Annotated in this window: 50 protein-coding genes (2 of these 50 running past the window's edge); 17 read left to right on the forward strand and 33 right to left on the reverse strand. The window is 43.9% G+C overall.

From position 1 onward, the window contains the following. The 7 genes from fhuB to ACWPOD_RS09260 all read right to left on the reverse strand — a co-directional run. Positions 1-675, reverse strand: the beginning of a protein-coding gene (gene fhuB / locus ACWPOD_RS09230; RefSeq protein WP_456231810.1) for a Fe(3+)-hydroxamate ABC transporter permease FhuB. The gene continues 1,302 nt to the left of window position 1, outside the view; only the first 675 of its 1,977 coding nucleotides appear in the window; it begins with the start codon at positions 673-675; its stop codon lies beyond the left edge, outside the window. Then, on the reverse strand, positions 672-1,556 hold the full coding sequence (locus ACWPOD_RS09235) for an ABC transporter substrate-binding protein (protein WP_167426613.1): 885 nt from the start codon (positions 1,554-1,556) through the stop codon (positions 672-674). The genes fhuB and ACWPOD_RS09235 overlap by 4 nt, the downstream gene beginning before the upstream one ends. Before the next feature lie 10 nt (positions 1,557-1,566). After that, positions 1,567-2,331, reverse strand: coding sequence for an ABC transporter ATP-binding protein (locus tag ACWPOD_RS09240; RefSeq protein WP_167426614.1), 765 nt, complete (start codon positions 2,329-2,331; stop codon positions 1,567-1,569). A gap of 325 nt (positions 2,332-2,656) precedes the next feature. Continuing rightward, complete coding sequence (locus ACWPOD_RS09245; protein WP_005377723.1) at positions 2,657-2,875, reverse strand: hypothetical protein; 219 nt, start codon at positions 2,873-2,875, stop codon at positions 2,657-2,659. An 87-nt stretch (positions 2,876-2,962) separates the two neighbouring features. Continuing rightward, positions 2,963-4,087: an HD-GYP domain-containing protein gene (locus ACWPOD_RS09250; protein ID WP_104971656.1), complete on the reverse strand. Its 1,125-nt coding sequence runs from the start codon at positions 4,085-4,087 to the stop codon at positions 2,963-2,965. A 273-nt stretch (positions 4,088-4,360) separates the two neighbouring features. Beyond that, the gene (locus ACWPOD_RS09255; RefSeq protein WP_301608101.1) at positions 4,361-5,566 is read right to left on the reverse strand and encodes an aromatic amino acid transport family protein; all 1,206 of its coding nucleotides are present in this window, start codon (positions 5,564-5,566) and stop codon (positions 4,361-4,363) included. Positions 5,567-5,727: 161 nt separating this feature from the next. After that, entirely contained in the window at positions 5,728-6,921 is a 1,194-nt protein-coding gene (locus tag ACWPOD_RS09260) for an iron-containing alcohol dehydrogenase (protein WP_167426616.1), read from the reverse strand. A gap of 624 nt (positions 6,922-7,545) precedes the next feature. Between ACWPOD_RS09260 and ACWPOD_RS09265 the strand changes: the two genes are divergently transcribed. Continuing rightward, on the forward strand, positions 7,546-8,811 hold the full coding sequence (locus ACWPOD_RS09265) for an HD domain-containing phosphohydrolase (RefSeq protein WP_167426617.1): 1,266 nt from the start codon (positions 7,546-7,548) through the stop codon (positions 8,809-8,811). Between the two features lie 61 nt (positions 8,812-8,872). Here the strand turns inward: ACWPOD_RS09265 and ACWPOD_RS09270 are convergent, their stop codons facing one another. Next, on the reverse strand, positions 8,873-9,475 hold the full coding sequence (locus tag ACWPOD_RS09270) for a 2OG-Fe(II) oxygenase (RefSeq protein WP_046875222.1): 603 nt from the start codon (positions 9,473-9,475) through the stop codon (positions 8,873-8,875). Between the two features lie 160 nt (positions 9,476-9,635). After that, complete coding sequence (locus ACWPOD_RS09275) at positions 9,636-10,406, reverse strand: TerC family protein (protein ID WP_167426618.1); 771 nt, start codon at positions 10,404-10,406, stop codon at positions 9,636-9,638. A gap of 415 nt (positions 10,407-10,821) precedes the next feature. Between ACWPOD_RS09275 and ACWPOD_RS09280 the strand changes: the two genes are divergently transcribed. Further along, positions 10,822-11,760, forward strand: a complete 939-nt coding sequence (locus ACWPOD_RS09280) for a LysR family transcriptional regulator (RefSeq protein WP_041853038.1) — start codon at positions 10,822-10,824, stop codon at positions 11,758-11,760. Between the two features lie 24 nt (positions 11,761-11,784). On the opposite strand, the gene ACWPOD_RS09285 is transcribed toward ACWPOD_RS09280, so the two are convergent. From ACWPOD_RS09285 to ACWPOD_RS09300, 4 genes are all read right to left on the reverse strand, one after another. Next, the gene (locus tag ACWPOD_RS09285; RefSeq protein WP_145474058.1) at positions 11,785-12,666 is read right to left on the reverse strand and encodes a YjjW family glycine radical enzyme activase; all 882 of its coding nucleotides are present in this window, start codon (positions 12,664-12,666) and stop codon (positions 11,785-11,787) included. A gap of 23 nt (positions 12,667-12,689) precedes the next feature. Then, positions 12,690-14,234 carry a YjjI family glycine radical enzyme gene (locus tag ACWPOD_RS09290; protein WP_456231811.1) on the reverse strand — a complete coding sequence of 515 codons (1,545 nt, stop codon included), beginning with the start codon at positions 14,232-14,234 and terminating at the stop codon, positions 12,690-12,692. 214 nt (positions 14,235-14,448) lie between these two features. Beyond that, a complete protein-coding gene (locus tag ACWPOD_RS09295) occupies positions 14,449-15,072 on the reverse strand; it encodes a LysE family translocator (RefSeq protein ID WP_258645659.1) in 624 nt (207 codons plus the stop codon). 192 nt (positions 15,073-15,264) lie between these two features. Further along, positions 15,265-16,482 (reverse strand): HD-GYP domain-containing protein, encoded by a 1,218-nt coding sequence (locus ACWPOD_RS09300; RefSeq protein ID WP_005394162.1) that lies wholly within the window; start codon positions 16,480-16,482, stop codon positions 15,265-15,267. A gap of 486 nt (positions 16,483-16,968) precedes the next feature. Between ACWPOD_RS09300 and ACWPOD_RS09305 the strand changes: the two genes are divergently transcribed. Then, a complete protein-coding gene (locus ACWPOD_RS09305; RefSeq protein ID WP_182033419.1) occupies positions 16,969-18,672 on the forward strand; it encodes a putative bifunctional diguanylate cyclase/phosphodiesterase in 1,704 nt (567 codons plus the stop codon). A gap of 128 nt (positions 18,673-18,800) precedes the next feature. Here the strand turns inward: ACWPOD_RS09305 and ACWPOD_RS09310 are convergent, their stop codons facing one another. From ACWPOD_RS09310 to ACWPOD_RS09330, 5 genes are all read right to left on the reverse strand, one after another. Beyond that, complete coding sequence (locus ACWPOD_RS09310) at positions 18,801-19,274, reverse strand: response regulator (RefSeq protein WP_047008729.1); 474 nt, start codon at positions 19,272-19,274, stop codon at positions 18,801-18,803. After that, entirely contained in the window at positions 19,261-20,598 is a 1,338-nt protein-coding gene (locus ACWPOD_RS09315; RefSeq protein ID WP_005394159.1) for a sensor histidine kinase, read from the reverse strand. The genes ACWPOD_RS09310 and ACWPOD_RS09315 overlap by 14 nt, the downstream gene beginning before the upstream one ends. 3 nt (positions 20,599-20,601) lie before the next feature. Beyond that, the gene (locus tag ACWPOD_RS09320) at positions 20,602-22,020 is read right to left on the reverse strand and encodes an SLC13 family permease (protein WP_456231812.1); all 1,419 of its coding nucleotides are present in this window, start codon (positions 22,018-22,020) and stop codon (positions 20,602-20,604) included. A 240-nt stretch (positions 22,021-22,260) separates the two neighbouring features. Continuing rightward, the gene (locus tag ACWPOD_RS09325) at positions 22,261-22,737 is read right to left on the reverse strand and encodes a GNAT family N-acetyltransferase (protein ID WP_150918632.1); all 477 of its coding nucleotides are present in this window, start codon (positions 22,735-22,737) and stop codon (positions 22,261-22,263) included. Positions 22,738-22,772: 35 nt separating this feature from the next. After that, positions 22,773-23,135 carry a hypothetical protein gene (locus ACWPOD_RS09330; RefSeq protein WP_226421637.1) on the reverse strand — a complete coding sequence of 121 codons (363 nt, stop codon included), beginning with the start codon at positions 23,133-23,135 and terminating at the stop codon, positions 22,773-22,775. A 481-nt stretch (positions 23,136-23,616) separates the two neighbouring features. Here ACWPOD_RS09330 and ACWPOD_RS09335 point away from each other — a divergent pair, with 481 nt between their 5' ends. After that, entirely contained in the window at positions 23,617-24,174 is a 558-nt protein-coding gene (locus ACWPOD_RS09335) for a DUF3750 domain-containing protein (protein WP_005394154.1), read from the forward strand. Positions 24,175-24,225: 51 nt separating this feature from the next. On the opposite strand, the gene ACWPOD_RS09340 is transcribed toward ACWPOD_RS09335, so the two are convergent. The 7 genes from ACWPOD_RS09340 to ACWPOD_RS09370 form a co-directional block, all read right to left on the reverse strand. Next, positions 24,226-25,803 carry a sensor domain-containing diguanylate cyclase gene (locus ACWPOD_RS09340; protein WP_456231813.1) on the reverse strand — a complete coding sequence of 526 codons (1,578 nt, stop codon included), beginning with the start codon at positions 25,801-25,803 and terminating at the stop codon, positions 24,226-24,228. Between the two features lie 189 nt (positions 25,804-25,992). After that, positions 25,993-26,469: a heme-degrading domain-containing protein gene (locus ACWPOD_RS09345; protein ID WP_005393342.1), complete on the reverse strand. Its 477-nt coding sequence runs from the start codon at positions 26,467-26,469 to the stop codon at positions 25,993-25,995. Beyond that, positions 26,466-27,506, reverse strand: a complete 1,041-nt coding sequence (locus tag ACWPOD_RS09350; RefSeq protein WP_456231814.1) for an oxidoreductase — start codon at positions 27,504-27,506, stop codon at positions 26,466-26,468. Before ACWPOD_RS09350 ends, ACWPOD_RS09345 begins: the two co-directional genes overlap by 4 nt. An 11-nt stretch (positions 27,507-27,517) precedes the next feature. Continuing rightward, a complete protein-coding gene (locus tag ACWPOD_RS09355; protein ID WP_456231815.1) occupies positions 27,518-28,291 on the reverse strand; it encodes a DeoR/GlpR family DNA-binding transcription regulator in 774 nt (257 codons plus the stop codon). A 187-nt stretch (positions 28,292-28,478) separates the two neighbouring features. Further along, positions 28,479-29,480: an HAD family hydrolase gene (locus ACWPOD_RS09360; RefSeq protein ID WP_456231816.1), complete on the reverse strand. Its 1,002-nt coding sequence runs from the start codon at positions 29,478-29,480 to the stop codon at positions 28,479-28,481. Between the two features lie 159 nt (positions 29,481-29,639). Continuing rightward, the gene (locus tag ACWPOD_RS09365; RefSeq protein WP_456231817.1) at positions 29,640-30,722 is read right to left on the reverse strand and encodes a hypothetical protein; all 1,083 of its coding nucleotides are present in this window, start codon (positions 30,720-30,722) and stop codon (positions 29,640-29,642) included. 40 nt (positions 30,723-30,762) lie between these two features. Beyond that, the gene (locus tag ACWPOD_RS09370; RefSeq protein ID WP_272165106.1) at positions 30,763-32,085 is read right to left on the reverse strand and encodes an anaerobic sulfatase maturase; all 1,323 of its coding nucleotides are present in this window, start codon (positions 32,083-32,085) and stop codon (positions 30,763-30,765) included. A 177-nt stretch (positions 32,086-32,262) separates the two neighbouring features. Here ACWPOD_RS09370 and ACWPOD_RS09375 point away from each other — a divergent pair, with 177 nt between their 5' ends. Beyond that, positions 32,263-33,051 carry a formylglycine-generating enzyme family protein gene (locus ACWPOD_RS09375; protein ID WP_268979888.1) on the forward strand — a complete coding sequence of 263 codons (789 nt, stop codon included), beginning with the start codon at positions 32,263-32,265 and terminating at the stop codon, positions 33,049-33,051. 58 nt (positions 33,052-33,109) lie between these two features. Here the strand turns inward: ACWPOD_RS09375 and ACWPOD_RS09380 are convergent, their stop codons facing one another. After that, positions 33,110-35,431, reverse strand: coding sequence for a multiheme c-type cytochrome (locus ACWPOD_RS09380; RefSeq protein ID WP_456231818.1), 2,322 nt, complete (start codon positions 35,429-35,431; stop codon positions 33,110-33,112). Positions 35,432-35,824: 393 nt separating this feature from the next. Here ACWPOD_RS09380 and ACWPOD_RS09385 point away from each other — a divergent pair, with 393 nt between their 5' ends. After that, positions 35,825-37,390: an arylsulfatase gene (locus ACWPOD_RS09385; RefSeq protein WP_432584558.1), complete on the forward strand. Its 1,566-nt coding sequence runs from the start codon at positions 35,825-35,827 to the stop codon at positions 37,388-37,390. A gap of 179 nt (positions 37,391-37,569) precedes the next feature. Here ACWPOD_RS09385 and ACWPOD_RS09390 read toward each other — a convergent pair whose 3' ends face one another. The 7 genes from ACWPOD_RS09390 to ACWPOD_RS09420 form a co-directional block, all read right to left on the reverse strand. Continuing rightward, positions 37,570-38,991 carry an aspartate kinase gene (locus ACWPOD_RS09390; RefSeq protein WP_005393366.1) on the reverse strand — a complete coding sequence of 474 codons (1,422 nt, stop codon included), beginning with the start codon at positions 38,989-38,991 and terminating at the stop codon, positions 37,570-37,572. A gap of 84 nt (positions 38,992-39,075) precedes the next feature. After that, positions 39,076-39,462 (reverse strand): ectoine synthase, encoded by a 387-nt coding sequence (locus ACWPOD_RS09395; protein WP_005393369.1) that lies wholly within the window; start codon positions 39,460-39,462, stop codon positions 39,076-39,078. A 15-nt stretch (positions 39,463-39,477) separates the two neighbouring features. Then, positions 39,478-40,743, reverse strand: a complete 1,266-nt coding sequence (gene ectB / locus ACWPOD_RS09400; protein WP_065646776.1) for a diaminobutyrate--2-oxoglutarate transaminase — start codon at positions 40,741-40,743, stop codon at positions 39,478-39,480. Positions 40,744-40,777: 34 nt separating this feature from the next. Beyond that, positions 40,778-41,311, reverse strand: coding sequence for a diaminobutyrate acetyltransferase (ectA, locus tag ACWPOD_RS09405; RefSeq protein ID WP_005393379.1), 534 nt, complete (start codon positions 41,309-41,311; stop codon positions 40,778-40,780). Positions 41,312-41,624: 313 nt separating this feature from the next. After that, a complete protein-coding gene (locus ACWPOD_RS09410; RefSeq protein ID WP_005393381.1) occupies positions 41,625-43,286 on the reverse strand; it encodes a BCCT family transporter in 1,662 nt (553 codons plus the stop codon). Positions 43,287-43,477: 191 nt separating this feature from the next. Continuing rightward, complete coding sequence (locus ACWPOD_RS09415) at positions 43,478-44,224, reverse strand: 3'-5' exonuclease (protein WP_114322387.1); 747 nt, start codon at positions 44,222-44,224, stop codon at positions 43,478-43,480. After that, a complete protein-coding gene (locus ACWPOD_RS09420) occupies positions 44,224-46,104 on the reverse strand; it encodes a DUF294 nucleotidyltransferase-like domain-containing protein (RefSeq protein ID WP_456231819.1) in 1,881 nt (626 codons plus the stop codon). Before ACWPOD_RS09420 ends, ACWPOD_RS09415 begins: the two co-directional genes overlap by 1 nt. 438 nt (positions 46,105-46,542) lie before the next feature. Here ACWPOD_RS09420 and proV point away from each other — a divergent pair, with 438 nt between their 5' ends. The 11 genes from proV to ACWPOD_RS09475 form a co-directional block, all read left to right on the forward strand. Then, positions 46,543-47,730, forward strand: coding sequence for a glycine betaine/L-proline ABC transporter ATP-binding protein ProV (proV, locus tag ACWPOD_RS09425; protein ID WP_005393388.1), 1,188 nt, complete (start codon positions 46,543-46,545; stop codon positions 47,728-47,730). A 4-nt stretch (positions 47,731-47,734) separates the two neighbouring features. Continuing rightward, positions 47,735-48,826, forward strand: coding sequence for a glycine betaine/L-proline ABC transporter permease ProW (gene proW / locus ACWPOD_RS09430; RefSeq protein ID WP_046874899.1), 1,092 nt, complete (start codon positions 47,735-47,737; stop codon positions 48,824-48,826). Then, positions 48,819-49,826: a glycine betaine/L-proline ABC transporter substrate-binding protein ProX gene (proX, locus tag ACWPOD_RS09435; RefSeq protein WP_005393392.1), complete on the forward strand. Its 1,008-nt coding sequence runs from the start codon at positions 48,819-48,821 to the stop codon at positions 49,824-49,826. The genes proW and proX overlap by 8 nt, the downstream gene beginning before the upstream one ends. 216 nt (positions 49,827-50,042) lie before the next feature. After that, a complete protein-coding gene (locus tag ACWPOD_RS09440) occupies positions 50,043-50,687 on the forward strand; it encodes a thermostable hemolysin (protein ID WP_456231820.1) in 645 nt (214 codons plus the stop codon). 7 nt (positions 50,688-50,694) lie between these two features. After that, on the forward strand, positions 50,695-52,254 hold the full coding sequence (locus tag ACWPOD_RS09445; RefSeq protein ID WP_456231821.1) for an AMP-binding protein: 1,560 nt from the start codon (positions 50,695-50,697) through the stop codon (positions 52,252-52,254). A gap of 25 nt (positions 52,255-52,279) precedes the next feature. Next, positions 52,280-52,963 (forward strand): TenA family transcriptional regulator, encoded by a 684-nt coding sequence (locus ACWPOD_RS09450; protein WP_182033441.1) that lies wholly within the window; start codon positions 52,280-52,282, stop codon positions 52,961-52,963. Positions 52,964-52,971: 8 nt separating this feature from the next. After that, positions 52,972-53,766, forward strand: coding sequence for an SDR family oxidoreductase (locus ACWPOD_RS09455; protein ID WP_456231822.1), 795 nt, complete (start codon positions 52,972-52,974; stop codon positions 53,764-53,766). 14 nt (positions 53,767-53,780) lie between these two features. Then, positions 53,781-54,416 carry a tetratricopeptide repeat protein gene (locus ACWPOD_RS09460; protein ID WP_456231823.1) on the forward strand — a complete coding sequence of 212 codons (636 nt, stop codon included), beginning with the start codon at positions 53,781-53,783 and terminating at the stop codon, positions 54,414-54,416. Between the two features lie 3 nt (positions 54,417-54,419). Then, positions 54,420-55,076 carry a response regulator gene (locus tag ACWPOD_RS09465; protein WP_005393404.1) on the forward strand — a complete coding sequence of 219 codons (657 nt, stop codon included), beginning with the start codon at positions 54,420-54,422 and terminating at the stop codon, positions 55,074-55,076. Beyond that, complete coding sequence (locus ACWPOD_RS09470; RefSeq protein ID WP_395205176.1) at positions 55,066-56,478, forward strand: sensor histidine kinase; 1,413 nt, start codon at positions 55,066-55,068, stop codon at positions 56,476-56,478. Before ACWPOD_RS09465 ends, ACWPOD_RS09470 begins: the two co-directional genes overlap by 11 nt. 186 nt (positions 56,479-56,664) lie before the next feature. After that, on the forward strand, positions 56,665-57,671 hold the 5' portion of the coding sequence (locus tag ACWPOD_RS09475) for an LTA synthase family protein (protein WP_456231824.1). The gene runs 943 nt beyond the window's last position; 1,007 of the gene's 1,950 nt are visible here — the first part of the coding sequence; its start codon is at positions 56,665-56,667; its stop codon lies beyond the right edge, outside the window.

The raw sequence follows: 57,671 nt of genomic DNA on the forward strand, positions 1-57,671 counted from the left end.
CGAGACACCTAAACTCTTGGCACCTTGCTCGGAGAGTTCTAACAGACTTAACGGCTTTGCAAACACAAATGCGATAACCGTAGCAAGTGCGATTCGAGGTGCAAGATACGAGAAATCACCCCATCCGCTCTGAACAAGCGAGCCCGCTCCCCATATCATTAATCCATTCAGCTTTTCGGTATTCATCATCAGAATAACCGTACTTAATGATGCAAAGTACAGGTTTATCACTAACCCAGAAACGACGACGACCGTTGGAGATAACGCTCGTCGCCATGACAACAGCATCACCAACCCCATCGATGTCACACCGCCGATGAGAGCAACCAAATTAGGTGCTATATCCAACATCCAAGGGGCAAATAGCGTAGCTAACATCAAAGCAAAACTTGAACCGCTCGCCACACCAAGTGTCGTGGGTGAAGCAAGAGGATTGCGCAGAACTTGCTGCATTAATACCCCAGCAACCGCTAATCCGGCGCCAGAAATAATCGTGGTGAAGACTCGAGGCCACCAGCTAAAGTGAAGTAAGACGGAATCGATAGATTGAAAGTTAGGTTTCCATAAACTGCTAAGAGCCAGTGAGAATGAACTTGCTTGATACAATTGGAAAGCACCAATAGAAAAGGTAAATGCCGAAAGTAACACCACAAGGCTTAAAGGCATGGCTTTCATTGTTCTAACTCCTCGACCTTACTCGCCGTAACTAACTCCGCGAACCGAAGCGCTGAAGGCATAGAACCAAAACTCCAAACAGGCGCGACTTGCATGACCTTCTCACCAGACTGTTGAACAACGTATTGCCAAAACGGATCTTGAGAGAGCTGCTTTTCGCCACCGTGAGGCAATGGCTCAACGATAACAATTTGGGCTCTTATACCTGCTAACTTATCGATGCCGAGTAAGCTGAAGCCCCAGCTATTTGTCTCTTCGTTCCACGCATTACTCAGCCCAATCTTTTCGATAGCCTGAGAGTAAAGACTATTCTGACCAAAAACACGAACGTGCTTCGTATCCATAAACTGAATCATTAAAAGCGGCGGCTGGTCTTTGTTTATGCGCTGTTTTAGTAAAGAGAAACGTTCTTCATATTGTTGGATAAGTGCCTCAGCCTCCGCTTCTCTTCCTAGCTCTTCACCAAACCTCCGAGTGAAACGAGTAAGTACCGACCAATCTGTAATCCCGCTTTCATATAAGTCAATCGTGGTAACGGGGGCGATATCGACTAAGCGATGCTTCATTGAGGAGAAGTACGGGGCAATAAAAATACGGTCAGGTCTGAGCTCGTAAATACGCTCTATATTGGGTTGAGTTCTTAACCCTACATCCTTAGTTTGAGGTGGTAACGGTGGCGATTTTACCCAAGCATCGTAATCTTGCCCTTGAGCGACACCTACGGGCACGACCCCTAACGCCAACATCGTTTCAGTTTGTGTCCAATCAACCGACATCACCCGAGGTGACGCCTCAGCTACTGCTTGAAAGGAACTGACCAAAAGCGCACTAAGTGAGAGAGCGAAAGAGAAATGCTTAAGTCGAGTGTTTGTACTGCTCATTATTCAACCTCTAGCTTGGCATCGCCACCGGATAACCCGCAGGGTGGTCAGAGATCTTCATCTCTATCCCGTATATGTCCCTCAGCTTAGGTTCAGTAAACACCTGTTCAACATTGCCTTGTGCAATCAAATCACCTTGATGTAATGCAACGATATGATCGCAAAAGCGCGCCGCTAAGTTGATGTCGTGCAATACGATAATAACGCCCAAACCCAACTCTTTACTGAGTTTAGAGATGAGCTTCAACATATCGACTTGATGGCTAATATCTAACGCAGACAAAGGCTCATCAAGAAGCAAATACTCGGTTTTTTGCGCTAATAGCATGGCTAGCCACACTCGTTGGCGCTCCCCTCCAGATAGCGTATCAACTAAGCGATCTGCGTATTTTAGTGTTCCTGTCATCGCCATTGATTCTTCAATAATGTCATGATCTTTCTTGCTCAAACGACCAAGTAAACCATGCCATGGGTAACGACCAAATCCGACTAAATCGCGACCTAAAATACTGTCGGTCACCGGAAGATGCTGAGGCAAGTAGGCAATGTGTTGGGCGAATTTTTTCGCTGAGAGATCGTTAATGCTCGTTCCATGTAGAACCACGTCACCAGCGGTGTATGGCTGTTGCTGTGCCAGCAACTTTAACAATGTAGATTTTCCTGAACCATTGTGCCCAACAAGAGCGTATGTTTTTCCGGGTTCAAATGTCACATCAAACGCTTTTAGCAATGACTTGCCTTCAATCTCAAACTGGAGTGCTTTAGCTTCCAACATCCCTACTTCACCTAATAGCCATTCACAAATGAAAGCTAATCAACCGCTTTCATTCGTTCATCACGTTTGCCGTTCTTATTCAACAGAACGATTAATAAGGGAGGTTTTATATAACAACAAAGATACAAATGCAAACCGTTGTCATTATCATTACATCAACAAGATCATTGAGAGAATTACTAAGCGTTAATGATTATTCGTTGCGGATGACTTCATTAGTGGATTGTCGGCAGGTCAACGAGAGCAGCGGTCTACCACTGCCCTCGCATAAATTTGAATGAATACTGCGGCGCATGAAGAAATGAGAAATGCCGCAGTGAATAAATTAATGACGAGCGTCAGCGCCAAACTCTACTTCTTTATAGATATCGGCCAGCGACTTTTTACCTTGTTTGTCTTTGGCTGAACGCTTTTTCTTCGTTTGATAATGGTATTCTTGCTCCTGAAGTGCTTGTTCGTGCTCTTTTGCTGACTCAACAAACTCAGGATTTGCAAGTGCTTGTTGGCGTAAGCGGTTTACTCTTTCAAGGGTTTCCCACAACATACTTCACCTCCAAACTTACTACTGTATATAAAAACAGTATTGTTTAAATATTCCTCCTCGTCAACATTTCAACTTCGTTACTGCTCTTCACATTAACCCCAAGCCTGTATAGTGCTCCGGATATTTGTGGATGATTTGCTTTATATAACCTTGATGCTCTCGCAGAGCATTAACACATTCTCGAGATAACCATCCCTGATATACCCATTTTTCAAGTTCTAACAATGCGTATGGGATGGACCACGCTTGTCTGTACGGATGGTGCGTCGTCATAAAATCAAAGGCATTCGCGACAGCCGTAATTTGCGCGGCTATTGGTATATCGCCACTGGTTAAACCATACGGATAACCAGTACCATTTAAGTTTTCGTATTGATAAGTAACCATCTGCAAAAACAAAGTCACACTCGGGTGAACCGGATTTCCGATACGAGCCACTATGTCATCGGCCGAGTCGATGCAACGCTCAATATGTTGAATCAATATCGCCTCTTGTTCTTGAGTATAATTTGTTCGGCGACTAGCAATTTCAACTGGCAGCTGAATATCACTGAGTGCATGGAATTGAGCAAAAATACCAATATCTTCGACCATTTCATCATTCAGGTGATAACGATCCGCTAACTGCGTTGCGATGACTTGGCTGTAGTACTTCATTCGTTTGGTATGCGCGTAAAACTCAGGGGAGTAGCCTGGCATCATACATTGCATTCGGTTCGCCAACGTTTCTATCGCGCTAACGACGTGGTCTTCTGATTCAACCGCAAATTGAATCATTTCGAAATAAGGTTTGAGACTATTCAACGCTTCTAAGCTAAACGCATTGGGCTGAGTGGAATTTAAAAACACAAAGCCTGTAAATGCTTTATTGTCGTAACAAGGAATCGCAACCGACGACTGGTATCCGTGTTTGAGTAAGGTTTGAACCCGAGGACAATGATTAATATCGTGAAGGTCTTCGACGATGCGAGGAATCGCGTTTTTGGAGGCAATATTGAGGTGGTGGAGTTTACGGAATGCTGACTCATGGTGGGCTAAACACCAAGTGTCGAACTCACTTTCTGCAAATGATTTGAGCACATCTTGGTCTGGGTGATATTTAGCAAATGACACCCTATCAATACACGGCAAGTGCGCCTGCATCCTGCCCTTTAGCGTTTGCAGTTGCTCATTAAGCGGTTTTGCAAACGGGTAAAAACTCCGGTGCGCCATACTTCACCTCCACACCCAAGCAGAGAAACAAGAGAAGCTCATTGTGTTGCAAATTCAATGGTATTTTGAGCGGTTTTCTCCACTTAAATTATCGATATACCACAACTTAAGTGTACGAAATAAAAGCACATTTCTACCAATTCTTTCACCGAATATCTTACGGTAATTTGATCCAGATTAAAAAAGCCAACGAGCGAAACTCGTTAGCTTAACAATACTGATTGATTACGATGAATTCAGTAACTAGAGGTTATTCAGAGACGTTCCAAACAACTAGCCCAAAGCAGGAAGCACACCCAAAGTAATTAACACCTGAGCTAATACGATACCTGTGCCAGCGATACCCGTTATCACTAATGCTCCTTGGCCACCAGCAACTCGGTACTCCCCCGTAAAATCATCCGATTTACGAACCTTGATCACCATAACCAGAGGCAAAAAGATGGCTAAAATCGCTAATGCAATCGCTGCATAACCCAAAGCCATAATAAAGCCTTGAGGGTAAAAAAGTGCGAAGCCCAGCGGTGGGGTAAACGTCACGAGTGCCGCAACCAAGCGATTAGGCTTATCGTTGCTCCCTTTGATGGTATCACCCAAAAATTCGAATAGACCCAAACTCACACCAAGAAATGACGTTAACAGTGCCAAATCAGCAAATACACCGACAATGTTGCCTAAGTTTGATTGGTGCACCGTCTGCGATAGTTGACCAATAAGCGCGCTCAACCCACCGTTTTCAATAAGCGTACTTTGGCTAACCACACCCAATGTCACGATCTGCCAAAAGATGTAAATCACGAGCGGGATCGTCGAGCCAATAATAACGGCTTTGCGCAAAGAAGAAGTATCGCCATCTAAGTAATTCACAATTGCCGGAATGCTTCCATGGAAACCAAACGAAGTAAAGATAACAGGAATCGCCGCTACAATAAGACCTTGCTCAATCGGCATACTCAATAAGTAAGATTCCGTAACGTTTGGAGCAAGAAAAGAAAGCACAGCAACCATCGCAACAAGTTTCATCGCGAACAACACGCGGTTAACTTTATCGACCGTACCTGTACCAACTGTCACAACTAAAGTCACAATCAAGGTAAAGATTATCGTTGATGTAGACCCTGAAATATCAAGGTCAAACCATTGTGCGAGGCGATCTCCGAACTGAGCACCACCGCCAGCGATGTATGCTGCACACAATGAATAGAAAAGAAACAGCATCGCAAAACTTGCCACCCACTTGCCTTTTTGGCCTAGGATCTGTTTCGCTAAAGTATGAAGAGTTGCACTACTTTCTGCATGCTGATGAAGCTCAAGCATGAGTAAGGCAGTGAAAGCCATCAGAGCCCATAAACTGAGCATGATGATGATTGAAGTTGAAAAACCAATGCCGGCAGAGGCAAGTGGAAGGGCTAGCATGCCAGCACCTATTGTAGTTCCCGCGATAATTAGAGTACTACCGAATACTTTAGAACGACTCATTGTATATTTATCTTTACACTTTATTAGGAATTATCGGTATTAGATCGGGCAACGGCGTACCGAAACCAATACCATATTTGTAATACTGTCGATATTGTAGGATCTTCAGCAGAAGATCAAGCAAAGTGTAAGGATAAAAAACCACAAGTGTAAATAAAAATTTACACACCACTAATGTCCAACAATATCTGAGTACATTCTTCCCTGCTCATGAACTTAGGGACAGGGTAATTCCAGTGCGCCTCTTTCATAATTAAATCTACAAGCGCATCAGCATCTTCGCGCTGAATGAGTGCACTTTTCTGCTTAATATCAATGCTTGCAAACAAAGACTCCACATGCGTCAAAAAGTGTTGAGCACTCGCCTCACCTGACTGCCCTTCGGCCGTCAACGCATCTAGTTTTCTTAGTTGAGGCTCTATCTCTGATAATGAAAAGCGCAGCACAGGTAACAAGGCTAATCCGTTTGCCATGCCATGAGGTATTCCATATTTCGCACCGAATGTGTGAGCAAACGCATGAACATAACCCAAACTCGCTTTCGTAAATGCTAAACCTGCGTAATAGGATGCCATGGCCATTTTATGTCGAGCTTCAACATCATCCCCTTGTGCTACGACCCGAGGAAGATGCTTAAAAATTAACTTAATGGCGGCAACAGAATAAGCCCTAGTTTCTTGAGTAGCATTTCTCGACACATACGCCTCAATAGCGTGAGTTAATGCATCAACGCCAGTATCAGCCGTGATCTTAGGAGGTAAACCAATCATTAAGTTCGCATCTAAAGCTGCCATTAGTGGCACCAACTTTGGATCCATCAAAGGGGTTTTAATGTGTGAGGAGGGATCTGATACGACCGCGGCGATGGTGACCTCACTTCCTGTTCCTGCGGTCGTTGGAATAGCAAACAGAGGCGCTGGCATTCGCCATACTTTCAATAGTCCAGCTAACTTTTTTATTGGCCGTTTATTGGTAACTTTCGCAGCAATGACCTTTGCGCAGTCCATTGCCGAGCCACCACCCAAAGCTAATATGCCCTCACAATGAAAACGATGGTAAGCCTCTAGACCGCTTTCTACCTGATCATAGGTAGGATCGGGCTGCACTTTCGAGAAAACATCTAACTGCAAATCGAGCTGTTCTGCCGCTTCGAGCACCTTATCGACAATACCGACTTGGACTAACCCTTCATCGGTAACTAATAAGACGCGTTTAAATCCCAGTTCGGTCATCGATTCTAATAGCTCATTCATCGAACCGGGGCCGGAAAACAAGGTTGGTCTCGGCATAGGAAGGATAAGAGCTGCTATTTTTAGCCCTGCGGTGTAAGTCCGATATAAGCGATGCTTCAACATACGAAATCCTTTTCATTTAGAGCTATCATTCTAGCTACTTTTATCACCTATGCTTACTTTGCAATCACACATTTTTAATTAAGTCATTTCATCAACACATAAATGCTGCTGAGGGAGCAATACCGTTATCTTGATCTCCCCACACCACGTGAGCTGTAGAGAAAATTATTTTTTATGATTTGCCATTAGCGTTACCTTAATGACTCCCCCCTCTTCGGCTTCGCCGATCATAAAGTGGTTATTCAAGATGCTTTATCATTCATACAAACTCAAAAATATGGATTCTGCTTAATCACATAACTGTACGGTATATCAGTAATCTAATCCGAACATCACTTATAAAAACACAAATAAGAATGCGTTACATCATGATTTATTGTCGTTTTCAAATAAGTCAATAAAAGCAACAATAATCTTTCAAAACTAATACTTAGTTCAAATAACTGACTCTTAATCATGAGCTTCAGGTGATATTGTTATGCAACTAGGATTATTATCCGCCCCATAATTAAAACTACGTCTAAACGCCCACCTTTTTGGGGTCTATTCGCTGTCGTACCCAATTTTCCTATCACCTTCTGATTTGGGTTTCGCGTGGGCTAATTAGCAATGTCGGTATAAACCATGAATCATTCTTGCCATTCCCATACGGACACGGGCTTTGAAGTCGATCTAAAACAAGCGCTTATCTGGGTTGCTCGAGCACTCGATTATGTCGGTGTTGACGATACTCACCACAGCCATCGTGTCGCTTATATCGCTTACCAATGTGCTCGCGTCATGGGTTGGGAGCCAGAAAAAGCGGAGTTTTGTTACTTCGCGGGTATGATCCACGACTGTGGAGTCTCCGAAACACAAGAACATAAAATGTTACTTGGAGAGCTGGTGCCACAAGACGTGAAAACACACTGCTTAAGAGGGTACCGAAGCCTCAAGCAGTGTCGTTTGTTGCGCCAATTTGCGACACCAGTTCTTTACCACCATACACATTGGAGCGAACTAAAAGAGCTCGATTTACCGCCTTTTGAAAAAGAGGTGGCCGCCCTGCTCTACTTATCGGATCGCCTTGATTTTATGCGCTCAAAATACGTCATGAACTGCCATTGTGACATTGTCACGCTTCATGAGGAATTGATTGCTGAGTGCATCATGGCAAACGTTGGAACCTTGTTTAATCCAAGTATGGCCGAAGCAATGGTTAAACTCGTCATGACCGACGCGTTTTGGTTCGCGATGGAGTCGGAAAATATTGAAACCATAGGCCTAAATTTTAAAAGCATTGATTGGCTTCAAAAACAATTAACCATCCAAGATATGAACAGTTTGGGAATGTTTATCGCTCAAATTGTCGATGCAAAGAGCCCGTTCACTTATCAACATTCACAAAAAGTAGCGGAATTATCTCGTTATCTAGCAATTAAGCTTGGGCTAAACGAGCACGACCAAGAAATGTTATATATTGCGGGGCTGGTGCATGATATTGGAAAGTTAAAAACACCAGATGAAATCCTTCACAAAGAAGGCTCTCTAAACAAACAAGAGTACACACGCATTAAACGCCATACCATTGATACTCAGCTCGCATTGCACAAGGTCTTTCCTAACGCGAAAATAGCGGAATGGGCTTCCAATCATCATGAACGTTTAGACGGGTCGGGCTATCCCTATCACAAAACAGGCGACGAGCTCGATGTTCCATCGCGTATCATTGCTGTCGCGGATGTCTTCCAAGCCCTGTCTCAAGATCGCCCCTATCGAGGACGAATGACTCAAACACAGATCGCCGACATTATGGGTGAGCAAATAGCCAAAGAGGAGCTTTGCTCTGACGTTTATGCGGTATTAGAACGACACATGACAGAGTGTTACGAACTCTCAACCGACGTTTAATCAAAACAGGGGCGAACACACGCCCCCTTTTTTAGGATGATAAAACTAGGCAGATAAATAGCTACCTAGCAATATCAAGTAAATTATCTCGCACACCATTGATTCTGAACCAACCAGCGATACTAAAACGCTCGGCATTAGTTGGTAACACCTCATGTGGGAACTGCTCTGATAAGAATACGAACAAACGCCCTGAGCGTGGGGGAATGGTTGCAATTTTAGTGTCATTCAAATCGTATACTACTAATTCACCCGCGTCTTCTTCCGTCCAGGATTCGTTCATATAAAAAACGGTCGTCAATCGACGGTTTTCGTTACCTTTGAAGCAATCTAAATGTTTTTGATAGAAGTCCCCTTTCTCGTACTTGGCAAAATGAGCTTCGTACTCAAAAAGTCCAAGAAACAAGTGACGGTTCACTTCTTGGCGGATCTCTTCCATTTTATCCAAGTAAGAAGTAACAGCATGCCCCATATTTGGCGATAACCATTGAATCTTGTCACTACGAATAGATTCAATACGAGTAACATCATCGTTACGACCAATACGTGCTTTTTTCCAATTGCTTGGAATGCAATCTCGCAGTTGAGCCACCTCTTGTTCAGAAAGAAAGTCATCCCAGATGTAGTAGCCATTGGTTGCTAACGCATCGATCATTTTATTCATTATTTTCGTTCACTCGTGTTAGTTGGGCGCTCTATATAAAAAATCTGCGACACAACAACAAATGCGATTTTTTATCGAGACGACAACGGAGCAAAACGAGAATTAAAATAGACGATACAAGATACAAAAATGCCGCTCATGTGAGCGGCAATGTCGTTTGTTATTGACGAGCTTCTAATCTCGTTGCTCTAATTCGCAACGGACGAAGACGCTTAATGCTAGGGCGCTGTTTGTTTTTTAGCTGGATATGACAAAGTTCCAGAATCAAACCAAATGCCATCGCAAAGTACACATAACCTTTATTGATATGAATTGCGAAGCCTTCTGCCATCAATAAGCCACCCAATAAAACGAGGAACAGCAATGCCAACGTTTTAAAGCCGGGATAGCGCGTCACCAGATTATTGATTTTTTCAGCAGTCATTACCATCACGATTGCAGACGAGACAATCGCCGCGACCATAAGCGGGACATCACTTGTCAAACCGACGGCGGTTATCACCGAGTCCATTGAGAATACCGCATCCACAGCAACAATCTGCAGCAGCACTACCGCTAATCCAGTACGAGCATGAGTCGAGTGGCCAGATTCATTGTGATTTAGCCAGCTCCACAACTCTTTCAGGCTTTTTGCCAATAAGAATGCACCACCCGCGATCATGATCACGTCTCTTCCGGTAAACGCTTGGTTTACGATGGAAAACAGTGGTTGAGTCAACTGCATAATCCAAGAGATAGAAAAAACCAATGCAATACGAGCAATAACGGCAAGGCCGATGCCAAGGTTTCTTGCCAGTTTACGTTGGTGCTGTGGCAATCTTTCACATAGGACGGAGATAAAAACGACGTTATCAACGCCTAAGACAACTTCAAGCGCAAACAAAGTGGCGAAAATCGCCCAAGCCTCTGGTTGCATGAAAAGTTCTAACATGAGTACGCCTCCAATGATGGGAAGACATACGGTGAAGGGTTCTGTCGACTAAAGGGGTCGTCCATTAATTATTTATACCTCTGTTACTTAAGGATCTTGAGTAAATCACCAAACAATTAACAACACAATGGCTATTTTTAAAGGCAATGACGGCTTTTCATTCGTACACAAACTATTCAGCCATCGCACTAGAAAGATAAATGAAATAGAAATTCTAAAATTGAGGAAAGGAAAATGCCAAAGACCTAATAAATCCAAGAGAATTCTTTAATCTTACAAAGGTCAAGTTATTTATTACGCAACACGTTAAATACATTGAGCTCAAAGCGAAAGATGCTCATTTACGAGATAAACAATAGTAAAAATTTGTTTCATCCTGATATACTGCCAAAAATCATAAGAAACCATGCTATTTATGGACTACATTGCTCTTTCACGCATTAGCCTAAAACACCTCACTGTATTGCATATGTTGTTAACCACTCACAGTGTTACGCTTGCCGCAGAGCGCCTGTGTGTAACACCTTCGAGCGTCAGTAAAACACTTGGACAATTACGTGAAACGCTGAAAGATGACCTCTTCTATCGCGATGGTACTCGCTTGGTACCAACGGCATTTGCGCTGCACATTGGCCCCTCGATCCATGGCATACTCTCTAGCATGAATGGATTATTACATCAAGGCTCATTTAATCCAGCTTACTATCAGGGCAGTTTCTCATTAGCTATGCGTGAAAGTTCGTTTGAGCTTTTTGCGCCAGTTCTACAGCATTTATCTCAGCAACTCGGTAATCACGCACATTTGAATGTGCATGCAAAAGAGGAAATGAGTTTCGATGCGTTGGTAAGAGGCCAAGTGGACTTTTTGCTGCTTCCACACGATCTTAGTCAGCCGCCCACGCAAAACAAAGACTTGGTATGGCAAACCATTCTGAAAGATGAAATGGTTTGTTTAATGGGACCATCAAATCCACTCTCTAATCAGCCTTTGTCTATTGAAAGCTACCTCTGTGCAAGACACATTGGGATTCATGATAAAGATCTCTCACAACCTTATTTCGAGCAGAACCTCACACAAAGGCACTCGAAGCGAAATATGGCTATGCGTGTAGCGGATTTTGGCTCAGCTGCGGTGATGTGTCAGCACTCAGATTACTTGTTCACCTGTTCCAAACTTTGGGCAAGGGCGGCCATGCAAGCAAAAGGCTTGGTTGAACAATCCCTTCCATTCGATTATGGACAGGTAGCCTACAGCCTCGTTTGGAACAAAGCGAGCTTGAACGATCCGGCTTTAAAATGGCTACAAAAACAATTGCTCGATGCCTGTGCCATGCTAGACGCGTGCGATGCGTGAGTAAGATAACGAATCAAAACTGCATTACGTGAGTACAGTCGGCACTGCGATGGAGTTACTCACGTAACGTAAAAGTTCTGATTTTAAGCGTTCGATATCATGGCGCGAGCAGACATCCCAAGTTAGCGCCTCCCCCATGACTCCGTGATGTTGAAATGCATTTAAACGGATAAGCACCGATTCAGGCAAAGTACTCAAATAGCGCCCAATCGCTACGATTTCTATATCTAAATCACTTTTCCCTGGAATATGCAGTAACCGAACTTCATACAATTTTTCATGCTTTGCAAGATACTGAAGCGTTTTGAATACACGATGATTATCACGCCCAGTTAGCCATTGATGCGTCTCTGTCTGCCACGATTTCAAATCGATCATCGCACCGTCCAGAAAAGGAAGCACACGCTGCCAACCTGTCACTGATAAAGAGCCATTGCTATCGATGAAACAAGAAAGGTGCTGTAGCTCAGGATCTTGCTTCATCCCTTTAAACAGCTCAATAATGAAAGGAAGTTGTAAGGTAGATTCCCCACCGGATACTGTAACACCACTGATAAAAAAGCGATGCTTGCGTATCAAATCGAGCATTGTTACCACAGAGTAGTCAGTAATTTTTGGATTAGATTGGTTCTGACATATCTCTATACAATGATCGCAGTGGGTGCACTCCTCTTTAAGCCAAACAACGTTGTTGTTTTCGTCGAACTTCAGTGCGTCTGCCGGGCACTCACTCACACAATCACCACAGTGATTACAATGGTTTATTGTATGAGGGTTATGACAGTTCAAACACTGATAGTTACAACCCTGTAGAAAGATGACTAGACGATTTCCTGGCCCATCAACACAAGAGAAAGGAAGGATACGAGTGACTTTTGCCAAAAGGCTTCCACTTCGTCTAGACATCTTGTTCTTTCCTAAACCGACCTTTACGCCTGCGTGTAGGTCGGTGTCATTTCATGACTCACCACACGTGGTGAGCGATCTAAAATCCCAGTATTTTTTGCCGCCTCTGCTCCCAGAAACGTCGTATTGGTTCTCGAACCTTCTTCATCATATTTTGCGATATCAGAAAGTTTGACCATGTATCCCGTAACGCGAATCAAATCATTTGAGGCCACATTCGCGGTAAACTCACGATAGCCTGCATTTAATGCCCCTTTGCACAAATTGAACATCGCTTCTGGGTTTGATTTCACCGTTTCATCAATCGTCAAAATATCGCTGATACCTGCACGATAATACTGGTGATGCTCAGCTGTTGCTTGTACATAAGTGACAGGGTCTGGCTCCGTGCCATAAGGAAGACGCACACCTGGCGTAACGCCAAGATCTAAGCTAATACCACCTTGAGCATGTAAGAGCGCTTTACCATCCAAACCATATTTCACTGGGGTTGACTCCACTAGTTTCGCCAGTGTGGCTGAAACATCATGAGCAAAAGCATTCGCACGTTCATCTTTTCCGTACTGCCCCATTTGGCCTTCTTTTTCGAACAGAAGGTTCACCGCTTCTGCCATACCATAAATGCCATACATTGGTGCGAAACGGGACTCTTCAATCAACCCTTCTTGCGTCAAAAATCCTTGAAAGAAATTGGACTTTTCATGCAAGTGCGTACTTCTAGCGTCTATCAACTCAACCATTAATTGATGGTATAGAGGTAAAACACTGTTTAAGAAGTCGTTACAATCCGATGCTCGTTCTGCAACTTCTTTTAGGTTCATTCGCACCAGCGTGTTTGAACCACCAGCCAGTGGCAGTGAATTGTAGCAACTTACAATACCAAAACGTGAACCGCTGTAGGCTTTCGAGTGCACAGGGTAATTGGCAATATGAGGCTTACTACACTCGCAAATATTCTGCGTCGCTTGACGAAGTAAATCATCAGGCGTGACCGACTCGTCGTACATGAAAGTAAGATTTGGCGCAATCTGCTTGAGCTCGGCGTCCACTTTTAAAATAGTGCGACAAATAATGTTGTCTGTCGGTCCGACATTCACGTGCATAAACGCATCTGGCAATGTGCGATCCAACATGATCCAAAAATGTTTTAACTTTTTGTAAATTTGATTCTCTGTCAGGTCGCCTATGTAAGGCAGTAAGACATCATCCAACTGACCTAAATACACCGGAATATTCGTTACCGATGGAACATGATGGTAAATGATGGTGAGCATATTCAGCGCATCATCGAAATCGGCAGCTGGAAGCAACTCTAGATACTCAGAGCCTTGCGATAGGAACTTAGCGTAATCAGGCAGCACATAGCGTGGTTTGAAAGGTGCATGGCCTTCAAACATATCACAGATGATTCCTTCATCCATTGCTTGTCTTAGCGATGGGGAAATCGACATGTAAGGAATACACGCTTCCGCCTCCAAGGCCAAAAAGTTCGACTTTTGTTTTGGAGAAAGACGAACATCAGTCGCAATGTCTAGAAAACGTTGTTGTAGTTCAGAAAGGCTTTTCATCTGAGATGTCCCTGAAAAAGTAACCACAAACCCACAAGATAAAACATGGATTCTACCCCTAAAGAGTAACGTGATTTTACTCCGGCTTACCTGTTGCCACTAATGAAAATAAACAAAACGTCTATTTCCATAATGGAAATAAGCTAACGCTAAATTAGGTTATTGCAACTTACGCTATTGAAATAACCCAACCATGCACCGAACACGTGCTTTCTTATCGGTTTGCCGTCGACAACATGACGCCCGCGCTAATAAATACTCCGCCAGTCAGGCGATTGAACAACTTGGCTCTTCCAGCGACAAACAGCCAGCCTGAAGCTTTTACACCTAATAATGCATAAAATGTTAGCCAACTTAGCTCAAACACCACAAATGTAGATGCAAAAATCGCGTATTGAGCCAGCAAAGGCGCAGAGGGATCAATGAACTGAGGAAACAAAGCGGTAAAAAAGACAATCGCTTTCGGGTTACTAGCGCCAACAATAAAACCACTGGTGAACGCGCTGATCGTATTCGAGGAGCTTTGGACGGCTGCCGTTTTGTCAAAATCCGTTTGAGAAGAGCGCAGCGCTTGAATGCCTAACCAGATTAAATAAGCGGCACCACACCATTTGATGATATTGAAGACCAGCTCAGATGAGGCAATCACAACCCCTAACCCGGTAAAAGAAAGCGTTAATATAATAGTGATCGCTGATAAACTGCCTAGCGCAGTCATGAGGGCAATACGAAACCCACTACTCACACCTTTACTTAAACACAGCAATGAGCTTGGCCCAGGCGATGCAGTGAGCACCAAAATGGCCAGGGTGTAAAAAATCCATGTATCAATTTGCATTGGCATCCCTTCCCGCAAAAAGTTGAGGGTTATATCTCAATCTTTATTGAGATATTCCTAGCTCAGTTTCCATCCATGAAACTCGATTCTTTAATAACCACCTAGTCCCTACATAATTTAGAAACCATTAATAGATAGTTATGCAATCAAAATACGCTCTGCATGCAAGGTTGTAAAGCATGTTTATTTTTCTTAATCATAAAAAGGCTTGGGATCGATTTCTAACGATGACGGAGCGACTGCTCTTTCTATTTTGTGTAGGCTATTTTTCAAATCGACCATCGCCACATCGATATAACGCTGATATTTGCGTGAGTAAAAACACTTCACTTCTGGCTTTAAAGCTTGAGAGTCATTTGAGGACCAAACAATACCAACACGCCCATCACTCAACTCAACAATAGAGCCCACTGGGTACATCCCAACGCAATTAATGAACTTGTAGACTAGGTCTGCATCTAAATGAAATGGCGTTAAACTCAACAAGATTTTAAACGCTTCTGCTGAGCTCATGCCTTTTTTGTAGCAGCGATCGGCCGTCAATGCATCGTAAATATCAACAATACAACTCATGCGGCCGTGAATCGGAATCTCATCGCCTTTCAAGCCTCTAGGGTAACCATTGCCATCTAACTTCTCATGATGCATCAAACAGACATCGCGACTCACATCACTAAGGCCCTTTACATGGAGAATAATCTCACCAGCGAACACTTGATGTAGCTTCATGTGTTCAAACTCTTCAGGTGTTAGCTTTGCTGGTTTATGCAAAATCTTGTCATCAACTTTAATTTTACCTACATCATGAATGATGCCACCAATAGCGAGCTGCTTTAGTGTCTGCTTATCTAACCCCAAGTACTTACCAAATGACACTAAAAGGCAAGCCACATTGACGGAGTGTTCCAACAAGTAGGAGTCTTTTTTTCGGAGTGCAGAAACACATTGCAACGCATCTGAGTCGATAAAAACGCTTTCAATGACATCATCGGCCCAAGCTTCTACCTCATCAACTTCAATGATTTTGCCTTCAAAAGTTTGATTCAATAGTTTCTGCGCCAGATCTTTTGCTTCCGCAATTAGCTTTTTGGCTCGTTTATGTTGAACATCTCTCGAGCGATAAGCGCGTTGAACCTTCGAAAAGTCAGAGGACTTGGGCTCTCGCTCCTCTTCTACGGCAACAATGGATTCATCCACAGGCTTAAAGACACATTTCTGAGAAGATAATGTTTGATCTACCCAAACATACTTCACGCCGCTCGCGGTAAGCTTCTTAATGCCCTCTGGGCTAGATATCCGCCCTGCATTGGCTAAATTTACGCGCTTGTTGTGCTCTATCGCGGTAACAAACATACCAACGCCGACATCAGCGAGCGCAATTTTGATTGAATTTTTTGGATCGTACTGCATAAAAAGAAAGCTTACTCGATATTAACGGCAGTATTATAAGAGATTTGATTAATTGGCGTGATAATAAATTAGAATTGATTACTATTAATGAGCATCCTGTCAATTAATAACCCATCGCGATCACTAAGCCCTTTTTGTTAATATGGTCTTTAGCCTAGCAAATATACGGATATGACACTCAAGAACAGAACCTCTAACCGACACGTCTTAAAATAACTTGAGGATAATTATTCATAAATATTTATAGATTGCGGACAGCATCAATAACTGTATTTTATAAATGATTTTTACTGTTGACTATTTTTTATAAATGTCGATGATTAGCCGCCTAATCTTAGTATGTTATTAACCTAGTAGCGCATAAAATGATAGCCAAACAATTTGAACTGATACTTTTGTGATTGTAATGTACGCCAACAGATCAACTCTATGTTATCAAACCCCCACACTCATCTCTGATGCTAACACGCTCGAGGAGGAAATATCTTGACCACCATATTTGACCAACAAGCCTCAGATAGTGACCGAGAGTTCCTGAAAATCGTTGAAGAACGATTCATTCATATCTTCGACGTATTTAACGAAGGCCTCTTCTACATGGATGAGTTTGGTACCATGGTATTTTACAACAAAGGCTTCTATGAACAGCTCGGTATTAACGCTGGCCGAATCAGTTTAGAGCAATGGTTAGAGCTTGTTCATCCTCTTGATCGAGAAAGGCTGTCCACAAGGGTCGATGCGCACATCACGACCAACAATAAGAGGGTTACAACCACTTACCGAGTGCGTAAACCCAATGGACAATACGTCTGGATAGAAGGCGTAGCCATGACCAAAGAAACAGAACATGGCCATTACATGGTTGGCAGCCATCGCGATATTTCTGAGCGTAAGCTGATGGAAAGTTACATCCATCAAGTTGCATTTCATGACAACGCGTCAGGCATGGCTAACCGCGCCCATCTCTTGCTGGATATCGAGGACAGTGTACGTACCACCGATTCTTGCGCGTCTATTTGTTATATTCAGATCGAAGACATCAAATCTTACTTGAATCAATATGGCAGCGAACTGGTCGATGGGTTAGTAGAGAAGTTGCTACAAACTCTCAGTCACTTGCCCTCTCCAAACAGCTCGGTGTATCGCGTACATGATGATGACTTTGCGATTTTGATTCACGATGAGTGCTCAATAGAAGCGCTACAGAGTTACGCCGAAAGTTTAAAACAAACCTACCATGAAGCGGTGATTGAAGAAGGCCAATACCTAGGTAGCAACATTAGCATTGGTTTGTATCCTTGTATTGACCCTAGTCACTCCGCAGAGGAAATTTTACGTAAAGCGGCAAGAACTTGTCAGTACGCGAGCGAACAAAATAAAGACCGCGTCGCGGTCTACAGTGAGAAGACGCAGCATGCCGTTGATCGCTACTTCTTTATTGAGCAAGGTCTTAAAAGTGCGCTAGAAAAACAGACATTAAGTGTTAAGTTCCAGCCAATTATTGACGCCAAAAGCTCAAAAGTGGTGAGCTTCGAATCACTAGTGCGCTGGCGTAGCAAAGAGTTTGGCGAAATTTATCCCGACGAGTTTATCCCTGTAGCAGAGAACAAAGGATTGATCGTCGAACTGGGATATCAAGTATTTGCCAAAGCGTGTGAATTCATCAAAAACTACCGTGAACGTTACCAAAACCAAGTTCGTGTTAACGTGAACGTTTCTGTACTTCAGTTGATGAACAGCGAATTCCCTACGCGAATTAAAGCCATGGCGGATGAAGCTGGCGTTGACCCCGAGTCTATTGTTTTGGAACTGACAGAAACGTTTATTTTGGATAATAACCAGACGGCCATTGCTCCCCTAAGCACGCTCAGGGAGTTAGGTTTTGCACTCTCGCTCGATGACTTTGGCTCTGGTTACAGTTCATTAAATAGCTTCTTCGACTTGCCGATGACACAAATCAAAATTGATAAGTCGATGGCATGGAAGACACTGACCAATCGCTCTTCTCAAGAGTATTTGAAGTTTCTTATCACTATGTGTCAGGAAAATAATATTGAAGTGGTGATAGAAGGCATCGAAGACGCAAAAATGTGTGACTTCTTTTCCGAGATGGGCGTCGATTATTTGCAAGGTTATTGGTTCTCTAAACCACTCTCTGTTGCCAGTGCCAGTCGCTATTCATTGAGCTAAACCGTTCTTCTGCGAAATAATCCCAGAATTAACGCTATTCCGCACGGCCACGTTAAGCATGCTGAACTACTCACAGTAAATTTCAGACACTAACTGGCCGTGACGAAAACAACCTTAGAGAGCCTTGATTAACGTAGGCGCTCAAAAACAACACTCTGATCTAAGTGTTCGTGATATTGAGTGTAATCTAAGCCCATATCAAAGATATATTGAGTCACCAAGTTTCTAACGCACTCAATCAATTGGCTCGCTTGCCATGGCTTCTCAAAGTAGCGATCAATACCTGCGGAGTTAATCGCATTAATGGTATCCGTGTGCGTCGCCTGCCCCGTCAGAAGCACTTTACGTGTGCGAACAAAACGACTGTCTTGTGATACCTCTGTCAGTAGTTCCACTCCTGTTTTACCTGGCATAACATGATCGGAAATTATTAATGCGATCATCTCGCCTTCTGCATCAAGCTCATCCATCAGTTCTAGAACCTCACCTGCGGATTCGCAGTCTTCGATATTCAACCACTGATGTAACGGCTCTAAGTCTTGTAGAACCGCGCTTAATACCTCTCGTTGGTCATCAACGCAAATTACATTAAGCTTCTCCATGTTCACCCTCTACTGGTAACTTGATTCTAAAAATTGTTTTTTCACTGTCGCTCTTTACCACAATAGAGCCGTTATATCCGGCGATAATGCGTTTCACAATCGACAGCCCTAATCCTAAACCAAACGATAACCCACCCTTTTTAGTGGTGAAGTTTGGCCGGAAAATTTTTCTGCGTGTCGCTTCATCGATTTCTGGTCCGTTGTTAGCAATCGTGACCAAAATTTTCCCCTTACTCTCTCTAGTATGTATTTCGATCCCCGGATCTTCGGTTTGACCAAGTGCATCACACGCATTCTTTAAAATATTGACCCAAACTTGGACGAGTTCGGTTTGAGAGCCAACAAAATCCGGCAACTCCGCTGGGCTAAAACGTACGCTCACGCGTCTTAAGTCACTTTGCAATAGGGCCAGCGCTCGATTGATTGAGTCATTAATATTAAACGCTTCATCCAAGTCGATATCCGTACGCCCCAATTGTTTCACTGAACGTACAATGCCAACAGTATGTTTAGAGGCAATACGCAAATCATGAAGGTCTCGCCCCATTTGCCAGAAACGTATCGCTTCTTCGGGTCTTTTTAACCAATGCTCCGACAGGAAATTATTTGGAACGGCACGAGCGAGATCACGCGCGAGATCCTTAGGTAAGCCGTAATATTTTTCGAAGTGACGCCCCCGCTTTCTCGCTTCGCTGGAAGAGACTTTCTGTCCTTGCATCAAACCAAAATCAAAAAACTGACTCGCTTCCGGATGAACTTCTTCAAGCAATTCCATGATGACCGACTCGAGTCGCTCAGATTTACTGCTTACCACACCAATAGCATTGTTCAACTCATGAGCAATACCCGCGGCAAGCTGCCCTAACGTTGTCATTTGCTCTGCGGTATGAAGCTTTTGCAACGCTTTTTCTTTAGCTAAGGCCTCTTGCATTGCACGCCGTTGACGCCGAGATAATTCGTTCACCATCACAGGCATAAATTGTGTCGTCAATGGTCCGTATGTCGCCTCTTCCACCGCGGGCGTATCACGCTGTATCCAAGCCAGTTCAACATCGGTTTGAGCAATCACTGTCGAAGAGGCTGTCCATGTACCAGAAAAGAAACTATGTACGCCAATAAACGCACCTTGAGACGCAGAAAATACCTGAATTGGCTTCTTGTCGTCTTCCGCATAATAGCCAGCCAACTCTCCTGAAAGCACGTAGTACAACCGATCGTTGTAGCCAGCTTGCTCGATCAGCACCGATCCGGATAAAACCGTTAATCGGCGTTCAAGATGGTTAAAATAGCGTTGTACTAACGCATCTAGTTTCGTTTCGTACATGGGTTACCAAATATGCCCAACGGTATGTAAAATCCAAACCATAACAAAACTAAGTAATACACCAATCACGCCCAGCACTGCACCGATACGAGCCATTTGGCTGCTTTCGACATGCCCAGTAGCATGAGCTAACGCGTTTGGTGGCGTACTGATTGGTAACGACATACCGAGTGAAGCGGCAAATGTCACGACTAAGATCAGCGTCACTTCTCCACCCAATGGCGTTAACGAAGTCATCGAGGTACCTAGCGCAGCCATAATCGGCATAAGTAAGTTTGCAGTAGCCGTATGCGACATAAAGTTTGCCATTAACAAGCACAAGAAAGCCGCACCAAACAAGACCACATATGGCGAGAACTGATCAAACGGAATACTGTGTACCACCAGCTTCGCAAGCCCTGTTTTATCCAGAGCAAGACCCAGAGCGATACCACCTGACACCAACCAAAGCACGTCCCAAGAAATTTTCTTCAAATCTTCCTTGTTGATAATGCCCGTCAATGAGAATACCGCGACCGGAATTAATGCCACTGTGTAAGAGTTCATTCCATGTGCTGAACCCATCAACCAAAGAATAATCGTACCTGCGAAGGTGACATAGACAATCATCGCTTTTGGTGTTTTCAAAAACTTGCTCTTAATATTCAGATCGATGGTGGTTTGCTCGGCTTTATACAAAAAGCCAATCAGAAACCACGCTAGTGCCATCATTACAATGACGAATGGCACGCCAAATACCATCCATTCACCAAAGGTAATTAAGTTGTCACCAACCAAATATTTCAGCGCGATAGCATTCGGGGGCGTGCCGATTGGTGTACCAATACCACCAATGTTGGCGGCAACAGGAATACACAAGGCAAACGCAATTCGACCGGGATCTTTAGGTCCAAATACCGCAATCACAGGGGTTAGAATCGACAACATCATCGCTGTTGTTGCGGTGTTTGACATAAACATGGAAAAGACAGCGGTGATCAACATCAAACCCAACATAACGAACTTTGGGTTTTGCCCAAATGGTTTTAGCAACACGCGTGCTAAGTTGACATCCAGCCTGTACTTTGTCGCCGCCATAGCTAAGAAGAACCCGCCGAGGAATAGCATAATAATCGGGCTAGCGAAAGTCGCCATTATCTCGTTATATTGCAACAGATCACCAAAATGTGGCTGCCCTTCTTGCAAACGAAAAAGTACGATGCTTTTATTCGAAACAAGCAATAGTTCGAGCACAATGATAACGACCGAAGTGGCGTAGATTGGAATGGGTTCAAACACCCAACAGAGTGCAGCAAGCAAGAAGATTGCGATCACTCTCTGCTGGACTATAGTAATGCCATCAAATGGGAATGCAGAGAGGGGCATTAACCAAATAAGCAATGGTATCAATGTTGGAATAATGTATTTGAGATAAGGGCGCATAGTACTACTTCTCTTCCTGAGATGGTTAGCCAGACACGTTTGGCGTTTGGAACGCCATTACCCACCGCAATACCGAAGCTTTTAGGCTCTGACTAAGCCTTCAGAGACGAAAAATGCAGTAATGGCTTGTTCCAGAGAAGATTATGCACACTGTTTTCAAACAAAACTTTGGTGCGAGATCAATGAACTTGTTTTAACATTGGAAAACATTTTATATCTGTGTTCAAGCTCACTAAATGCTCACGATTTCAGTGAAATATACTTTTCCATCATAAAGTTAGTTAAGGTTTCTCCCCTAACTTCAGCACGTTGCTGAACCTTAACTGTGAACCCCATTTTCTCGTAGAAAGGTCGGGCAGTGATACTCACTTCAGAGTACAGTCGCTCTATCCCCTTTACTTTCGCCTGTGAAAATAGAAAAGACATCAAATCACGACCAATACCTTGGCCTTGATATTCATGGTGACAAAAGAAATGGTCAATCAAGCCGTCACTTTGCAAATCACAATAGCCAACGATCTGCCCTTCTATTTCCGCGATATAGGGTTGAATAGCATCCATTGTGCGTTGCCATGAATTGAGATCAAAATCTGATGGGGCCCAAGCTGAAACTTGTGATTCGGTATAATCGCGACGATTAATGACTCGTACAGTGTGGTAAAAAAGTGTCCACAATATTGGAGCATCCTCTGTGCGATAGCGACGTATTGAGAGCATCGGTTCAACCATTCCTATTCGATAAATACCAAGTATTAACGCAAAGTAATACTGGTGAACTCATCATTTTCAATACCAACCACTAAAGGCTTTTCAAGCTGATCGCTGTTCATCAATACGGTGGTATTCAGCTCTCGACTTGATCTGCGTATTTTGCTTTTTCTGATGATATGTATATTAACAATGTAATCGGAATATTCCTTCGTGACTCCTCCAGAAAACTCCACATGCTCACTTTCATTATCTTGGACCACATGAAATTTTCGATTTGCTTGAATATCCGCACTGAGTGAAGAGTCACCGTAGTTCAGTACAACGGACGTTGGTTCACTATCTTGATTGGCAAAACAGCCAAATGCGAACATGCATAATGCAAGTATACTTTTTGATTTAAACATTGGTTATTCAATTTCTAGTTATTTTTCTGCCATTTGCATTACCAAATAGCACTCCTTCCGTAATCGCCCATTGTGCCACAGGTGTACGCAAGTCTCTAAATACAGTAAAAGGATGTACGATGAAATTCCGCTAAAAATGGGGAAATCACAATGCAGCTGAGGATAAATCAGCCTACTTAATCGCTCCCAATAACACCCAAGCAATTGTTTTTATTTAATTTTAAATTACTAAATAGTGTAAGCAATATACGTACAAGCTCTTACTTTTTCATACGCAACTAAGCGAGTTAATAGAGAAAGACAATATTTTCTATGCCACATGTTACAAATCTACTCATCTCATTATCACGTATGAACCGATATTGTAGCGCTAGCCTTTCCTTCTTTTTAACGAAAGGAAGATTTAACAATAAGGCTTGCACCTATTTTATAGCTAAAATCAATAAAGCATTTCCAACATCGGTTGGTCTAGGAGCGATCAATGAAAAACTCTCTCAGTTTTACTCATCTATTAAAAGTTGGCTTGATATCAATCGCAGCTTTGATGGGTGGATGCACTCAAGGAGATTGGCGTACCGCAAGCAGAGAACCTGCCGGTATCGCGCCTGACCCTTCCAATGTAAAACATGCCGTAATTGAGTTTTATGCCGCAGATGCATTTGGTTGGCGAGGCTGGTTTGCGGTGCACACTTGGTTTGCAGTAAAGCCTGAAAATGCGAACGAATATACCGTGTATGAAGTGGTTGGGTGGCGCGTGAATCGTGGACAACCCGCTCTGTATCAATACCAAACGGGCACACCAGATCGCTACTGGTATGGTGCGAAGCCAGAAAAAATACTCTCAATACAAGGTGAAAAAGCCGATAAACTTATCCCGAAAATACAAAGTGTTATCAACCAATACCCTTGGGCTGAAGAATACACGTTGTTTCCAGGACCAAATAGCAACACATTCCCGGCTTGGGTGGGCAAGCAAATTCCAGAGTTAGAACTCGACTTGCCATTTAGAGCAATTGGTAGCGGCTACGCCAACGAATAGAACAAAAGCTTGGTAACTGGCGCGTTTTACGTTCAGCGCATAGCACTATACCTATTGTGCGTCTTCACCCAACTCGGTTCTGTTTCTTCCGTTGCGCTTTGCTTTATACAGAGCGTTGTCAGCGTCTTTCATTACCGCTTCAATTGGCATATCGTTGCCTTTCCAGTGAGAAACACCAAGTGATACCGTTACCTTACCAACGACCAGGAAATCGTGTTTTTCTACGTTATGCCTAATCCGCTCAGCGACATCAACCGCGTGATGAACATCCGTCTCTTCAAGGAACATCATGAACTCTTCCCCACCGGAACGGCAAAGATGATCATTCGCTCGGGCCTGCTCTTTCATCAACTGAGCGAATTCTTTGAGTAGATTGTCACCCACATCATGACCATAGTTATCATTCACGCTCTTAAAGTGATCAATATCCAAAGCTAAAATAGAAAAAGCGGTGTTTTCTTGCTTAAACAAGCCTAGAACTTTGTCTAAGCCGCGCCGATTTAACAACCCAGTCATCGCGTCTGTTAGCGTATCCAGTTGCAGCTTATCAATGGTTTTTGAAACGATACCAAACGCTTTGAGGAAACTGAGCTTCAAATGTGAAGCCTCAAAATACCAAGACTTAACCAGCTTCAAATCATCGATGGATGAAGAGTGTTCTTCCACTCCTCGAACAGCGCCAGCCAGTTGCCATAATGGTCTTGAAATAAGTAGAGAGAAGAACCAGATCAACAGCAGAGTTAATAAACCAATTGGAATCGATTTGAAAAATACACTCCACATCTGCTCATCTAGCACCATTAACGTCATTGATTTCGGGCGCTGAGCGACAATTCCCCACCCTGATGATTCAACTGGTGCATACCCTGCTAGCATTTCAACACCGCGAGAGTTCACAATTTCTTTGTTACCACGCTGACCCATTGTCACGGCGTTAATTGCCATATTATCGTTGATCACTTCACCAACCCGCGATTTATCTGGGTGGTAGATCAGCGTATTGCTTTCGTCCACAACGTAAAGGAAAGAGCCATCTTTGTAAGCATGCTGGCTAAGTAATTCCGCAAGAATATTATCCTTCTCTAAGTAGATAGTACCGCCGATATAGCCTAAATATTCATTGGACTGAGAAAATATAGGGTATGAGATCGTTAACAGATAATTTCCTGCGGGTGAGATGAATGGCTCAGTGACAACGGGCGCTTGAGCATTTAAAGATTGACGTTTTCTTTCACCAACGAGCTTTACACCTTTCACCTGAAGTGTCTCTGGTGATACAGAAATAATGACGCCTTTCGCATTAACGACAACCACAGAGTTGAATGATTTGGTTTGCTTTCTCAGCCTCTCCGCCTCTTCGTCAAGAAACTGAGCATCGTGCATCTTATCTTTTAGCAAGTTCGCACTGTATTTTAACTGCGACATTGAGCTTTCTATGAAAGAGTCCGTCATTTCTGACATTTTTTGCGCATAAACGCGGTTGGACTCTAACGTGTTATTGATGATGAGATCTCGTTGCACTCGATAGATCGAATAAAACGCATTGATCAAAGTGACAAGCACGCTGAAAACACACAGGATTACAATAAGGTTTCTAAGATTAAGTTTTTCTCTTCTTCTAAAGGACATTTGCCAACTGCCAGCTTCGATGGCTTTTTGTATGAATGAGCGTATAGGTTATATGAAATTGATTTAATTTTCAGGTAGGAAGTTGGGAGCAGTGTTAAATATTTTCTCACATAATAGAACGCAAAATGAGCTAATAAGAGAATTCAGTGACACAAAATAAATGCCGTGCCACTGTAATATCGCACAACTTTAAGCAAGCTCTGTGCTGGTCATTACCATTGTCTTTAATACATCGACAACAAGCTGATGATCATCTAACTGCGGTAAACCCGATACCGTCACAACCCCAATTAAACCAGAACCCATGATTCGAATTGGGAACGCGCCACCATGAGCACAATACTCACGCGCATCGAGATGTGGCTGATTTTCAAAATCACGCTGCTTTTGCTTATTGTATAGCGAGAGGTAGTAAGAGCTGCGACCATATCTCAATACTGAGTTTCGCTTTCTACGAACCCAATCCAAATGGTCAGCGCACGTTCCTGTCATCGCGTATTGAAATAGCGTTTGTCCAAAACCGTAGACCTCAATAGCCACAGCCGCGTCACAGGCTTCCGCCGCTTCTTTTAAAGCTAAACCAATAGACCACGCAACTTGATGGTTAAACTCTTTCAATTGAAGCTCATGCTCTTGTTGAGCGACGAGCTCAAGCGTTAAGCTCATGATTTCACCTGAATCGTTTTACCCGTTTTACTGCTTTCCAATGCCATCTCAATCAGAGCGATATTCTGTACTGCTTGAACGGCAGGAACCGGGTTATCAGTACCCAAACGAATGGCATCTGCTACACCAACAAAATAAGCTTGATACGCACCTCTCTCCGTTTTGATGGTTTGCGCACCACCTTCGTCGTAGCGGACACCGTATAACGCCTCGTCCTCTTCTGACCAAGCATCGTTCTCCGGTAATCGGCCTTCTTTTAAGTAACTTTCTTGAGGATCTAATCCGTATTTTTCATATTTAGCCTCAGTACCCAATACTTTATAACGCAGGTTTGGTTCTGGGCTGTATAAGTTTGAATGTAAATGCACAATATGGTCTGTGTAATGAAGCACTAAGTTGTAGTAATCAATCGTCGTCGCGCCCGGACGCATCATTCGACACTGTGCATCTATCGCATCTGGCAAACCAAATAACACCAAGGCCTGATCGAGAAGATGGGGAGCAAGATCGAATAAAATACCACCGCCATCTTGAGCCTGCTCTCGCCAGCGTTGACGAACTTCAGGACGGTAGCGATCAAAGTGCGACTCAAACAGCCTCACATCACCTAACTTACCTTGTTCGATAAGCGATTTAACGGTGAGAAAGTCGCCGTCCCAACGCCTATTATGAAAAACGCTCAGAACCAATCCTTTTTCTTCTGCTAAGGAGATCAACTCATTCCCATCTTCTATGCGCGTTACAAACGGTTTTTCGACAATGACATGTTTCCCATTGTTCAACGCGCGCTTTGCGAGCTCGTAGTGCACGTCATTTGGCGCAGTGATGATCACAAGCTCAGCGTCACTGTCATCGAGTAAAGTATTGGCATCAGCAAACCACTGAGCATCTGGCCAATCATTTTGGACCGCTTCCTGTTGACGAGAACTTATTGCGCTCAACGTCAAGTTTGGCAGTGCTTTAATGAAGGGTAAGTGGAAAGTTTTTGCTGAATATCCGTAACCAATCACGGCAGTCTTTACGGGATCGTAAGCCATACTAAGATTCCTTATTTCGGTGAAACAACAATACATTCAATATCATTGTGGTCGAGAAGTTGTTGAAAATCTGATTGAGGAGCATGATCGGTAATAACGATGTCGATCTTTGACAAATCACATACATGGTGAAAATTGTCGCTTCCAATTTTGCGGGATTCACAAACGACAATGACTTGTTGAGCTTGCTCTATCATGGTTTGTTTCATGGTTGCTTCTAGCTCATTATTTGTCGTCAACCCTCGGGATGACAACGCGCACACACCAATAAACGCCTTATTCACATGATATTGCTTCATTTGCTGTTCTGCTTGTGCACCCAAGATCGCTCTGGCGTAGGGGTCAAAGTGTCCACCTAAGAAATGGACGTCCATTGATTCACTTTTTTCAGCAGCGAGCAGTACGTCAATACTGTTGGTGACCACGTTGAGCTTATCTTCTTCACAGCGTGCTTTTTCTACGTAAAGTGGGAGCAGAGATAAGATAGTACTGGTATCAATAACAAGGTAGTCACGCTCATCCACAAGCTTAGCGGCCGCTTGAGCGAGGCGATGTTTAGTGTCACTAATTGGTCGTTCAGAGTACGCCTCTGTAGAGGAAGATATCGGGGCAAGCATGACGCCACCTCGGATTCTTTGTAATCCCGGTAGTTGGCTCAACTTGACTAAGTCTCGACGCGCTGAATCTCGCGAGATGCCAAAATACTCGCAAACTTCCGATAACGTTATTTTGTTTTGTAGCTCTAGCTTGGCTCTGAGTTCTATCAATCGCTCTTCTTGCGTCATTACTTAAATTCACTTAAGTGGTTTTAAGCAATAATGCCACACAGCAATCAAATAACCAATACGGACGCACGCAATATTTGCTTATGCTGATACCAAACAGAATTGTTAAGTTGAGGAGATGAAGAGCGTTTTGCTCATCACCCCCTATCACAAAATGTTTGGTGTAATGTTTACGTTGGCTGGGTCGCTACTTTTTCATCGCTTCTTTAAAAACTTGATTCCAATCTTGTTTCATATCGACAAACAACCAACCTTGCTCTTCACCCACTTTAAATGATTTGTCTAATTTACCCACGTGAGAGTCTTTATCATACGCCCATTCACGCTTGTCATCCGTGTGATGGATAACCGCTGAAAATCGTGGGCCAGACCCCGCTTTAGTCCACTCTAACATTTGTAAGTCACCGTCAGAATTACCAAATGCCATCACCGGGCGCTTACCAATGAAGTTCTGGATCGTGACAGGCTTCACCGCTTTATCATTCACAAAATCAATTTCTGGCAAGCGTTGAATCGTTGGCTTTCCATCAACGACCTGATACTCCGCTTTTAATGTCGTCCCAACGATATTTTGCGTTGGGATCCCGTACACTTCTGGTGCCCAAACACGCATGAAATCAATGCCACCTCCAGAAATTATATAGGTCTGGTAGTCATTTGCTCTCAAATAGTCGAGTAACTCAAGCATCGGTTGATAAACCATTTCAGTGTATGGCTTTCCCGTCGTAGGATGAACGGCCGTTTTCATCCACTCCTTCACTTCTTGATGGAACTGATCAGTCGACATTCCAGAGTGAGTCGCCATAACAAGCTGCATCACACCTTCAAGGCCTTGCTTGCCAACCCCCTCCAAGTCACCTTTTATTGCCGAAGCAAAAGGTTCTGTTGTTTTCCAATCAGGATGCTCAGAGGCCATCTCTTTCACTTTATCGATCGCAAAAAACAGCTGTAGATAAACGGGTTTTTCTGCCCACAGCGTCCCGTCATTATCAAACGTAGCGATCCTTTGACTTTCAGGAACATAAGCGTCCGAGCCTTGAGTCGTCGTTTTAGTAACAAACGCCACAATAGCTTGCTTCGCACCGGTGTTGTTCCATGACGGCAGAGGATCTTGCACATCAGCAGCAATGCCATAGCTAGACAGAGCAAAACTTGTCGCAAGGACAATCACCTTTAACTTTATAGCCATTTTAATTCCTTATATTGAGGTACGGGATGCAAATCCAAATGAAAGTATAGTTCACGATTAACAAGCGCAATTCAGAGCAACATATGTAACGACACCAAAAAGTGACGCTGTAACTAGAAACACGCTTTAATTAAAGAAGCTTACTGATAAAGTGTTGAGTTAGCTGGCGTCAACCTGCTCTGAAGTACTTTGACGTCCCTTTTTCTTATTAAGCTCATCAATCACGTAATCCGGAGCCACTTTCTTAAGTTCCGCTAAACACTGTTCAGACTTGGGGTTATCGTACCGAATGTAGATATCACACACTGCATAAAGCTGCTCCGGCGCGCCAGAGATCAAATAAGCTTTTTCAAAAGCGTCCACAGATTTTTTAAGATCTAACTCTTCTTGCAGAACACCATTTAAGTACCAAAAATAACTGTTGTTCTTTGCCATGTTAGCGGCCTTTTCAATTTCGCTAGCGGCATCATGCTTCTCACTAAGTCTTACTAGCGCCAATGACTTCGAGTAATGCAAAGCCGCGTTATGAGGAAAAAGTGTGATTGCTTCATCAAGTACTTGGATAGCTTGTCGATCTTTTTGTTGCGCTCGAAAATTGTCCGCATAGCTTAACCAGACTTGCGGGTTACCTGGCATCAGCTTGGTTAGCTCTGGATAAATCAATGCCGCTTTGTCCCACTCTCGATGCCAACGATATACATCGGCAAGGAGTAATCTAGAAACGTTGTCAGTTTTCTGCGACAAGTAGGATGTTAAATCAGTCACCGCGCCTTCAAGTAACTGTTGCTGCTCCGAACTTAAACTGGCGTAATCTCGAACCAAGTTTATCGCTGCGGTAATTCGAACCATTGCATCGTCATCACTTAGCAACGGGGAAACCAGACGCCAGCGATGCTCTATCATATAGGGTTGAGCTCCTACAATTGCTGCTTCACGAATTCCAGCATCTGCATCTTTCAAACCACGAGCGACGGCAACCAAAGCGTTTTGGCTGGGGTAGTTGGCTAGTTCACGTAAAGCATCAATACGCTTTTCTGAAGACAACTTCTTGTTTTGTGCATCATAAGACAATTTTTCGACTTGCTGTGCTAGCGTCATTGGTTCTTCTTGAGATGCTATCTCAACGGGTGAAACTCTATCTGAATTGAGCGGAGGTTTATCTTGAGCCCAAGCGCCTTGGCTTAACGCTACACTCAGCGTGAAAGTTAAAAGTGACTTCGTAAAACGCGTTATCTTTTGCATTGATGAGACCTTACTTTTATAAAACTGGACCAGTTGAATCTTAGAACTTAGTGTCAAAAACAGGTCGATTAGACGCTTTCAGGTGTAAAACCTTATCGCTGTATTTACCGTGTACCACAGGGTTGCCCATCGCTCGTAAAATGTACGCCATTGATTTGTCGACATGCGCAAAAAACTTCTTCCAACCTGCACATAGATAGTTAAGGCCAGGCTCACCTTTTCTGGTGCGAATAAAGCGGTTTTTAGGGCATTCTCCAAAACATGCAAACTGATAATCGCAATGAACACACTGCTGAGGCAGTGTACGACTTTTAGCAAACCCGAATTTCTGCTGGTCAGGGCTATAAGCGAGAGTATCGAGTTTTTCGCGGTGAATATTTCCGACCTTGTATTCCGGGTAAACATAGTGGTCACACGCAAAGACATCACCGTTTGGTTCCATTGCTAAACCTTTGCCACAGATTTCACCTAGCGTGCATAGTGGGTTTTTGCTTCCCATCCATGTTTCCAAACTTGCTTCAAAATACTGTACAAAAACGTTACCAATATCATGCACGACCCACTCATTGAATATCGCGATAAGAAAGTTACCCCATGCTTCATCCGCCACACAAAATGGCTCGACAACCGAATCCTTGTGACCGGGAATCAGACGTTTATCACCTTGCATCAGTTGCTCATTGGGCTTCCAAGTTTGTGGCGCTGTTGTTCTGAAAGTTTTCTGCTCAACAATCGGAATAAACTGCATTTGAGGGGAACGTACTTCATCTCGTAAGAAGCGATACACTTCCAATGGGTTACGGCTGGTCAAGTTGTTCACACACGTGAGCGTTGCAAACTTCACTTCATGCTTATGTAATAGCTCAACGGCGTTCATCACTTGTTTAAATGTTCCTCTTCCTGCTCGATTTGTTCGGTAAGCGTTGTGCATCATCTCAGGGCCATCGATGCTTAAACCGACAAGAAAGTGGTTCGCTTTTAGAAACTCGCACCACTCATCATTAAGAAGCGTGCCATTAGTCTGAAGATCATTAGAGATCGTAATACCATGAGGGCGGTATTTATCTTGTAATTCAACAATTCTTTTGAAGTAATCCAACCCCAGCATAGTTGGCTCTCCACCTTGCCAAGAGAAGATAATTTCAGGTGTGTTCTGTCCTTCTATGTATTGGCGGATATAGCTCTCTAAGGTTTCGTCATCCATTATTGGCGAGCACCCTTGCTTATATTCCAACAAATCTTGTTTGCTTAAGTAATAACAATAAGTGCAATCGATGTTGCAGGCAGCACCAATGGGCTTTGCCATCACATGTAAACGCTTAGATGCTTTTCCGTTGAACTGCGGCCCTTGAGTTATGTGCATTCATCACCTTCTTAGTTGCTAACCTGTCCCCAATGATGTCAAACCTAATCATCGAGTTAATCGCCTAGGGTGATGATAATGTTCAATTATTCTCGGCGCTTGTTATAGTGTGTATAACCGTTTGTTATGGTTTTGCTTGCTAGACTTTTTGACCAAAGTCGTTGACGGAGTTGCCGAATGAAGCATCCCAAAAGTAAGATTATTTCCTTTGTCTCAGCCATATCGGTCACGCTGATAATTAGTGGGTGTGCAACAACCCCACCAAACTCTCTCGCTCAGAAAATCGATCAAGATATGGTTCTTGTCGAAGGTGGGCAGTTTACGATGGGCGCAGATAATCCATCAGCCAAAAAGTCAGAGCGCCCAGCTCGCACTGTTAAGGTTGATGGATTCTATTTGTCAAAATTCGAGGTAACTCAATCGGTCTTTGAAGCTGTCACTGGCTCCTCTCTGAGCTACTTTCGAGATCCAAATACACCCGTCAATAATATTAGTTGGCAACAAGCCAATTATTTCATTAAGAAATTGAATGAAAAAACGGGAGAGCATTACCGTCTACCAACAGAAGCTGAATGGGAGTTTGCCGCTAAAGGCGGAATTTTAAGCAAAGGCTTCACTTTTTCTGGATCAAACAATATTGACGATGTGGCTTGGTATGCGAATAACTCGCACAATAAGGCTCATAAGGTAGGTCAAAAGCAACCAAACGAGCTCGGGTTGTACGACATGACAGGTAACGTAGGCGAGTTTGTGATTGATGCTTTTGACGAAGGTTATTACAAAACAGCGCCCAGTGATAATCCGGTAAACGCAAAAGAGGAAAAAGAAAGCCTTGCACACAAGTCTGTACGTGGCGGCAGCTTTGCTTATGACGCAGACGAATCTGAAAACTATCGCCGCGATTTTGCCAGCCAATCCGTCATTATGTCTGACATGGGCCTTAGACTAGCGAAAGACGTAGACTAAACTAAGTAGAGAAAGTGGCGCGATAAAGGCTCCACTTTTTACTATTGGTGTTTAATCTCTACAGATTCGCAATAGATGCTTTCAGCTGATCAATAGCCTGCTTAGGAGCATAATTACTCAGCTCTTTTAGACACCTATCGAAAGCAAAAGCGACAGCACCTTTTTTATGATTTCTCGCTAGAACTTCGCATTGAGCATATAAATGTTGAGGGTTCCCACCGACTTTAAACGCAGTCTGCAATGCCTTACTGGCTTCCAGAACGTCACTTTTTTCCAAAGCCAGACCATAAACATACCAGTAGTGAGCGTTAGTCTTTCCTAGTTCTGCGGCATGTTTAAGTAGAGCTTTGGCCTCATCTTCCTTGCCTTGGCGTAACAAAGAAAGACCGGCACTGTAAGGTAATGAGCTGGATCTAGGCTGAGCTTTCATCCCTTGTTGTAACACCGAGAGCGCAGCTTTTTCTTTCCCAAGGCGTCTATACAGGTCCGATAAATTCACGTAACTATTTTCGAAATAAGGCTCGATACTTATCGCTTCTTGGTATAACGCAATTGCCTTATCGATTTCGCCTAAGCTGCGGTATACATTTGCCAAATTGGTTCTACCAAAACCACGATCGGCGTTAAACTTTTGAATGTCCATGTACTCTTCAAGCGGTGGTTGAATCCTATCTTTTTGTAACGGCGTCATTTGCGCATAGCTGGTCACTAATACCGAAGCCGCCTCCGCCCTCACTGAAAGTACGGGATCATCCAGCAGTGGTTCTAAAATTCGCCATCGATCATGAAACTCATAACCAGACGAGCCCGCGACTGCGCCGAGTCTAATCATTTCATTCTCATTTTTAACGGCCCTTGCGAGCGAAACTGTCGTATTTTGGTCAGTATTACCGCCCGTTCGCTCTAATGCAGAAGCTCGTATGATGTCTTTTAATGATGAATCCTGAGCAGAGTAAGCCAGAGCATTCGCCGCCCCTTTGTGCCCAATTGCATCGGCATAAAACGCGACAGCAAAGTGTTGTTGATTGCGGTATTGAGAGTGAGGAAACCATTCGGCTATCTGCGCATCCGCCCACTGGTTACTCTTATCCTCATGACAAGACGCACATACATTAGGCGTGTCGATGTGTTTACTCAAGTCAGGTCTAGGTACGTGCCAACTGTGGTCTCTACGAGGATCGACTTGCATATAAGTCGTTTCTGGCATGTGACAAGTCGTACATTGTGACGCTTTGGCTCCCGCTTCATGGAAGGTGTGGTTTTCTGGGGTATATTCTGACGCAATATGACATTGTGAACATACCGCCTCTTCTGGGATGTTTAGTTTTGCCGAATGAGGATCGTGGCAATTGGTGCATGTTACGCCTTTTTCAGCCATTTCAGACTGAAGAAATGAACCGTAAACATAGTCTTCATCGTAAATTTGGCCATCGTGGTAGTAGAGTTCTGGAGTGATCAAGCTTAACCGATATTTATCGAAAAATGAGCCTTGAATGTGATCACCAGTCTCATTTAACTGCGTTCGACGGCTGTGACATTGTGCGCACGTCTGAACTTGATTTGTTTCTGCGATTGCTTTTGGTTGTAACGTTCTGTGGCCCTTCTCAAATACCCACTCGGTTACCGCTTTAGATAAATTTCGGTCAAAACCATAGTGACTACCTGTATCGAAAGAGCCTCCTGTAGATGCGGACTTTTTCGCCAACTCGATGTGTCCACTTGCAGGGCCATGACACGCTTCACAACCAACATTGATCTCGGACCAAGACGTATTGTAGGTATTTTTGATTGCGTCATAGTTCTTCTTTAAATTGGTCGAATGACAGTCTGCACACATGAAATTCCAATTTTGCCCAGTGTTAGTCCAGTAAAACTCATCTGTCGTTGTTGTCTCTGGATAAAGGTGAAACCAGCGCTGACCACCTTCCGATTTCGTCCTTGAATCCCACGCAAAAGGAATGAGCTGTACACGACCGTCTTCAAACTCCACCATATATTGCTGTAACGGTTCCCAACCAAATGTGTAGCTAATTTTATAATCATGCCATTGACCATCAGGGCCTTGAATATTGACCCAATACTCCTCGCCTCGTCTAAAAAAACGGTTGGGTTGCCCATCATGCGTCACTGTGCGGTTATCAAAATCACCTTGAACAGATTCTGAGTTTGCATGTTTCATTGCCATATCGTGATGAGAGCCCTTCCAAGCCTCCACCTCTTGTTGGTGACATTCCGTGCACGTTTGCGTGCCAACATAGTCCAACCCAAGCTTCGTGGTATTTTGGGAACTCTCTATCACTGATGCCTGGGAAAAAAACGAACCACTCACCATGACGATACCCAGAAATAGACACCGAAACCGACCTGCCCACTGACTCATAACTATCCTTAGTATTTAGATGGTGCAACTTGAATCAATATAGTCGCTAACCCCTTGGTTATACAAATAATTAGAAGTGAAAGGCTTTCAAAATGAGTGCTCCATTCTTCGTCCCCCGATTAGGGAGTATCTCGGTGTTTTTGCTGAAACTTTATTCGTCTCACCAGCAATCGGCAATGGTGTTCATTAGTGACCCACCTCTATTTTTAAAACCTCCCCAAATCATCACAATGACAAGTATTTTTATTTAGAAACAAATAGTTAAACACCCTCAATAACTTATGGTTATAAAGAGTATAAGAGGATTTTTCTATACACATCATTAACTTATGCAGCACCTAAGCACAAGGTTTACTTGTGCTTCTCGTTACTCTCAACCACCTGGAGTTTTTTATGGCAAACCAATTGAGAAAAATCGCAGTAGGCGTCGGGCTGTTAGCAACGTCCAGCGCAGCGATGGCGGCAGACAAACCCAACATACTTGCAATTTTCGGTGACGATGTCGGTTACTGGAACATCAGCGCATATAACCAAGGTATGATGCGTTACAAAACCCCTAACATCGATCGTATCGCGAACGAAGGGGCTTTGTTTACAGACCATTACGGCCAACAATCTTGTACTGCGGGTCGAGCAGCATTCATTACTGGCGAAGAACCATTTCGCACTGGCTTGCTGACGATTGGTATGCCGGGTTCCGACCATGGGATTCCAGATTGGGCACCAACTATTGCTGACTTACTAAAAGACCAAGGTTATATGACAGCTCAGTTCGGTAAAAACCACTTGGGCGATCAAGATAAGCACCTACCTACCAATCATGGTTTTGATGAATTCTTTGGTAACTTGTACCACCTTAATGCAGAAGAAGAGCCCGAAACCTACTATTACCCTAAAGACCCAGAGTTCCGTAAAAGCTATGGTCCTCGTGGTGTAATTAAATCTTATGCCGACGGTAAGATTGAAGATACTGGCCCAATGACGCGTAAACGCATGGAACACGCGGACGAAGAGTTCCTCGAAAGCACTTTATCGTTTATGGAGAAAGCTGTTAAAGCAGATAAGCCTTTCTTCATCTGGCATAACTCTACGCGCATGCACGTTTGGACCCGATTACAAGAGAAGTACCGAGGCAAATCCGGTGTTAGCATTTACGCTGATGGCATGTTAGAGCATGACGATCAAGTCGGCGTATTGCTCGACAAACTCGATGAGTTAGGCGTTGCTGACAACACTATCGTTATTTATACAACTGATAACGGCGCAGAAACCATGACTTGGCCTGATGGGGGCGCGACCCCATTCCACGGTGAGAAAGGCACGACTTGGGAAGGCGGTATGCGTGTGCCTCAACTTGTGCGTTGGCCTGGTGTCATTAAGCCAGGAACGAAAATCAACGAAATGATGGCTCATCAAGACTGGTTGCCAACATTGTTGGCGGCAGCTGGCGTTCCTGACGTGAAAGAAAAGCTTGCTGAAGGTTACAAAGCAAATGGTAAAGACTGGCGTGTCCATATAGACGGCTACAACTTCATGCCATACTTCGAGGGCAAAGAAGACAAAGGACCACGTGAGTCTCTGCTCTACTTCACCTCAAATGGTGAACTAAACGCAGTACGCTGGAATGACTGGAAACTTCACTTTGCAACTCTAGAAGGAAACCTAAGTGACGCCGTACGATCTGTGCCAAACTGGCCTAAAATCATTCACTTACGCGCTGACCCATTTGAAAAAGGTCCTAGCGAGTCACAAATGTACCTACGTTGGATGGCAGACAACATGTGGTTGTTTGTACCAATTCAAGACGTTGTTGGCGACTTCTTTAAAACGTTACCTGAATACCCAATGCAACGCGGTACAACTATGAACCCTGCTTCTTTAAATTACGACTCTTTGCAGATGCAAGAAAAGATGCAGCAGTTAGAAATGCTTAAACAAGAAGTGAATAAAGTTAAGTAATTTAATTAATCACTCTAGATTGCGTTACTGAGCCAGCAGAGTTCTGCTGGCTTATCTGTATCTCTACGGACACACTTAGCTCGGTAGTTTACTCCATGCAAAGCGGGCCTATATTGAGAACACAGAAAAACAAAAAGGAGAGCAAACCTGCTCTCCTTTGTATTTTAACCGTGAATAAACTAAGCTACGTTAACCGATTTAGTTAAACTATTGCTCTGAAAGAATTCATCATGTAATGCGCAAATCGCACGCTGATATTCTTTATCACCCACTACGAACTGAACGTTTACATTTCTCATTGATGAGTGAAGTGCAACTGGCGTTACGCCATTGTTCATCAAAGAAAGTACACCTTTCGCTAGTGTCTTGTTAGTGTCAATTTGAGAACCGATGGCTGAAATCAGCGCGACCATACGGCCTTTAATCGACGCATTCGGATAGCGTTTTTCAGCTTTATACAATACTTTGTTCAAGCTATCAGTACTGCCACCTAGATAGTAAGTAATAGAGTTCGCGTTCATCTCTTTACCAACTAAACTTACGCGAGCATCAGAGATAATTTCCATTAATTCGTAGCTAACGTTATCGGCTTTTCCCACCATCGCTTGGTCAAACAAATGCAGTGCAAACACTTTTTCTTTACCTGCGATAATTTCGACTTTGTCTTCTTCTGGGCGGTAGCTTGAAGAGATCAAAGTGCCTTCGTGTTCAGGTTCAAATGTATTTTTGATCTGTAGCTCAATACCACTCTCGCGTAAACCTGCGGCTGCATTTGGGTGAATCGCTTCCATGCCAAGGTTAGCAAGTTGGTCTGCTACGTCATAGTTTGTACTACCAATTGGCAAAACTTTTTCAGGACCAACAACACGCGGGTCTGCAGAGCTCAAGTGATATTCTTTGTGAATTACCGCTAAATCCGCTTTTGTTATCGCTGCAATTCGGCTAAATGTCATCTCACTATAACCTCGGTCATAAGTGTGCATTAGGCCTTCCTTACAGTAAGCATAACCTGTAACAATTGGCAGTTCTTTTGACACATCGATATCAGCAAACGCATCACTGATCGATTCATCAAGGCTTCTTGGCGCTTGATTGTCCCAACCGGACAGGTCAACGAACTTAGCGTTAATACCCATATTTTTTAGTTTCAATGCCGTGTTGTAAGCACTGTGCGCCTCACCGATAGACGACAGAAACTCTCGAATTTGAGGCAAATACTGACGTAGCGAAAACTGACCGTACTGACAAGTTTCTAAAATGTTCGCAATACAGTTTTTCGCTTCAGCAATACGTGAGCGAATGAATTTATCTGCACGGATACGATTCATTGGGTCCGCGAAAATATTTTCATTTGTGAGCAGCATACGGCTTTCAACGTATGCTAACGCTTCTTCCCATTTGTCATCACGTTTCGCGATAAGCTGATAAACACCTGGCTTACTGGTTTTTTTACATTCGAGTAGCGCGTCGGTCATACCGCCATATGCAGAGACGACAAAGATACGATTGTATGGCGATTTAGGACGAAGAATAATGTTGTCGAGAACAGCATCAAATGCTGTCATTGATGTACCGCCGATTTTTTCTACGGTAAATGTCATGATAAGCCTTTTTTGATTGGTAACTTTAAAAGAAAAAAGAAGAGATAGTTGATCGTGGGGTGACAAGCACCCCACCTCTATCTTTTAGTCAACGAGAGGATAAACACCGTTTTCATCGTGCACTTCAGCGCCGGTAATTGGTGGGTTGAATACACACGCCATTACCATTTCTTTATTCTTATAAGCTCTCAAGTAGTGCTCATCGTGTTTATCAAGGATGTATAACGTACCCGGTTTAATCGGGTAAGTTTCTCCACCAACGACTTCAATTTCACCTTCACCGCTCATACAAAAAACCGATTCTAGGTGATTTTGATAGTGAATGTGTGTTTCAGTACCTTCATAAATCGTAGTAATGTGGAAAGAAAAACCCATGTTGTCATCTTTCAACAACATACGGACACTTTCCCAGTTATCTGAAACCACACGTCGCTCACTGTTGCGACACTCATCGAGTGTTCTGACGATCATAATTAATAATCCTTATTAAGATGCTTGTTTGAAATGTTTCGCAGCAATGGTTTCCACTGCACTTTCAAAGATGCTTAGTCCTTGGTCTAGTTCTGACTCGCTAATCGTAAGTGGGCAGAAGAACTTAACGACTTCGTCGTCAGGGCCAGCTGTCTCAATTACCATTCCGTTTTCGAAACAGTTTTTCGCGATTTCAGATGCCATATCACCGTTGATACACTCAATACCAACCATCATGCCGCGACCTTTTTTCTGTACAAACATTTGTGGGAAGCGACGAACGCAGCGATCAATAACAGCACTTACTTTGTCTGAACACTGCTTGATGTGTGTTTCAAAGTCATCATTTGCCCAATAAATTTCTAAAGCTTTCGCCGCGGTAATAAATGCATGGTTGTTACCACGGAACGTGCCGTTATGCTCACCTGGCTTCCACTGGTCTAACTCTGGTTTAAGTAGAACGACGGCCATTGGCAAACCGTAACCACCGATCGATTTCGATAGCGTCACGATATCTGGTTGAATATCTGAAGGCTCAAAGCTAAAGAAAGTACCTGTACGTCCGCAGCCAGCTTGAATGTCATCGACAATCACAAGAATGTCGTTGGCTTTACAGATTTTGCTCAAACGTTGTAACCACTCGTTTGAAGCAGCATTTAAACCACCCTCGCCCTGCACAGTTTCAAGAAGTACAGCGGCTGGTTTATCCATACCTGCAGAGTTGTCGTTTAGCATGGTTTCGAACAATGCTAGACCATCAACGCCAGCGTAACCTTCAAATGGAATACGAGTGACGTTACTTAAGCTAGAGCCGTTACCTTGTCTGTGATGCTGGTTACCCGTTGCAGCCAGTGCGCCAGCTGTACAACCGTGGAAACCGTTGGTAAATGCAACGACGCTGTCGCGACCTTTTACTTTTTTCGCTAACTTAAGTGCTGCCTCAACGGCGTTAGTACCAGTTGGGCCAGTAAACTGGACTTTGTAGTCCAAGTTTCTTGGTTTAAGGATGTAAGTATCCAACGCTTCAAGAAACGATGCTTTCGCTTCTGAGTGCATATCCAAACCGTGAGTAATACCGTCCATCTCAATGTACTCAAGCAGTGCTTGCTTAAGTACTGGGTTGTTATGGCCGTAATTTAGAGATCCCGCTCCAGCAAGGAAGTCTAAGTATCGTTCACCTTGTTCTGTTTCCAGCCAGCAGCCTTTCGCTTTACGAAAAACGACTGGGAAATTGTTTGAATATGAGCGTACGTTGGATTCCTGCTTTTTGAAAATATCCATGATGAGACCGTTTTTAATTCCTATTGTTTGAGGATTATTTGAGAGGAATGCGATACAAATATTCTGTATCGTGTTTGCCTTTAAAGTGGGCTTCTTCATCCAAAAATGTGCTTACTTGGCCAGAGTTGCCGTTCATCGCATCTAACTTTTTGAACAATGCCCAAGAGGCTTTATTATCTTCCGTGATGGTAGTTTCTACCGATTTAACACCGCCCAATTCCTCTCGGGTGAGAAGTTCTTTCAACATGCGGAATGCTAAACCGTGACCTCTAAAGCGAGGTGAGACTGCAACTTGCCAGACAAATAAAACGTCTTGCTCGTCTGGTTTCTGATAACCGGAAATGAAACCTGCGATTTCGCCTTTTTGCTCAACCAAAATACTGGTTTTGCTGAAATGCGTAGACTGTAGGAAATTGCAATAAGATGAGTTCATGTCCAATGGAGGACAGTCTGCAATTAAGCTGTAAATGTCGTCACCATCAGAGATTTTAGGCTCACGAAAAATCCATTTTTTACTTGAGTCTTCTCCAATCTCTGGATAAAGAACCCAAGGTGCTGATGTGATCATGTGGAAATACATATCCTTTGAGGTCTAATTAAATTTCCTTTTTATTATGGGCATCCCTCGCGACTAAAAATCAAATAATCCGCCTTTTTATCGATATTTTTGTGACAGATATCACAAAAATACGCCATTTAACCAAATCTTAAAATAGTTCGAGGTCTAATTTATTAAAAAATCACTTAAAGAATAAGTATAAAAAACGAACAGAAAAAACAGTCCTCCATGGTCTTCATTTCTCAGCAAAAAATTCAAAAATCAAAAAAAACGGCATGCTTTCGCATGCCGCTTTATTCAAATATTTAACTGCTGATGTTGGTTATTTCGATTTCTTCTTAGAAACCGCTTTTGGACGAGGTTCATCCATCAAGCCTTTTACTAGAGAAACCGTTGCAACAAGCAGAACAATCGTAAATGGTAGGCCTGTGGTCACGGCCATTGCTTGAGCTGCCGCTAGGCCACCACCAAGCATCAATGCAATCGCAACTAAGCCTTCAAACGTACACCAGAACACGCGTTGAGGCGTTGGCGCATCGACCTTACCGCCCGCAGCAATAGTATCAATAACCAGTGAACCAGAGTCTGAAGAGGTAATGAAGAATACCACCACCAAAATAATACCGACGAAAGATGTAATTTCAGCTAGAGGCATCACATCTAACATGGCAAATAGTTTTAACGGTAATTCCGCGTTGAACACGGCTTCATAACCATCGCTCACGTATTGGCTTATAGCGTTACCACCAAAAGCGGTCATCCATAACACACAAACAGAGGAAGGGATAAGGATAACGCAAATAATGAACTCACGAACGGAACGACCACGAGATACACGCGCAATGAACATACCGACAAATGGTGACCAAGAAATCCACCAAGCCCAGTAGAATGCTGTCCAACCTTGAGAATAGTTTACGTCTTCTCGTCCAAATGGCATTGATAGGGCAGGAATATTAGCCACATATGACACTATATTTTCGAAGAAACCCGTTAAAATCGCGATCGTCGGGCCGACAACAATAACGAAAAGCAGTAAAAGCGCAGCGAGACCCATATTGATCTCAGATAAGATTTTCACGCCTTTGTCTAGTCCCGCAACAACTGAGATTAAAGCGAGTGCGGTGATGCCAATAATCAATAGTACCTGCGTAGTATTCGTCATTGGAACATCAAATAGGAAGTTCAAACCCGTTGCGGCTTGAGACGCACCGTAACCTAGAGACGTTGCCAGACCAAAAACTGTCGCTACAACGGCAAGAATGTCGATAATGTGACCAGTCCAACCCCATACACGCTCACCAAACAGTGGGTAAAAAATGGATCGCATGGTAAGTGGCAAGCCTTTATTAAACGAGAAAATCGCCAAACCAAGAGCCAATAGCGCATAGATTGACCACGGATGAAGCGCCCAGTGGTAAATCGTCGCCGCCATGCCTAGTGCAGATGCAGCACTTGCATCGCCTTCTGCACCACCTAGAGGGGCCCAGTCAGTACGAACACCGTTCTCAACGTTCACGCCACCAATAGCAGAACTAAAATGAGACATAGGTTCTGATACACCAAAGAACACCAGACCGATACCCATACCTGCTGCAAAGAGCATTGCCAACCAACCCGCATAGGAATAATCTGGCGTCGCTTCTGTACCGCCGATTCGTACGCGACCTAGCGGTGTAAAAATCAACCCAACACAGACAATGACAAAAATATTACCAGATGCGAGAAAGAACCAATCCAAATGGTGTAACAAACCCGCTCTTAGATCTGCGAAAAACGGCTCTACCTGTTCTCGAAATAATAGTGTTACTACAACAAATAGGATGATTGCTAAACCAGAAATTGCAAAAACACGGTTATGAATATCAAGGCCAAACGGGCCTACTTTTAACGCGACGTTATCCTGACCAATTTGATAGTCAGTGTCTATCGCGTTTACCTTTCCATCGGGGCGTTGAATGCCACCGTTATTATCGGTGCTCACGGATAATCTCCTTAAAAATACGTGACCAAATTTAAATTACTTTCGTCGGAGTTTGAGTGATGAAACCTCCCATCACTACCAAGCACATGTTCAAAAAACATAGTTCTTATAAGCGGTTACTCAGTCCGCCATCATAATCGCAAAGCCCCCTACCTTTCATTGCATTTTATTGTCTTCATCATAAACAACGCTTATTGCCAAATCGAAGAGATTGGCATGCTTCGATTAAAATGATATTGCAACTGTGCTTGAAACAGTTCAGCAGTTGCCAGCGCATCGGTCAAAGCATGATGAGGTTGATAAGCAGGAAGGCGATACCTTTCACGAGCATGCCCCAGCCTGACAGAGCCTGGCTTCTTACCTTTTAACTTATTGAATAGGCCACTGCATTCACGGCGCTGTATCGCGTGTTCAATGTCTAGCGTATCGACAACGGGAAACTGTATCCCCTCCCCAATGCTATTTAGCAACGCGTTATTAAAAAACTGCCTTTCGATATTTTTATAATGAACAAGCACAACTTTGCCTGACAGCGCATCCAATATTTCCCCTAAAATGTGGGTTAATTGGGGCGCGTTTTTGACTTCAGAATCAGTGATGCCATGAATCACAACTGACTCTTCGTTTAACTCACGATTAGGGTTAACAACCCAATGCGCAGAGCCACTACATTGAACACGATCAATAGTAAACGGCACAAGTCCAATCGTGAGAATTGCATCCTCTTCCGCATTTAAACCTGTCGTTTCAAAATCTACCGAGACAAATGGCACTTCCTCAACTGGGGTTTCCCCATTAACCATCGGTGTCGAGTAATAACGTTTGAGTCTCTCGTCTCTTGCTTCGGTCGCGAGCTGTTTAAATAACGTTGACCACTCTGGCGTCCGAGACGTATCCAACAACGGCTGATCTTTTGCTGCCTTTTTTGAGAACCACATTATTTGCTACTTCTCTGGTATCGGAACTTGATGAAGTTCTGTGCATTACTAAGGATTTGGAAAGCAGCTTTTAAGTTTCGGCGCTCAAACTCTGACATGTTCTCTGGCTCAATGTTGTTATCTGGTTCATCTCCATTTTCGATATCGAGTGCTTGATGACGAATTCGAACCATGTAGATCAATTCCATTGCATCCCTCAAGTCCATTCCTCGACCTTTAGGTAAAATGCCCGCATCATTGATATCGTCTAAACGGTCAAACGAGTTTTGCGAACGGGAACCAATTGCCAATGAATGTACTCGAATCAAATCTGCCAATGGCGCAGTACCTCTTCTTTTCAAATTAATAGAATTGCGGTGACGACCATCTTTTTCCATAACAAAATCTTTGAAGAAGCCCAATGGCGGTGTACGACGTATCGCGTTGTAAGCCATACATGCAAGGAAGCGGTTGTTTCTTTTCGCGCGCCTAACAATAAAGCTGCTTAATTGTTCCGCCCACTTCACTCGCCCATGAACACCTAATAAATCAAAAAAGATATTACTGTTTAACAACCTTTCAGGAGTTGGGTTATCTATCCAGTTGCCAAAGCACTCCTCCCACTCCGCTCGGGTTTTTCGCCACTCTGGATTGGTTGCCATAATGTCGCCAGTACAGTAAGCATAGCCGCATGCTGCTAAACCATCACAAACAAATTTGGCAAACTTTTCAAAGTACTCCCCGTGCATCTCAACATCATAACTGTTGTCGAGAATAAGGGCGTTGTCTTGGTCCGTTACAATTAACTGCTCATCCCTGGCCATCGATCCCATAGCGACCAAACAATACGGAATTGGCGCAGGGCCAAGCTCTTGCTCTGCTAATTCAGCCAAACGCTGTTTAAAGCTACTACCAATGACCGACATGGCTCGACCAATCATATGAGCGTTGGCATCTTCATTCACCATTCGCACAAAACAGTCTTTCACTTGTTCAGAAACTTGCTTGAGATCTTCAACGCTGGTTTGTTGGAAGATAGAGCTAACGAGCAGCAAGCTGTTTTGAGATTCATAACGGACAATATCCGTCATGCCAATAATTCCTATCGGCTTTTTATCTTTTAAAATAGGGAGATGGTGCACGTTGTAGCGCAACATGGTTAACATGGCTTCAAAGACATAAGCGTTGTAATCCAGAGACACCACGTCATAACTCATGACCTCACTCACTGGGATATTGGTATCAATGCCCTGAGCTAATACGCGAATACATAGATCGCGATCAGTCAATATTCCAAGTAGTTGTTCATCGTCTTCTTCTGTGAGTTCTTCTGCTGGGCGAACAATAAGCAAAGAGGTGACATTTTCCTCCGCCATCAGTATCGCGGCTTCTTGAATCGATGCCGTCGCCTCCAACGTTACCGGATCTCTCGCTAAGATTTTACGTGCCTTGGCAGTGGTAAAGTCATTGCTTTCTGAGCGGCTGGATATTGCGCTTCGCAAACGCGCGCTGTCTTCCAGTTCCATGTAGTCAGCAAAGTTTTCAAACTCATCACAAAGCTCATTGAAAATATCCTCCGGAATACAGTAAACCAAGGTGTCTTCTATCGCTTTGGCCGGCATACGCACACGGTTGTTCATTAACAATCCCATCTGTCCAAACAGTCCACCAGCGTCAATCCTGTTATAGAGTTCGCCTTTACGTCGGTAGATCTCCACAGCGCCGCTTCTCACCATATATAAGTCGCGGATCGTGTCTCCAAAATTGAGTATCTCTGTGCCTTGCCGAAAATATGCAACCTCGGCCTTTAGAGCGATCTTTTTTAACTGCTCTTCGGGTAGATCATCGAAAGGTGGGTACTGGCTAATGAAGTTGAGCACTTCTAACTGTTCGGCTTCCATCTTTTATTCCATACGTTGCCTAAACTACAGCGATAAATATCACCAAGATTGAAATCAATCAATGAATAAATCTAAGAATAACAACACCTAACCTAGTTCGCAGAATAAAACTCCAACAAAAAATTAGAGCTCTAATGTTTTTAAATATAGACCTCTAATCTATTTCTCCTTATAGCTATGCAGGTGGGCTGAGTTGAAATGTACTAAAAACTTCAAAATAAATTCAAACCAATGTCATGGAAAAGTTAGGTAAAGACAAAATCAACAGTAAGCATCTATTTTTGTTAATAAAAACACTATTTAGCTACACCTACTTAATTGTTCATTGTATGCACATAAAACCCAGTTAACCGAACCCCATTCGTTGAAAGTTGAACTAAAATTAATTAGAGTACAAATCGTTAAACAGTTATAAACACACAAAAAAGGACAGATAACATGGATCCCATACTGGAAGTTAAGGGACTGTATAAAGTGTTTGGAGAAGACCCAGAAAGAGCCTTCTCGCTTATCGAAAAAGGTATCGATAAGGATGGTATTTTTGAACAGACAGGTTTAACAGTCGGCGTAAACGATGTATCTCTAACCATTAACGAAGGTGAAATTTTCGTGATCATGGGGCTTTCTGGTTCGGGAAAATCTACTCTCGTTCGACTCCTAAACCGACTCATTGAGCCAACGAAAGGCAGTGTTTATCTAAAAGGGAAAGATATTGCCCATATCTCTGAAGACGAACTTCGAGAAGTTCGTCGCAACAATATCTCAATGGTGTTTCAAAGTTTTGCACTTATGCCTCACATGACGGTGATCGAAAACGCTGCATTCGGTTTAGAACTTGCTGGCATTGATGTTAATGAACGTCAGAAAAGTGCCCTTTCCGCCTTGGAAAGAGTTGGCTTAGACCCTTATGCAGAATCTTTCCCTGACGAGTTATCCGGTGGTATGAAACAGCGCGTGGGTCTAGCAAGGGCATTGGCTTGTGACCCAGACATTCTATTAATGGACGAGGCGTTTTCCGCTTTAGACCCATTAATCCGTTCTGAGATGCAGGATGAGCTTATTCGTCTACAAAACGATGACAAACGCACAATTGTCTTCATATCTCATGATTTGGACGAAGCAATGCGTATTGGTGATCGTATCGCCATCATGCAAAACGGTGAGGTTGTTCAGGTTGGCACACCTGATGAAATATTGCACAGCCCAGCAAATGATTATGTCGAAGCGTTTTTCCGCGGCGTAAACATCGCAAGTGTCTTGACAGCAAAAGATATCGCTCGTAAGAAGCCAGCCGCCGTCTTTAAGAAATCGGAAAATGATGGCCCAGGCTCTGCGATGCAGATTCTGATGGATCATGACCGTGATTACGGCATTGTCGTGGATAAATCTAGCCGATATTCCGGCATCGTGTCTCTTGACTCACTACGTTTGGCTCACAAAGAAAACCGCTCTCTAGCCAGTGCTCAATTGACGGATGAAGTCACTCTTCAGCCAGAACAGTCAATCAATGACATTTTGGGGCTAGTTGCAGGCGTTCCTTATGCCGTACCTGTCGTTGATGAGCAAGGTACTTACTTTGGTGTCGTGACTAAATCACGTCTTCTACAAACACTAGATAAGGATTAACACGATGTCTTCAGAGCAAACTAACAATGATCCCTGGTCGAATACCGCTCCTGCACAAGATGATCCTTGGTCACAAGGTGCAGGTGCTGACGCTGCCCCAAGTAATGACTGGTTAAGCTCAGAAACTGTAGAGCAAGCGCCATTCGATATTATGAACCCATTCCAAGATGCGGTTCTACCACTTGATAGCTGGGTAGAATCGGGGTTGAACTGGTTGGTGGAACATGGTCGCCCTGTTTTCCAAGCAATTCGAGTTCCAATCGACTTTATTCTTACCTCGTTTGAAACTGCTTTGGTGTCCACACCTGCGCCCATCATGGTGCTCATTTTATTTTTGCTGGCGTGGCAGTTTTCCAATGTAAAACTCGGTTTTTCAACGCTTGTATCCCTTGTTTTTATCGGCCTAATTGGTGCGTGGTCACAGGCGATGACAACGCTCGCACTGGTTTTAACCGCCGTCTTCTTCTGTTTGCTTATCGGGCTACCGATGGGGATATGGTTGGCGAGAAGCCAAACCGCAGCCAAATTTGTTAGACCAATACTCGATGCAATGCAAACGACCCCCGCGTTCGTTTATCTAGTGCCAATCGTTATGCTATTTGGTATTGGTAACGTTCCTGGCGTTGTAGTAACCATCATTTTCGCACTGCCTCCCGTTGTGCGCCTGACTATTTTAGGGATTCAGCAAGTACCTGAAGAGCTGATCGAAGCGGGCCACTCTTTCGGAGCAAACAAAAAACAGATGCTTTACCGTATCCAATTGCCATTGGCGTTACCAACGATTATGGCAGGGGTAAACCAAACCTTGATGCTTTCACTTTCTATGGTCGTGATCGCTTCAATGATTGCGGTTGGCGGCTTGGGCCAAATGGTACTTCGTGGTATCGGCCGACTTGATATGGGTCTTGCTGCCGTCGGTGGCTTAGGCATCGTAATTCTTGCCATTTTATTAGACCGTATTACCCAAGTATTAGGGGTTAATGCGGGTAACACCAAGCTTCGCTGGTATCACACAGGTCCTGTTTCATACCTATTAAAACTGAAAACAAAGACGAACCAAGACGATCTAAAACTTAGGAGAAACATCAATGAATAATTCATGGAAGAAAGCGCTCTCTGTTGGAGCTCTAAGTACTATCGCATTTTCAACTTATGGTGTGGCAAGCGAACTACCGGGTGAAGGTGTGACTGTTCAGCCAGTTCAATCAACCGTTGCAGAGGAAACGTTTCAAACATTGATCGTAAACCGTGCACTTGAAGAGCTTGGTTACGATGTAAAACCAACTAAAGAAGTGGATTACAACGTAGGCTATACCTCTATTGCTAAAGGCGACGCTACTTTCTTAGCAGTAGGTTGGTTCCCTCTTCACGCCGATAAGTACACGATGTCTGGCGGTGATGATAAGTTTTTCCGCAAAGGTCAATATGTAAGTGGTGCTGCGCAAGGTTACTTGATCGATAAAAAAACCGCTGAAAAATATGGAATCACAAATATTGGTCAATTAAAAGATCCAAAACTTGCGAAGCTTTTCGATGCCAACGGTGACGGTAAAGCGGACTTAACAGGTTGTAACCCAGGTTGGGGTTGTGAAATGGTCGTTGAGCATCAGTTGGATGCGTTCAAGCTTCGTGACACAGTAACGCACAACCAAGGTAACTACGCTGCGATTATCGCTGACACGATTTCTCGTTACAAAAAAGGCGATCCGATTCTTTACTACACTTGGACACCTTACTGGGTAAGTGGCGTCTTAGTTCCGGGTAAAGATGTTGTGTGGTTAGAAGTGCCATTCTCTTCACTTCCTGGTGAGCGTAAGGACATCGACACCACACTAGAGAACGGTAAGAACTACGGCTTTGAGATGAACTCTATGCGCATCGTTGCGAACAAAGAGTTTACTGAAAAGAACCCAGCAGCAGCGAAGCTGTTTGAAATCATCAAGCTCAACATCAATGATGTTAGTGCGCAGAATATGATGATGAGCCAAGGTAAGAACAGCTCAGCAGACATCGAGTCTCATGTAAATGGCTGGATCAAAGCGAACCAGAAAAAGTTCGACGCATGGGTAGACGAAGCTAAAAAAGCAGCCATGTAATCGGCACAACCATTAAAATACGTGACACCTAACTTTAGAGCCAACCGATCACATCGGTTGGCTCTTATTTTATTCACCGTAGTAAAAAGGGTTGCAACAATATTGAGCCCTGCTCCTCAGTATTTTCTTAAAGTTTCTACTTAATTTCATTCCTTAAGAGTTTCTTAAGTTTCGCGTTTTATTTTGTTGATAACCAATCAAACAAAGGAAGCGCTCATGAAACACCATGCACAAATTTCTGTAGATGGCTTTACTTTAGACATTGTCTATCCAATGCATCCGCTTTGGAGCCAAGTTATCGAGCATGTTTCTCAGCGTTATCAAGAAGCATTCTTTGCCGAGCTGAAACAATTTATGCCGGCGTATTTAACCCTCATTGACGGCGGTCAAATTATTTCCGTATGCGGCTTTCGCATCGCCGAAAATGAGCCCTTGTTCCTTGAACAGTATTTGGAAGACGATGCCCAAAAGCTGGTTTCTAACGTATTTAACTGCGACGTAAAACGTTCGAACTTAGTGGAGTTTGGTCACTTGGCATCTTTCGCTAAGGGCATGTCATCTCTGCACTTCTACCTGATCGCAGAAATGCTGGTCAACCTCGGTTTTGAATGGTGCATCTTCACCGCGACAGACCCACTTCACGCCATGATAGCGCGCTTAGGATTGGAGCCTCATATCATCGCGCAGGCCGATCAAAATAAAGTCCCCGATGCCGAGTCCACTTGGGGGGCGTACTACGAACATCAACCGCGTGTGTTAGCAGGCAATTTGCAAAAAGGACTAGAGCGTCTTCGATTAGTCCAAGAAAGAAACCGCAAACACAACCAGAACAACTTGGTTAAACACCACGCCAGAATATAGGTGACGTATGAATATTCTCCTCGATGCCATTACAAAATGGGCAAAAACGACGCCAGACCGAGTAGCACTTGTCGGCTACGAAGCGAATCAAACCGTTGAACTGACTTACTCTGAATTGTTAAACAAGATCGAACTCGTTGCCGCCGAGCTTATTGCACAGAACATCAAAGCACTCGCGCTACGCGAAGAAAACAGCATCGATTGGGCCATTGTTGATTTGGCGGCGATGGCGGCAGACATAGTCGTCGTACCTATTCCGACTTTTTTCTCTGATGCACAGGTTGAACATACGTTAGAGCAATCAGGCGTCGATGCTTTAGTTGGCGATTGGCAAGCATGGTTGGCTTCTCATCCTAAGCAAAGCTTTAACCAGCAAGACCATCCGTTTTCCATTGCAAATTTGCCTTTGCTGCGGCGTAACCAGTTGGGAGATGAAGGTACACAGGTAGCTTATATACCAGAAACCGGAAAAATCACCTTTACCTCTGGCTCGACTGGTCAGCCTAAAGGTGTGTGTTTAAGCAATGATCATTTGTGTTTGGTGGCGAAATCGCTCGCCGACGCAGTAAACGGCACGGCGCACTCGCACTTAGTGCTGCTTCCGTTATCGACACTTCTCGAGAACATAACCGGCGTTTATGTTCCACTCATGTTGGGCGTGACGTCATATATTTTACCCGGAGCGCAAACCGGCCTACTCGGTTCAAGCCAATTCGAACCGGGTTTGTTTGCACAAGCATTAGCGACCATCAAACCAGAAAGCTTAGTGCTAACACCAGCATTATTGCTTGCGCTCATTCACATCGCGAAACAGCAGCCCTCTCTTGTGGATTCTCTAAAATTTGTCGCCGTTGGCGGCGCAAGAGTGTCGTCGCAACTGATTAACACCGCGCATGCGCTGAACATCCCTGCGTTTGAAGGTTATGGCTTGTCTGAATGTGGCTCCGTCGTTTGTTTGAATACACCAGCTACATTTAAAGCAGGAACGTGTGGCAAACCACTTCCGCACACTCAGATTCGTATCGCGGAAGATGGTGAACTGCTCGTCAAAGGCAACGTTGCTCTTGGTTATTTGAATGAGCCGTTTACTCAAGAATGGTTGGCAACTGGCGACTTAGCCCAAATTGACGCGCAAGGTTTTGTCACTCTCTCAGGACGCAAGAAGAACCTTATCGTCACCGCATATGGCAGAAATGTCTCACCGGAATGGATTGAATCAGAAGCGTTGGCGTTTTTTCCGATGACGCCACTGATCGTTACAGGCGAAAGCCAACAAACATTATGCGCTGTCATTGCCAATAGCGAAGACGTCGAAGCAAAGGTTCATGCATTAAACCGAACCCTACCCGATTACGCTCAAATCCGAACCTTATTGCTGCTGGACAACCCACGAGCCATCTCTGGTTGGTACACGGATAACGGCAAGCTCAAACGAAATCAAATCGAACATGATGTGGCTCAGTTATTAGCGAGCACAACGCCTGAATTAACGCTGCAAGCGCAAAAGATCCAACGCATCGATTTGCCCTTCCAGCAACACATTACGTCTTTCCAAACTGCATCTTAGTTAACGGCTTCTTAAGGAGAAGGTTATGACTTTATTTTTCGAACAACTCAAACAAAGCACTGCCGCTGCTCAACAAGCAATGTTAACTGCGCCAGTCATCGCAGAAGTTCAACAAGGCAACATTTCCAAAGATATGTATATCGCCTTTCTAACCCAAGCTTACCATCACGTTAAGCACACTGTTCCCTTGCTGATGGCGTGTGGAGGCCGACTATCTGGCGAATACGAATGGGTACGAGATGCCATTGCCGAGTACATCGAGGAAGAGAAAGGCCATCAAGAATGGATTTTAAATGACATCAAAGCGTGCGGCGGCGATGCCGAAGCAGTGCGCAATAACAAAGATGTAGGTCAAGTAGGTGCACCGATTGAACTGATGGTTTCCTACCTTTACCACAACATTGACCGCCACAACCCACTCGCGCTGTTTGGCATGGTGTGGGTATTAGAAGGCACCAGCGTCGGTATTGGTGGCCAAATGGCTGAAAAAATCCAGTCAACGCTAAGCCTACCGCCTTCGGCAATGACTTACCTAGTTTCACACAGCGTGTTAGACCAAGATCATCTGCAATTTTTTGAATCACTGATGAACAAAATCACCAAAGTGGAAGATCAACAAGTCATTATCGACTCCGCAAAAATGGTGTTCGCATTGTACGGACAAATGCTGCGTTCTTTGCCTTCTTTCTCAACCCAACAAGCGGCGTGAGGTGAAGCATGATCATTAACAACAGCACCATTCTCCTGACAGGCGCAACGGGCGGAATTGGGCAAGCCATCGCGCAAGAGTTAGCAAAACGCGGAGCCAGCCTCATTCTTGTTGGGCGAAACGAAGAGAGCTTGCAAACACTACAGCGTGAACTGTCGAATCCAGAACGCCATGACCTAGTCGTTGCAGACATCACCTCACCAGAAGGACTAACTGCGATTAAAGATCGAGCGCGTCAACATCAAAAAGTGGACGCACTGATTAACAATGCGGGCAGCAACGATTTCTCGTTGTTAAGCCACAAACGACCAACGCAGATTGCAGACGAAATCCAACTCAATCTCGTTGCGCCGATGCTGCTGTGCCAATCGGCGTTAACGTGGTTAAAACAGCCTGGGGTGATTCTCAATATTGGTTCCACACTCGGCTCAATTGGCTACCCAGGCTATACCTCCTATTGCGCGGCAAAAGCGGGGTTGCACCGTTTTACCGAATCGCTCGACAGAGAACTGTTCGCAACCGGAATCCGTGCGCTGTATTTGGCCCCAAGAGCGACAGAAACCTCACTCAATAGCGATGCCGTCAATGAAATGAATCGACAACTGGGTAACAAAACGGACTCGCCGCAAGTTGTAGCCGCTCACATTGTCATCATGTTGGAAAAAGAAATTTCCGCGAAATGGATTGGTTGGCCAGAAAAGCTTTTTGCACGCATCAATCAACTGCTTCCAAGCGTGGTTTCTTCTGCGATTCGTAAGCAACAAGAAACCATTCACCAATACGTAAACCGAGTCAGTCATTGAAGAGGACATGGACGATGAATACCAAACAACTACTTTGCGCTTTAACGGTTTGTTCAACGTTAGCTTCGACCGCTGCGTTGGCAAGTAATACTCCACTGCAACAGGTTCAAAAGAAATGGGCGGAATGTCAGTACAGCACGCCCGATGGAGACGAAAAGGAACAATGCTTCCATCGCGCGATTGCCAAAACCAGTATTTATCTCGACAGAGAACCGGGCAATCCCGAACTCACTGTTTGGCTGGCAATCAATAAAGCATCGCTGGCTGGTGCTCAAGGTGGCTTGGGTGCACTATCACTCGCCAAAGAAGCCAAATCTTTACTCGAAGGGGTAATCGCAACTTCACCGCAAGCGCTTGATGGATCTGCATACACCAGTTTAGGTTCTCTGTATTACAAAGTTCCGGGGTGGCCAATTGGCTTTGGTGATGACGATAAAGCCGAAGAAATGTTGAAAAAAGCGTTAGAGATCAATCCAAAAGGCATCGATCCGAACTATTTTTATGGAGACTTCCTTGCAGAAGAAGGTCGAGACAAGGAAGCGAAAGTGTATTTGACTCGCGCAATGCAGGCGTCACCTCGCCCTGACCGACCTTTGGCTGATAAAGGTCGAAAACTGGAAATTGAAGCGACTCTTGGGAGTTTGAAATAATCCATGCGCTTATTACTCGTAGAAGATGACAAACTACTCGGTCAATCCATGGTGACTTCATTAAGTCGCCATGGGTACACCGTGGATTGGGTGGAAAAAGGCTCTGGCGTGACTAGCGCACTCAAAACAGAAGCGTTCACCGCCGTAATATTGGATCTCACTCTCCCCGATATCGATGGATTGGAAGTTCTGCGTAATATTCGCAAAGGCGGATTTAAGCTCCCAGTGATGATACTTACCGCACGAGACGACATTCGCGATCGCGTTCAAGGCCTTGATGGCGGCGCAGATGATTACCTCGGAAAACCGTTTGCACTCGAAGAGTTGCTCGCTCGCTTGCGTGTGTTGATTCGCCGTCAATCCGGTAGTGCAGAAGAAATCATTCAAGTTGGGCAGTTATCTTTATCCTTATCGGAACAAAGCATTCGCTACGATGACGCGCCGCTTAAACTCACACGCAATGAATTTAAAATCCTCACCAGCTTGATGACGAACGCCGGACGCGTGCAAAGTAAGGAGCAATTGCAACAATCACTACACGGCTGGGATGAAGGTTCAAGCGACAACGCTATCGAAGTTCATATTCACAATTTGCGTAAAAAAGCGCCCAAAGTGGTCATTAAAAATATTCGCGGTGTGGGGTACATTCTTGAAAGATAAGAAGTCGTACTCGATCAAACGTCAGTTAACTCTATCAGTAGGCGTGTTGGTAAGTGTTCTCTTACTCATCTCACTTTATTTCAGTTTCCAATCTGCGAAGCACGAGGTCGAAGAAGTTTATGACGCTAGGCTTGGACAATCCGCAAAATTAATGTTGCTGACGCTCTCAATTTCAACGGAAGAGAGGGCTCTCGCTAACCATCGAGAATTATTTAATGAGTGGATGGAAAACATTGAGTCAATGTCAAAGTCTGACGATGACAATGTCACAACGTTCGGCCACCCTTATGAACAAAACTTGGTTTTTCAATTCTATCGAGACAACACACTAATCTGGAGCTCTGATCAAACCTTGCACGCACTCTCTACATCCTTTGATAATAACGGCTACGCTGATATCGTAAAAGACGGCACACAATGGCGTACATTTCAGATTTCACTGCCACAAACAAAACATGATAATGAATACGTCGTGGTTGCAGAAAAATACAAGATACGTAAAGAGATCATTCACGAAATTGCCCTATCCACATCAATAGAACAATTGCTGATACTACCAACTTTGTTGCTTTTGCTGTTTTGGTTGATCGATAAACATTTCCGACCGATTAACGACCTGCGCACCGCCATCACACAAAGAAACGTACACCGATTAGATCGCATTCATGTAAAAGACAACACCGTTGAACTCGCACCACTTGTCGATTCGCTCAACTCTCTCCTCTCTGAACTAGAGTTAGCCTGGCAAAGAGAGAAACGCTTTACACGTGCTGCAGCGCATGAACTAAAAACCCCACTAACAATCCTTCGTCTTAACGTAGAAAATGCACTTGAAAGTAATGATCCGGAGCAACTGAGAGGAGATTTACACAACATTCTGCAAGGCATTGAACGCACTGACCGCCTTATCCATCAGCTACTGACTTTAGCTAAAGTAGATAGCTTATCAGAACGTGTATTCGACACCGTTGAGCTAACCCCTTTGTTGCAAACCGTTGTTGCTGATTTGGCACCGTTAGCATTGAAGCATAAGCAAGACATCAGTTTATCATCTTCCAACATCGCTATATCCGGTGATCGAATGTTGTTAGAGGTGTTATTTCGTAACCTCGTCGATAATGCGATTCGTTACTCCGGCGAGCGCAGTGACATACAAGTCAGCGTCACAGAGAACAATAATACAATCAAAGTCTTAATTTCCGATACTGGTCCAGAAATCCCGAAAGAAACTCGTGAAAGAATCTTCGAACAGTTTTATCGGGGTCATTCCGAACATGGCGACGGTGCGGGTTTAGGGATGTCAATTTGCAAAGACATTACAGCACTACACCGTGCAACACTTGAGCTCATTCCCAGAGAAAATAGTAGGAATACGTTTGTCGTCACTTTCCCAAAGTGCTAACAAAAGCGATACAGACCATAACCTGTTTAATTTATGTTCCAGCCGAACATGAGCTTCATTCCACACTTACATAGACATACCAACACTTACACTACTCGACCATAAACCCACATTATAATTCACGTTTATTTCACGCTTGCTTTGTTAAAAACAACACAACATAACAATTAAACTATTCGAATAAATATGAAAAACTTATCTAAGGGCTCTGTGTGGGGGCCTTTGCAGCCAATTGCTGCTTTTTCTTTGTTTTCACTTATATTTTTGTCTATCTCACGCGTTTTGCTCGCCTTTTGGCAACTTGATCGAATTGACTCTTTCAACGACTTAATTTACATCCTAGGCCAAGGCCTACGCGTAGACATTGCAACACTGTGCTGGTTATTCATCCTCCCTGCACTGCTTTCAGCTCTAATGCCATTAAACGGCAAGATTGGGCAATACTGGAAATGGATATTGCGCATATGGATGGTTTTAGGGCTTTGGATTCTCGTGTACATGGAACTGGCAACGGCACCATTCATTCAAGAATATGACCTACGCCCAAACCGTCTGTTTGTGGAATACCTTATCTATCCGAAAGAGGTCATGGGCATGCTTTGGACTGGCTATAAGCTAGAGCTGTTTATTGGCGCGTTAGGCACGGCATTAACTCTAGTTTTGGGTTGGAAGTGGAGCAAAAAACTGACCGACAATGCACAGCAGATCAAATGGAAGTGGCGCCCACTATTAGCCATTTTTGTTGTACTTCTTGGTGTTGCAGGCGCACGCTCGTCTTTAGGCCACCGCCCACTAAACCCTGCCATGGTGGCATTTTCTAACGATCCACTGCTTAACGACTTAGCATTAAACTCATCTTACTCACTGCTGTTTGCTGTCAACAGCATGAAGTCAGAAAAAAGCGCAGAGCAGTTCTATGGCAAGATGGATAATAAAAAGATGCTGGAGCTAGTTCGCGCTTCGTCAAAAAAGTCCGACTTTGATCCTACATTGCTTCCAACCATGAACAGTAACCCTGCGACCTACCATGGTAAACGTAAGAACTTAGTGATCTTGCTACAAGAGAGCTTAGGAGCGCAATTTGTGGGTTCTTTGGGTGGTCTGCCTCTTACGCCAAACCTGGATGAACTCATGACTGAAGGTTGGCAGTTCACGCAAATGTACGCAACGGGTACTCGTTCTGTTCGTGGTAT

It is taken from the genome of Vibrio sp. JZG120 (genome assembly GCF_053890955.1).

Bases quoted from the DNA above. Each gene is read 5' to 3' on its own strand.
- ACWPOD_RS09235 (WP_167426613.1), bottom strand. From the start codon at position 1,556: ATGAGCAGTACAAACACTCGACTTAAGCATTTCTCTTTCGCTCTCTCA.
- ACWPOD_RS09240 (WP_167426614.1), bottom strand. From the start codon at position 2,331: ATGTTGGAAGCTAAAGCACTCCAGTTTGAGATTGAAGGCAAGTCATTG.
- ACWPOD_RS09245 (WP_005377723.1), bottom strand. From the start codon at position 2,875: ATGTTGTGGGAAACCCTTGAAAGAGTAAACCGCTTACGCCAACAAGCA.
- ACWPOD_RS09250 (WP_104971656.1), bottom strand. From the start codon at position 4,087: ATGGCGCACCGGAGTTTTTACCCGTTTGCAAAACCGCTTAATGAGCAA.
- ACWPOD_RS09255 (WP_301608101.1), bottom strand. From the start codon at position 5,566: ATGAGTCGTTCTAAAGTATTCGGTAGTACTCTAATTATCGCGGGAACT.
- ACWPOD_RS09260 (WP_167426616.1), bottom strand. From the start codon at position 6,921: ATGTTGAAGCATCGCTTATATCGGACTTACACCGCAGGGCTAAAAATA.
- ACWPOD_RS09265 (WP_167426617.1), top strand. From the start codon at position 7,546: ATGAATCATTCTTGCCATTCCCATACGGACACGGGCTTTGAAGTCGAT.
- ACWPOD_RS09270 (WP_046875222.1), bottom strand. From the start codon at position 9,475: ATGAATAAAATGATCGATGCGTTAGCAACCAATGGCTACTACATCTGG.
- ACWPOD_RS09275 (WP_167426618.1), bottom strand. From the start codon at position 10,406: ATGTTAGAACTTTTCATGCAACCAGAGGCTTGGGCGATTTTCGCCACT.
- ACWPOD_RS09280 (WP_041853038.1), top strand. From the start codon at position 10,822: ATGGACTACATTGCTCTTTCACGCATTAGCCTAAAACACCTCACTGTA.
- ACWPOD_RS09285 (WP_145474058.1), bottom strand. From the start codon at position 12,666: ATGTCTAGACGAAGTGGAAGCCTTTTGGCAAAAGTCACTCGTATCCTT.
- ACWPOD_RS09290 (WP_456231811.1), bottom strand. From the start codon at position 14,234: ATGAAAAGCCTTTCTGAACTACAACAACGTTTTCTAGACATTGCGACT.
- ACWPOD_RS09295 (WP_258645659.1), bottom strand. From the start codon at position 15,072: ATGCAAATTGATACATGGATTTTTTACACCCTGGCCATTTTGGTGCTC.
- ACWPOD_RS09300 (WP_005394162.1), bottom strand. From the start codon at position 16,482: ATGCAGTACGATCCAAAAAATTCAATCAAAATTGCGCTCGCTGATGTC.
- ACWPOD_RS09310 (WP_047008729.1), bottom strand. From the start codon at position 19,274: ATGGAGAAGCTTAATGTAATTTGCGTTGATGACCAACGAGAGGTATTA.
- ACWPOD_RS09315 (WP_005394159.1), bottom strand. From the start codon at position 20,598: ATGTACGAAACGAAACTAGATGCGTTAGTACAACGCTATTTTAACCAT.
- ACWPOD_RS09320 (WP_456231812.1), bottom strand. From the start codon at position 22,020: ATGCGCCCTTATCTCAAATACATTATTCCAACATTGATACCATTGCTT.
- ACWPOD_RS09325 (WP_150918632.1), bottom strand. From the start codon at position 22,737: ATGCTCTCAATACGTCGCTATCGCACAGAGGATGCTCCAATATTGTGG.
- ACWPOD_RS09330 (WP_226421637.1), bottom strand. From the start codon at position 23,135: ATGTTTAAATCAAAAAGTATACTTGCATTATGCATGTTCGCATTTGGC.
- ACWPOD_RS09335 (WP_005394154.1), top strand. From the start codon at position 23,617: ATGAAAAACTCTCTCAGTTTTACTCATCTATTAAAAGTTGGCTTGATA.
- ACWPOD_RS09340 (WP_456231813.1), bottom strand. From the start codon at position 25,803: ATGTCCTTTAGAAGAAGAGAAAAACTTAATCTTAGAAACCTTATTGTA.
- ACWPOD_RS09345 (WP_005393342.1), bottom strand. From the start codon at position 26,469: ATGAGCTTAACGCTTGAGCTCGTCGCTCAACAAGAGCATGAGCTTCAA.
- ACWPOD_RS09350 (WP_456231814.1), bottom strand. From the start codon at position 27,506: ATGGCTTACGATCCCGTAAAGACTGCCGTGATTGGTTACGGATATTCA.
- ACWPOD_RS09355 (WP_456231815.1), bottom strand. From the start codon at position 28,291: ATGACGCAAGAAGAGCGATTGATAGAACTCAGAGCCAAGCTAGAGCTA.
- ACWPOD_RS09360 (WP_456231816.1), bottom strand. From the start codon at position 29,480: ATGGCTATAAAGTTAAAGGTGATTGTCCTTGCGACAAGTTTTGCTCTG.
- ACWPOD_RS09365 (WP_456231817.1), bottom strand. From the start codon at position 30,722: ATGCAAAAGATAACGCGTTTTACGAAGTCACTTTTAACTTTCACGCTG.
- ACWPOD_RS09370 (WP_272165106.1), bottom strand. From the start codon at position 32,085: ATGCACATAACTCAAGGGCCGCAGTTCAACGGAAAAGCATCTAAGCGT.
- ACWPOD_RS09375 (WP_268979888.1), top strand. From the start codon at position 32,263: ATGAAGCATCCCAAAAGTAAGATTATTTCCTTTGTCTCAGCCATATCG.
- ACWPOD_RS09380 (WP_456231818.1), bottom strand. From the start codon at position 35,431: ATGAGTCAGTGGGCAGGTCGGTTTCGGTGTCTATTTCTGGGTATCGTC.
- ACWPOD_RS09385 (WP_432584558.1), top strand. From the start codon at position 35,825: ATGGCAAACCAATTGAGAAAAATCGCAGTAGGCGTCGGGCTGTTAGCA.
- ACWPOD_RS09390 (WP_005393366.1), bottom strand. From the start codon at position 38,991: ATGACATTTACCGTAGAAAAAATCGGCGGTACATCAATGACAGCATTT.
- ACWPOD_RS09395 (WP_005393369.1), bottom strand. From the start codon at position 39,462: ATGATCGTCAGAACACTCGATGAGTGTCGCAACAGTGAGCGACGTGTG.
- ectB (WP_065646776.1), bottom strand. From the start codon at position 40,743: ATGGATATTTTCAAAAAGCAGGAATCCAACGTACGCTCATATTCAAAC.
- ectA (WP_005393379.1), bottom strand. From the start codon at position 41,311: ATGATCACATCAGCACCTTGGGTTCTTTATCCAGAGATTGGAGAAGAC.
- ACWPOD_RS09415 (WP_114322387.1), bottom strand. From the start codon at position 44,224: ATGTGGTTCTCAAAAAAGGCAGCAAAAGATCAGCCGTTGTTGGATACG.
- ACWPOD_RS09420 (WP_456231819.1), bottom strand. From the start codon at position 46,104: ATGGAAGCCGAACAGTTAGAAGTGCTCAACTTCATTAGCCAGTACCCA.
- proV (WP_005393388.1), top strand. From the start codon at position 46,543: ATGGATCCCATACTGGAAGTTAAGGGACTGTATAAAGTGTTTGGAGAA.
- proW (WP_046874899.1), top strand. From the start codon at position 47,735: ATGTCTTCAGAGCAAACTAACAATGATCCCTGGTCGAATACCGCTCCT.
- proX (WP_005393392.1), top strand. From the start codon at position 48,819: ATGAATAATTCATGGAAGAAAGCGCTCTCTGTTGGAGCTCTAAGTACT.
- ACWPOD_RS09440 (WP_456231820.1), top strand. From the start codon at position 50,043: ATGAAACACCATGCACAAATTTCTGTAGATGGCTTTACTTTAGACATT.
- ACWPOD_RS09445 (WP_456231821.1), top strand. From the start codon at position 50,695: ATGAATATTCTCCTCGATGCCATTACAAAATGGGCAAAAACGACGCCA.
- ACWPOD_RS09450 (WP_182033441.1), top strand. From the start codon at position 52,280: ATGACTTTATTTTTCGAACAACTCAAACAAAGCACTGCCGCTGCTCAA.
- ACWPOD_RS09455 (WP_456231822.1), top strand. From the start codon at position 52,972: ATGATCATTAACAACAGCACCATTCTCCTGACAGGCGCAACGGGCGGA.
- ACWPOD_RS09460 (WP_456231823.1), top strand. From the start codon at position 53,781: ATGAATACCAAACAACTACTTTGCGCTTTAACGGTTTGTTCAACGTTA.
- ACWPOD_RS09465 (WP_005393404.1), top strand. From the start codon at position 54,420: ATGCGCTTATTACTCGTAGAAGATGACAAACTACTCGGTCAATCCATG.